The organism is Bradyrhizobium sp. SZCCHNGR1005 (assembly GCF_032489995.1).
Classification (GTDB): Bacteria; Pseudomonadota; Alphaproteobacteria; order Rhizobiales; family Xanthobacteraceae; genus Bradyrhizobium.
Genome location: NZ_JAUEZC010000011.1, coordinates 53,915 through 109,597, shown reverse-complemented (window position 1 = coordinate 109,597; position 55,683 = coordinate 53,915). Strand labels below are relative to the sequence as shown.

At 63.1% G+C, this 55,683-nt stretch carries 56 protein-coding genes and 1 pseudogene (2 of these 57 only partly in view); 37 read left to right on the top strand and 20 right to left on the bottom strand.

What is annotated here, in order from left to right; genetic code table 11:
• The 6 genes from QXZ85_RS31075 to QXZ85_RS31050 all read left to right on the top strand — a co-directional run.
• Nucleotides 1-566, top strand: the 3' portion of a protein-coding gene (locus tag QXZ85_RS31075) for a MetQ/NlpA family ABC transporter substrate-binding protein (RefSeq protein ID WP_315704249.1). The gene continues 196 nt to the left of window position 1, outside the view; the window shows 566 of its 762 coding nt (coding positions 197-762); its start codon lies beyond the left edge, outside the window; it ends in the stop codon at nt 564-566.
• Between the two features lie 176 nt (nt 567-742).
• Nucleotides 743-1,780: a putative FMN-dependent luciferase-like monooxygenase gene (locus QXZ85_RS31070; protein WP_316175476.1), complete on the top strand. Its 1,038-nt coding sequence runs from the start codon at nt 743-745 to the stop codon at nt 1,778-1,780.
• Nucleotides 1,781-1,845: 65 nt separating this feature from the next.
• Nucleotides 1,846-3,003, top strand: a complete 1,158-nt coding sequence (locus QXZ85_RS31065; protein ID WP_316175472.1) for an ABC transporter substrate-binding protein — start codon at nt 1,846-1,848, stop codon at nt 3,001-3,003.
• A gap of 52 nt (nt 3,004-3,055) precedes the next feature.
• The gene (locus QXZ85_RS31060; RefSeq protein ID WP_316175470.1) at nt 3,056-4,879 is read left to right on the top strand and encodes an ABC transporter permease; all 1,824 of its coding nucleotides are present in this window, start codon (nt 3,056-3,058) and stop codon (nt 4,877-4,879) included.
• Complete coding sequence (locus QXZ85_RS31055; RefSeq protein WP_315744413.1) at nt 4,879-5,763, top strand: ABC transporter ATP-binding protein; 885 nt, start codon at nt 4,879-4,881, stop codon at nt 5,761-5,763. Before QXZ85_RS31060 ends, QXZ85_RS31055 begins: the two co-directional genes overlap by 1 nt.
• Nucleotides 5,760-6,503, top strand: a complete 744-nt coding sequence (locus QXZ85_RS31050; protein WP_315703207.1) for an ABC transporter ATP-binding protein — start codon at nt 5,760-5,762, stop codon at nt 6,501-6,503. The genes QXZ85_RS31055 and QXZ85_RS31050 overlap by 4 nt, the downstream gene beginning before the upstream one ends.
• 55 nt (nt 6,504-6,558) lie before the next feature.
• On the opposite strand, the gene QXZ85_RS31045 is transcribed toward QXZ85_RS31050, so the two are convergent.
• Complete coding sequence (locus QXZ85_RS31045) at nt 6,559-7,317, bottom strand: SDR family oxidoreductase (RefSeq protein ID WP_315769420.1); 759 nt, start codon at nt 7,315-7,317, stop codon at nt 6,559-6,561.
• Between the two features lie 78 nt (nt 7,318-7,395).
• The gene (locus QXZ85_RS31040) at nt 7,396-8,667 is read right to left on the bottom strand and encodes an ROK family protein (RefSeq protein WP_316175467.1); all 1,272 of its coding nucleotides are present in this window, start codon (nt 8,665-8,667) and stop codon (nt 7,396-7,398) included.
• A 244-nt stretch (nt 8,668-8,911) separates the two neighbouring features.
• Here QXZ85_RS31040 and QXZ85_RS31035 point away from each other — a divergent pair, with 244 nt between their 5' ends.
• From QXZ85_RS31035 to QXZ85_RS31025, 3 genes are all read left to right on the top strand, one after another.
• Nucleotides 8,912-9,874, top strand: a complete 963-nt coding sequence (locus QXZ85_RS31035) for a sugar-binding protein (RefSeq protein ID WP_315703210.1) — start codon at nt 8,912-8,914, stop codon at nt 9,872-9,874.
• 64 nt (nt 9,875-9,938) lie between these two features.
• Nucleotides 9,939-11,465, top strand: a complete 1,527-nt coding sequence (locus QXZ85_RS31030) for a sugar ABC transporter ATP-binding protein (RefSeq protein ID WP_315703211.1) — start codon at nt 9,939-9,941, stop codon at nt 11,463-11,465.
• The gene (locus QXZ85_RS31025) at nt 11,462-12,523 is read left to right on the top strand and encodes an ABC transporter permease (RefSeq protein ID WP_315703212.1); all 1,062 of its coding nucleotides are present in this window, start codon (nt 11,462-11,464) and stop codon (nt 12,521-12,523) included. Before QXZ85_RS31030 ends, QXZ85_RS31025 begins: the two co-directional genes overlap by 4 nt.
• Before the next feature lie 123 nt (nt 12,524-12,646).
• Here QXZ85_RS31025 and QXZ85_RS31020 read toward each other — a convergent pair whose 3' ends face one another.
• From QXZ85_RS31020 to QXZ85_RS31010, 3 genes are read right to left on the bottom strand one after another with little or no spacing between them, the layout of a single operon-like run.
• Nucleotides 12,647-13,675, bottom strand: coding sequence for a class II aldolase/adducin family protein (locus QXZ85_RS31020; RefSeq protein WP_315703213.1), 1,029 nt, complete (start codon nt 13,673-13,675; stop codon nt 12,647-12,649).
• 9 nt (nt 13,676-13,684) lie between these two features.
• Nucleotides 13,685-14,551, bottom strand: a complete 867-nt coding sequence (locus QXZ85_RS31015) for a TIGR01459 family HAD-type hydrolase (protein WP_315744410.1) — start codon at nt 14,549-14,551, stop codon at nt 13,685-13,687.
• Nucleotides 14,548-15,828, bottom strand: coding sequence for an FGGY-family carbohydrate kinase (locus QXZ85_RS31010; protein ID WP_316175465.1), 1,281 nt, complete (start codon nt 15,826-15,828; stop codon nt 14,548-14,550). The genes QXZ85_RS31015 and QXZ85_RS31010 overlap by 4 nt, the downstream gene beginning before the upstream one ends.
• 161 nt (nt 15,829-15,989) lie before the next feature.
• Between QXZ85_RS31010 and QXZ85_RS31005 the strand changes: the two genes are divergently transcribed.
• The 10 genes from QXZ85_RS31005 (at nt 15,990) to QXZ85_RS30960 (ending at nt 27,533) form a co-directional block, all read left to right on the top strand.
• Nucleotides 15,990-17,003 carry a sugar-binding transcriptional regulator gene (locus QXZ85_RS31005; protein ID WP_315703216.1) on the top strand — a complete coding sequence of 338 codons (1,014 nt, stop codon included), beginning with the start codon at nt 15,990-15,992 and terminating at the stop codon, nt 17,001-17,003.
• 20 nt (nt 17,004-17,023) lie between these two features.
• Complete coding sequence (locus tag QXZ85_RS31000; protein ID WP_315744408.1) at nt 17,024-18,463, top strand: extracellular solute-binding protein; 1,440 nt, start codon at nt 17,024-17,026, stop codon at nt 18,461-18,463.
• Between the two features lie 144 nt (nt 18,464-18,607).
• Nucleotides 18,608-19,534: a carbohydrate ABC transporter permease gene (locus QXZ85_RS30995; RefSeq protein ID WP_409977517.1), complete on the top strand. Its 927-nt coding sequence runs from the start codon at nt 18,608-18,610 to the stop codon at nt 19,532-19,534.
• Between the two features lie 16 nt (nt 19,535-19,550).
• Complete coding sequence (locus QXZ85_RS30990; protein ID WP_315703219.1) at nt 19,551-20,408, top strand: carbohydrate ABC transporter permease; 858 nt, start codon at nt 19,551-19,553, stop codon at nt 20,406-20,408.
• Nucleotides 20,409-20,414: 6 nt separating this feature from the next.
• Nucleotides 20,415-21,521, top strand: a complete 1,107-nt coding sequence (locus QXZ85_RS30985; RefSeq protein WP_315703220.1) for an ABC transporter ATP-binding protein — start codon at nt 20,415-20,417, stop codon at nt 21,519-21,521.
• A 22-nt stretch (nt 21,522-21,543) separates the two neighbouring features.
• A complete protein-coding gene (locus tag QXZ85_RS30980) occupies nt 21,544-22,653 on the top strand; it encodes an ABC transporter ATP-binding protein (protein ID WP_315763082.1) in 1,110 nt (369 codons plus the stop codon).
• Nucleotides 22,654-22,655: 2 nt separating this feature from the next.
• A complete protein-coding gene (locus QXZ85_RS30975) occupies nt 22,656-24,227 on the top strand; it encodes an FGGY-family carbohydrate kinase (RefSeq protein WP_315703221.1) in 1,572 nt (523 codons plus the stop codon).
• Nucleotides 24,220-25,275 (top strand): 2-hydroxyacid dehydrogenase, encoded by a 1,056-nt coding sequence (locus tag QXZ85_RS30970; RefSeq protein ID WP_315703222.1) that lies wholly within the window; start codon nt 24,220-24,222, stop codon nt 25,273-25,275. Before QXZ85_RS30975 ends, QXZ85_RS30970 begins: the two co-directional genes overlap by 8 nt.
• Before the next feature lie 18 nt (nt 25,276-25,293).
• On the top strand, nt 25,294-26,028 hold the full coding sequence (locus tag QXZ85_RS30965) for a class II aldolase/adducin family protein (RefSeq protein WP_315703223.1): 735 nt from the start codon (nt 25,294-25,296) through the stop codon (nt 26,026-26,028).
• A complete protein-coding gene (locus tag QXZ85_RS30960; protein ID WP_316175463.1) occupies nt 26,025-27,533 on the top strand; it encodes a glycerol-3-phosphate dehydrogenase in 1,509 nt (502 codons plus the stop codon). The genes QXZ85_RS30965 and QXZ85_RS30960 overlap by 4 nt, the downstream gene beginning before the upstream one ends.
• Nucleotides 27,534-27,624: 91 nt before the next feature.
• Here the strand turns inward: QXZ85_RS30960 and QXZ85_RS30955 are convergent, their stop codons facing one another.
• The 5 genes from QXZ85_RS30955 to QXZ85_RS30935 all read right to left on the bottom strand — a co-directional run bounded on the left by QXZ85_RS30955 (nt 27,625) and on the right by QXZ85_RS30935 (nt 32,262).
• On the bottom strand, nt 27,625-28,497 hold the full coding sequence (locus tag QXZ85_RS30955; RefSeq protein ID WP_315744405.1) for an ABC transporter ATP-binding protein: 873 nt from the start codon (nt 28,495-28,497) through the stop codon (nt 27,625-27,627).
• The gene (locus tag QXZ85_RS30950) at nt 28,494-29,366 is read right to left on the bottom strand and encodes an ABC transporter permease (protein WP_409977516.1); all 873 of its coding nucleotides are present in this window, start codon (nt 29,364-29,366) and stop codon (nt 28,494-28,496) included. Before QXZ85_RS30950 ends, QXZ85_RS30955 begins: the two co-directional genes overlap by 4 nt.
• A 35-nt stretch (nt 29,367-29,401) precedes the next feature.
• On the bottom strand, nt 29,402-30,823 hold the full coding sequence (locus QXZ85_RS30945; protein WP_316175461.1) for an ABC transporter substrate-binding protein: 1,422 nt from the start codon (nt 30,821-30,823) through the stop codon (nt 29,402-29,404).
• A 165-nt stretch (nt 30,824-30,988) separates the two neighbouring features.
• Nucleotides 30,989-31,774, bottom strand: a complete 786-nt coding sequence (locus QXZ85_RS30940; protein WP_315728991.1) for a Crp/Fnr family transcriptional regulator — start codon at nt 31,772-31,774, stop codon at nt 30,989-30,991.
• 182 nt (nt 31,775-31,956) lie between these two features.
• Nucleotides 31,957-32,262, bottom strand: a complete 306-nt coding sequence (locus QXZ85_RS30935) for a gamma-butyrobetaine hydroxylase-like domain-containing protein (RefSeq protein ID WP_315703229.1) — start codon at nt 32,260-32,262, stop codon at nt 31,957-31,959.
• A 226-nt stretch (nt 32,263-32,488) separates the two neighbouring features.
• Between QXZ85_RS30935 and QXZ85_RS30930 the strand changes: the two are divergent.
• The 4 genes and pseudogenes from QXZ85_RS30930 (at nt 32,489) to QXZ85_RS30915 (ending at nt 36,357) form a co-directional block, all read left to right on the top strand.
• Nucleotides 32,489-33,257 (top strand): annotated as a pseudogene (locus QXZ85_RS30930) (ferredoxin--NADP reductase).
• A 112-nt stretch (nt 33,258-33,369) separates the two neighbouring features.
• Nucleotides 33,370-35,112 carry a fumarate reductase/succinate dehydrogenase flavoprotein subunit gene (locus QXZ85_RS30925; protein ID WP_315728992.1) on the top strand — a complete coding sequence of 581 codons (1,743 nt, stop codon included), beginning with the start codon at nt 33,370-33,372 and terminating at the stop codon, nt 35,110-35,112.
• A gap of 31 nt (nt 35,113-35,143) precedes the next feature.
• Nucleotides 35,144-35,377: a ferredoxin family protein gene (locus QXZ85_RS30920; RefSeq protein ID WP_022724287.1), complete on the top strand. Its 234-nt coding sequence runs from the start codon at nt 35,144-35,146 to the stop codon at nt 35,375-35,377.
• Between the two features lie 2 nt (nt 35,378-35,379).
• The gene (locus QXZ85_RS30915) at nt 35,380-36,357 is read left to right on the top strand and encodes a HEAT repeat domain-containing protein (protein ID WP_315728993.1); all 978 of its coding nucleotides are present in this window, start codon (nt 35,380-35,382) and stop codon (nt 36,355-36,357) included.
• Between the two features lie 36 nt (nt 36,358-36,393).
• Here the strand turns inward: QXZ85_RS30915 and QXZ85_RS30910 are convergent, their stop codons facing one another.
• Entirely contained in the window at nt 36,394-37,281 is an 888-nt protein-coding gene (locus QXZ85_RS30910; protein WP_315728994.1) for an MBL fold metallo-hydrolase, read from the bottom strand.
• A gap of 228 nt (nt 37,282-37,509) precedes the next feature.
• On the opposite strand from QXZ85_RS30910, the gene QXZ85_RS30905 reads away from it, so the two are divergent.
• Together QXZ85_RS30905 and QXZ85_RS30900 are read left to right on the top strand one after the other, a co-directional pair.
• Nucleotides 37,510-37,719, top strand: a complete 210-nt coding sequence (locus QXZ85_RS30905) for a hypothetical protein (RefSeq protein WP_315703234.1) — start codon at nt 37,510-37,512, stop codon at nt 37,717-37,719.
• Between the two features lie 662 nt (nt 37,720-38,381).
• Nucleotides 38,382-38,774: a response regulator gene (locus QXZ85_RS30900; protein ID WP_315703235.1), complete on the top strand. Its 393-nt coding sequence runs from the start codon at nt 38,382-38,384 to the stop codon at nt 38,772-38,774.
• 16 nt (nt 38,775-38,790) lie between these two features.
• Here QXZ85_RS30900 and rpsU read toward each other — a convergent pair whose 3' ends face one another.
• Nucleotides 38,791-39,081: a 30S ribosomal protein S21 gene (gene rpsU / locus QXZ85_RS30895; protein ID WP_315703236.1), complete on the bottom strand. Its 291-nt coding sequence runs from the start codon at nt 39,079-39,081 to the stop codon at nt 38,791-38,793.
• 131 nt (nt 39,082-39,212) lie between these two features.
• Nucleotides 39,213-39,548: a phasin family protein gene (locus tag QXZ85_RS30890; RefSeq protein ID WP_315703237.1), complete on the bottom strand. Its 336-nt coding sequence runs from the start codon at nt 39,546-39,548 to the stop codon at nt 39,213-39,215.
• 264 nt (nt 39,549-39,812) lie between these two features.
• Between QXZ85_RS30890 and QXZ85_RS30885 the strand changes: the two genes are divergently transcribed.
• From QXZ85_RS30885 to QXZ85_RS30875, 3 genes are all read left to right on the top strand, one after another.
• Nucleotides 39,813-40,022, top strand: coding sequence for a cold-shock protein (locus QXZ85_RS30885; protein ID WP_315703238.1), 210 nt, complete (start codon nt 39,813-39,815; stop codon nt 40,020-40,022).
• A gap of 96 nt (nt 40,023-40,118) precedes the next feature.
• Nucleotides 40,119-40,361 (top strand): transcriptional regulator, encoded by a 243-nt coding sequence (locus QXZ85_RS30880; RefSeq protein ID WP_315703239.1) that lies wholly within the window; start codon nt 40,119-40,121, stop codon nt 40,359-40,361.
• Nucleotides 40,362-40,436: 75 nt separating this feature from the next.
• Nucleotides 40,437-40,670: a hypothetical protein gene (locus tag QXZ85_RS30875; RefSeq protein ID WP_315703240.1), complete on the top strand. Its 234-nt coding sequence runs from the start codon at nt 40,437-40,439 to the stop codon at nt 40,668-40,670.
• Here the strand turns inward: QXZ85_RS30875 and QXZ85_RS30870 are convergent.
• Together QXZ85_RS30870 and QXZ85_RS30865 are read right to left on the bottom strand one after the other, a co-directional pair.
• On the bottom strand, nt 40,657-41,121 hold the full coding sequence (locus tag QXZ85_RS30870; protein ID WP_315703241.1) for a cation:dicarboxylate symporter family transporter: 465 nt from the start codon (nt 41,119-41,121) through the stop codon (nt 40,657-40,659). The genes QXZ85_RS30875 and QXZ85_RS30870 overlap by 14 nt on opposite strands.
• 63 nt (nt 41,122-41,184) lie before the next feature.
• Nucleotides 41,185-42,348 (bottom strand): mandelate racemase/muconate lactonizing enzyme family protein, encoded by a 1,164-nt coding sequence (locus QXZ85_RS30865; RefSeq protein ID WP_315769441.1) that lies wholly within the window; start codon nt 42,346-42,348, stop codon nt 41,185-41,187.
• Between the two features lie 119 nt (nt 42,349-42,467).
• On the opposite strand from QXZ85_RS30865, the gene QXZ85_RS30860 reads away from it, so the two are divergent.
• A complete protein-coding gene (locus tag QXZ85_RS30860) occupies nt 42,468-43,358 on the top strand; it encodes a LysR substrate-binding domain-containing protein (RefSeq protein WP_315744399.1) in 891 nt (296 codons plus the stop codon).
• Between the two features lie 999 nt (nt 43,359-44,357).
• Here QXZ85_RS30860 and QXZ85_RS30855 read toward each other — a convergent pair.
• The gene (locus QXZ85_RS30855) at nt 44,358-44,852 is read right to left on the bottom strand and encodes a septal ring lytic transglycosylase RlpA family protein (RefSeq protein ID WP_315703244.1); all 495 of its coding nucleotides are present in this window, start codon (nt 44,850-44,852) and stop codon (nt 44,358-44,360) included.
• Between the two features lie 635 nt (nt 44,853-45,487).
• On the opposite strand from QXZ85_RS30855, the gene QXZ85_RS30850 reads away from it, so the two are divergent.
• The 3 genes from QXZ85_RS30850 (at nt 45,488) to QXZ85_RS30840 (ending at nt 46,959) form a co-directional block, all read left to right on the top strand.
• Nucleotides 45,488-45,802 (top strand): hypothetical protein, encoded by a 315-nt coding sequence (locus tag QXZ85_RS30850; protein ID WP_315703245.1) that lies wholly within the window; start codon nt 45,488-45,490, stop codon nt 45,800-45,802.
• A 4-nt stretch (nt 45,803-45,806) separates the two neighbouring features.
• Entirely contained in the window at nt 45,807-46,037 is a 231-nt protein-coding gene (locus QXZ85_RS30845; RefSeq protein ID WP_315703246.1) for a hypothetical protein, read from the top strand.
• Nucleotides 46,038-46,362: 325 nt separating this feature from the next.
• The gene (locus tag QXZ85_RS30840; protein WP_315763016.1) at nt 46,363-46,959 is read left to right on the top strand and encodes a hypothetical protein; all 597 of its coding nucleotides are present in this window, start codon (nt 46,363-46,365) and stop codon (nt 46,957-46,959) included.
• 78 nt (nt 46,960-47,037) lie between these two features.
• Here the strand turns inward: QXZ85_RS30840 and QXZ85_RS30835 are convergent, their stop codons facing one another.
• The gene (locus QXZ85_RS30835) at nt 47,038-47,298 is read right to left on the bottom strand and encodes a hypothetical protein (RefSeq protein WP_315703247.1); all 261 of its coding nucleotides are present in this window, start codon (nt 47,296-47,298) and stop codon (nt 47,038-47,040) included.
• A gap of 141 nt (nt 47,299-47,439) precedes the next feature.
• The gene (locus QXZ85_RS30830) at nt 47,440-48,111 is read right to left on the bottom strand and encodes an XRE family transcriptional regulator (protein WP_315703248.1); all 672 of its coding nucleotides are present in this window, start codon (nt 48,109-48,111) and stop codon (nt 47,440-47,442) included.
• Between the two features lie 221 nt (nt 48,112-48,332).
• On the opposite strand from QXZ85_RS30830, the gene QXZ85_RS30825 reads away from it, so the two are divergent.
• From QXZ85_RS30825 to QXZ85_RS30810, 4 genes are all read left to right on the top strand, one after another.
• Nucleotides 48,333-49,829 (top strand): amidase, encoded by a 1,497-nt coding sequence (locus QXZ85_RS30825; RefSeq protein ID WP_315769442.1) that lies wholly within the window; start codon nt 48,333-48,335, stop codon nt 49,827-49,829.
• 106 nt (nt 49,830-49,935) lie between these two features.
• A complete protein-coding gene (locus QXZ85_RS30820; RefSeq protein WP_315744396.1) occupies nt 49,936-50,286 on the top strand; it encodes a RidA family protein in 351 nt (116 codons plus the stop codon).
• Nucleotides 50,287-50,301: 15 nt separating this feature from the next.
• Complete coding sequence (locus tag QXZ85_RS30815) at nt 50,302-51,540, top strand: FAD-dependent oxidoreductase (protein ID WP_315744395.1); 1,239 nt, start codon at nt 50,302-50,304, stop codon at nt 51,538-51,540.
• A 216-nt stretch (nt 51,541-51,756) separates the two neighbouring features.
• Nucleotides 51,757-52,131 carry a hypothetical protein gene (locus QXZ85_RS30810; RefSeq protein WP_315703252.1) on the top strand — a complete coding sequence of 125 codons (375 nt, stop codon included), beginning with the start codon at nt 51,757-51,759 and terminating at the stop codon, nt 52,129-52,131.
• 41 nt (nt 52,132-52,172) lie between these two features.
• On the opposite strand, the gene QXZ85_RS30805 is transcribed toward QXZ85_RS30810, so the two are convergent.
• On the bottom strand, nt 52,173-53,426 hold the full coding sequence (locus QXZ85_RS30805; RefSeq protein ID WP_315703253.1) for a polysaccharide deacetylase family protein: 1,254 nt from the start codon (nt 53,424-53,426) through the stop codon (nt 52,173-52,175).
• Between the two features lie 195 nt (nt 53,427-53,621).
• On the bottom strand, nt 53,622-54,485 hold the full coding sequence (locus QXZ85_RS30800; protein ID WP_315703254.1) for a polysaccharide deacetylase family protein: 864 nt from the start codon (nt 54,483-54,485) through the stop codon (nt 53,622-53,624).
• A gap of 111 nt (nt 54,486-54,596) precedes the next feature.
• Between QXZ85_RS30800 and mgtE the strand changes: the two genes are divergently transcribed.
• Nucleotides 54,597-55,683, top strand: partial view of a magnesium transporter gene (mgtE, locus tag QXZ85_RS30795; RefSeq protein WP_315703255.1) — the 5' portion only. It continues 329 nt past the right edge of the window; the window shows 1,087 of its 1,416 coding nt (coding positions 1-1,087); its start codon is at nt 54,597-54,599; its stop codon lies beyond the right edge, outside the window.

The following is a 55,683-nucleotide window of genomic DNA, read 5'->3' as shown; positions in this document are numbered from 1 at the left end:
AGGCCAACTCGTTTCAGAACCAGCCCTATCTCGACAACCAGAAGGCCGATCGCGGCTACAAGATCGAGTCGGTCGGGTTGACCGTCAATTTCCCGATCGGGGTCTATTCCAAGAAGTACAAGACCTGGGCGGACGTGCCGGAGGGCGGCAAGATTTCGATCCCCAACGATCCGACGAATGGCGGGCGGGTGTTGCTGCTGCTGCGCGACAAGGGTGCGATCAAGCTGAAGGATGGCGTCGGCTTCAAGCCGACAGTCCTAGACATTTCCGACAATCCAAAGAAGCTGAAGTTCATCGAAGTGGACGCAGCGCAATCGCCGCGCGCGTTGGACGACGTGGACGCCGCTGCGATCAACACCAACTACGCGACCCAGGCAGGACTTGATCCGGTGAAGGACCCGATCCTGCGGGAGGACCCCAAGGGCCCCTACGTCAATCTGATCGCCGTCCGCGCCGCCGACAAGGACAAGCCCTGGGTCAGGATTCTCGTGGACAGCTACCACGCGCCAGAGGTCAAGGAATTCGTTCTGACGAAGTTCAAGGGCGCAGTACTGCCGAGTTGGTGATCCGATCGAACCGGTTGCCTGACGCTATCCCTGCAAGCACAGTTTGAAGCCGGCAGAGGCTGCGTGCCTCGTGCTTGCGTGCGTCGATTTGACGGGACGATGATCTGCGCGCAAACTTGCCGGACGGTGGCGAAGCCGGACAAGCCCGACCGGTGGGTTTCAAGCTAAAGGTCTTCATGAACCGTTTTGCAGAACTTAAGAGATTGGGATTCTTCACGCGTCTGCTCGATGATGCGGCACCGGCTGAGCGCTACCGACTGGCAACCGAGCAGATACTGCACGCGGAAAAGGCAGGTCTCGATTCAGCGTGGATTGCGCAACACCATTTCCATGAAGGCGAGGGTGGGCTTCCGTCTCCGTTCGCCTTTCTAGGATTCGTCGCCGCGCGAACCTCGCGCATCCGCTTGGGGACGGGCATCGTCACGCTCCCTTTGGAGCATCCGGTGCGCGTGGCGGAGGATGCGGCCGTTCTTGACTTGCTCTCCGGCGGGCGGCTCGAGCTTGGCGTCGGGACCGGCGGAAATCCATCCGCCTTTGCCTCGTTCGGGCTCGACAGTGCGCAGCGCGCGGAGATCTTTGCCCGCAATCTCGACATTGTCCGCAACGCACTCGGCGGGATGACGCTCCCCGGCGGCGACATGATCTATCCGCCAGGACCGCAGCTTTGCGATCGGATCTGGCAGGCGACGTTTTCGGTGAGCGGTGGCGCGAGAGCAGGCAGGACGGGTGACGGCTTGTTGTTGTCGAGGACGCAGCCCCGATCCAAGGACGCGCCACGTGCCTCGCTGGCCGAGATTCAGGACCCGATCATCGATGCCTATCTCGAGGCCCTGCCGCGGGGGCGGCAGCCAAGGATCATGGCCTCGCGCAGCGTGTTTGTCGCGGACGGTCGCAAGGAGGCGCTGCGCTTGGCCGATATCGGCCTGCGGCGTGCCCGGGAGCACTTCATCGCCGGTGGCCACGCCCCGCCCGGAGATACGCTGAGCGAGATGATCACCGCGTTCGATGTCCATGTCGGCACGGCCGACGACGTGATCGATTCACTTCGTGCCGACAGCACCCTGCAGCGGGTGACCGATCTGGTGTTTCAAGCGCATTCCATCGACCCGCCTCATCCGTTCATTCTGCGATCCATCGATCTGATGGCGAGCGTGGTGGCGCCGGCCTTGGGTTGGACGAGAGAGGCTGAAGCCGAAGCGCCAGTGGCGAACTGATGGGCACGAGACCAGCGAACGGGACCAGCGTTCCAGAGCAGAATGAAGAATGAATGGAGCCGCACATGAGCAAGATGAACCGTCGGACCGTGGTCAAGGGATCGCTCGCAGTGGCCGTGATGGCCGCAGCCGGGGCCCGCAATGCCCTGGGGCAGTCGTCCGAGCCGATCATGCTCGGGGTGAGCGGACCGCTGACCGGGCCGAATGCGCAATATGGCGCGCAATGGAAGCAGGGTTTCGACCTCGCACTGGATGAGATCCAGGCGGCCGGTGGCATCAATGGGCGCAAGCTCGCTTACAGGTTCGAGGATAGCCAGAGCGATCCGCGCCAGTCCGTCGCCATCGCCCAGAAGTTTGTGTCGGACCCGAGTATCGTGATGGAGCTCGGCGATTTCTCCAGTCCGGCATCGATGGCGGCCTCGCCGATCTACCAGCGCGGAGGCCTGGTCCAGTTCGGCTTCACGAACTCCCATCCGGATTTCACCAAGGGCGGCGACTTCATGTGGAGCACCTCGGTGAGCCAGGCGGACGAGCAGCCGCTGCTGGCGCGCTACGCGGTGAGCAAGCTTGGGCTCAAGAAGCTCGCCATTCTGCACCTGAACACCGATTGGGGGCGTACCAGCCGCGACTATTTCGCCAGCGCCGCCAAGGAGCTTGGCGCCGAGGTGGCCATCACGGAAGGCTATATTTCCGACGAGCGCGATTTCCGGTCGACGCTGGTGCGCGTTCGCGATGCCAATCCGGATGGTCTCATCCTGATCTCGTATTATTCGGATGGCGCGCTGATCGCACGTCAAGCGCGACAGCTCGGCCTGAAGCAGACGATCTGCGCTGCGAGTTCGGTCTACTCGCCGAAATTTTTGGAGCTCGGTGGAGAGGCGGTCGAGAACGTTCATCTCGGCACCAGGTATTTTCCAGAGGACCCGCGGCCGGAGGTGCGCAAGTTCATCTCGGGCTTCAAGGCAAAATACAACGGCCAGGAACCCGATGCGTTCAACGCCTATTCCTACGATGCGATGAATGTGGCGGCGGCCGTGCTGAGAATTGGCGGGACCGATCGCCGCGCCATTCGCGATGCCTTCGCCAAGGTCCACGACGTCTCCACGGTCATCTTCGGACCGGCGACCTTCGATATCCAGACCCGCCGCGTCAAAGGCGCCATGAATGCAGAACTCGTCGTCAAGAAAGGTCAATTCACGCTGTGGGATGGCAAGCCGAGCTGATGTTCACTGGCCGGCTTCAATAGGCGCCGGCGCTTTTGATTAGGAATCACGCGTGTCTTCCTGGCTCGACTACACGATCAATGGGCTGATCGTCGGCAACGTCTATGCACTCATCGCGGTCGGGCTTGCCCTGATCTTCGGCGTCAGCCGCTTGATCAATTTCGCGCAAGGCTCGATCTACCTTGTCGGCGCCTATATCGGCTGGGTCGCGGTGGTCGGGCTGCACACGCCGCTGCTCCTGACCATCTTTCTGGTCGTGGCAGCCTCCGCGCTGGTCGGATTGATCATCGAGCGCTTCGGGTTGCGCCCGCTGCAAAATTCGGCACGTATCGCACCGCTCCTGGCTACGATCGGCATCAGCTTCGTGCTCGATCAGCTCGTCATGCTCACCTTCTCGCCCAATCCGCGAGCGCTGCCGAGCCAGCTGCCGGATATCCGTTACCAGATCGGCAACGGAACGATCGGTCCGCTCGACATCTTGATCGCCGGCATTGGCATCACCAGCGCTGCTCTGCTCTTCGTTTTCCTACGCTACAGCAAACTCGGCTGGGCCGTGCGAGCCACAGCGCAGGACCGCGAGGCTGCCATGCAGATGGGGGTTGACGTCAACCGGGTCAATCAGACCGTGTTCGGGATAGCTGCCGCGCTTGGCGGGCTCTCCGGCATGCTGGTCGGCATGTATTACAACCAGATCGATACAGCGATGAGCCTTCAGGCGACGCTCAAGGGCGTCGTCGCGGAGGTGGCCGGCGGGGCGGGCAATGTGCCCGGCGCGGTCGTCGGCGGTCTCCTGCTTGGGCTGGTCGAAAGCTACGGTGTCGCGCTGTTCGGCACCAGTTATCGCAATCTCTTCGCGTTTCTACTGCTGATCCTGGTCCTCGTGCTGCGGCCGAACGGCCTGTTCGCGAGCTCCAAGCAAACCCCTCCGGAGCCGCTGACCGGCACTTTCGTTGCACCCAGCCGTCCGCTCCGGATTCCGCGCTGGAGCTTGGCGATCGCGGTCGTGGTGTTCGCATCGCTGCCGCTGCTGCCACTCTCGTCCTACGTGCTTCAGGTTCTCACCAATGCCTGGCTGTTCGCCATGCTGGCGCTCAGCCTGACGCTTGTCGCCGGCACGGTGGGGCAGGTTTCCCTGGGCCATGCCGCGCTGCTTGCAATCGGTGCCTACACGTCGGCGCTGCTTTCGCTCGAGCTTTCCGTGCCGGTCGGAATTGCGATCATCTGCGGCGGACTGATGAGTGCTGGGCTCGGCACGGCTCTTATCTCGCCATCTTTCCGATTGCGCGGTCACTACGTCTCGATTGCAACATTGGCGATCGGCGAGATCGTATCCTTGGTCATCTTGAACTGGGAATCGGTCACGCGCGGACCGATCGGCATTTCGGGCATTCCGCCACTGTCGCTGTTTGGCTACGAGCTGGTCAGCCCTGCAGCAGTCTACTGGTTCAGCTTCGCCGTCATGGTTCTGCTGGCGCTGCTGCAGACGAGGCTGCTTGCGTCGCATCTCGGTCGCAGCTTCCGTGCCATCCGCGACGACGACGTGGCCGCGCGCAGCTACGGCCTGGGATTGAACCGTTACAAATCGCTGGCATTCATTTACGGCGGATTCGCTGCCGGCGTGAGCGGAGGCATCGCTGCCCACCTGTACTCCTATATCAATCACGAGACCTTCAACACGCAGCAATCCATCCTGGCGCTCACTATCGTGATCCTGGGAGGATTGGGCAACGTGGTGGGCGCTATCGTCGGATCGGTAGCGCTGGTTGGTCTGCCCGAAGTGTTCCGCGTCGCAGCCGAGTACCGCATCCTGATCTACGGCATCGTCCTGTTGCTGCTGGTGCGATTCAGGCCGCAGGGCCTGCTGGGGACGATCTGATGGCCGCACCCAGCGCAGCGCAGACGAACGCGACCGGCGGTGGCCCGTCAACCCTGCTTTCCTTGCGCGGGCTGACCCGGCGCTTTGGCGGACTCACGGCGGTGGACGGCATCGACCTCGATCTCGCCGAGGGCGAACTCGTGAGCATCATCGGCCCGAACGGTGCCGGCAAGACGACCTTGTTCAATCTCGTCACCGGGCTGGATGCGCCCGGCGCAGGTCAGGTGTTTTTCGATGGCCGGGACATCACAGGTCTGTCGCCCGAGAGGCTGGCCGCCGGCGGCATGGCGCGCACATTCCAACTGGGGCGCGTCTTCGGCAATCTCAGCGTGATGGACAATGTCCTGATCGGTGCCCATACGCGGCTCCGCGCCGTCAGGCCGCCGGCGATCCTGGCCGCGCCGTTGCTCGAGCTCGGCTTGGCGCTGCTGCGGCCGGGCAGCGTGAAGCTTGAGGAGGAGCGGCTGCGCGAGGAGGTGAGGGGGATTCTTGCCCGGTTCGGCGAGCGTCTCCTGCCACGGATCGACCAGCCAGCTTACAGCCTGTCCTACGCCAATCGCCGGCGGGTCGAGATCGCACGTGCGCTCGCGCTCCGGCCGCGGCTGCTGCTGCTCGACGAGCCGACCGCGGGGATGAACCCGACCGAGACCAGCGAGATGCAGGAGCTGATCGCCGAACTGAAGGCGGAGGGTCTGACGATCCTTCTGATCGAGCACAAGCTCGACATGGTGATGCGCCTGTCCGACCGTGTCGTCGTCATGGACGAGGGCAAGAAGATCGCCGAGGGGACCGGCGAGGAGGTGCGTAACGATCCCAAGGTGATCGAGGCATATCTCGGTCATGGCCTGTCGCAACCCGCGGACGACGAAGAGACGGTGGCATGAACCCACCATCCTGCTCCGATCCGCTGCTGCGACTGTCTGCGATCAATACCTTCTATGGCCAGGCGCAGGTGCATTTCGACCTCTCGATCGAGGTGCCGCGCAGTCATATCGTGTGCCTGCTTGGCGGCAATGCCAGCGGGAAGTCGACCACGATGAAGATCATTCTCGGCCTGGTGCGGCCGCGCTCGGGCGAGTTTGAGTTCGACGGAACCTCGATGCTCGGTTTGACGACGCCGCAGATCGTGCGCCGCGGTATCGCGTCCGTGCCGGAGGCGCGCCGGCTGTTCGCGGACATGAGTGTTCGCGAGAACATCCTGATGGGCGCATTCGTGCGCACGGACGGTGCGGAGGTCGGGCGTGACCTGGATCGCATGCTGACGCTATTTCCAAAGCTCGGAGAGCGGCTGTCGCAACGGGCCGGCTCGCTGTCCGGTGGCGAGCAGCAGATGGTCGCCATGGCCCGTGCGCTGATGAGCCGCCCCCGATTGATCGTCATGGACGAGCCCACCATGGGGCTGTCACCGCTCTATGTCGATCGTGTGCTGGAGCTGATCCGGACGATCAACCAGGAGGGCGTCTCGATCTTCATGGTCGAGCAGAACGCAAGCCTTGCTCTCGAAATCGCCCATGAGGCCTATGTTCTGCAAACCGGCAGGATCGTCCTGTCCGGTCCGGCGCGCGAGCTCAGGCAAGACCCGCGCGTGCGCGACGCTTATCTCGGCGGTGCCACCTCTGAATGAGAGGGAGCGGCGACCTGCGGGCGAGCGCACCTGCCACCCCGGTCGGCCAGGTGGGTCAAACCCAGCCGCCGTCGACGATGTAGTTCTGGTTGGTGCAGGCGCCGCTGTCGTCCGCAGCAAAGAAGAGGACGACGCGGGCGATGTCATCCGGCACGAGCTTGCGCTTGAGGCATTGGCGCTGCATGATTTCGGCCTCACCCTCAGGTGTTAACCAGAGATCCTGCTGCCGCTGGGTCATGATCCATCCGGGCAGGATGGAATTGACGCGCACGTTGTTCGGCCCGAGGTCGCGGGCGAGCGCACGGGTCAGGCCCTGAATCGCTGATTTGGCGGTGGTGTAGCAGGGCATGTTGCCTTGGCCGATCACCCAGCTCACCGAGCCGATGTTGACGATCGAGCCGCCGCCTGCCTGGGTCATGTCCGGCGCGATCGCCTGGGCGGCAAAGAACTGGTGTTTGAGATTCACTGCGATCCGCTCGTCCCAATATTCGGGCGTGACCTCCTCGATGGTGTGACGGTCGTCGCGAGCCGCGTTGTTGACCAGGATGGTGATCGGCCCCAGCGCCTCGCGGACGCCGGCGACCGCGCGCCGCAGGGCGGCGATATCGCGCAGGTCGGCGGGCTCGAAATGCACCTTGGCATCGGCTGGCAGGTCGGCCAGCAGCTGATTTGAGGCTTTCACATCGATGTCGATGAAGCCGACCCGCGAGCCTTGGCCGACGAATTGCCGAACGATGGCCTCGCCGATGCCGGAACCGCCGCCGGTCACCAGTACGGTCCGGTCCTTGAGACTTGGATAGATAGCGCCCTGCATTGGCGTCCTCTCGATGTGGCGCCTGAAGGGCGTCGGTTGCACGGCTGCAGCTCGAACAAGGGCCGCAGCTTCCGGTGTTCACTCGCTGCTTTCCATGCGGGTCCGGTCCACCACACGCAAGGTCCGCCGCACCATGCCATCGACGATCGCCGCCGACTCGCAGGGACGCACATAGATCGCCGTGGACTTGAGCAGCCACGGCAACACCGCCTGCGCGAGCCGCTCCTCATAAGCGTGGCGCATCATGTCAAATCCCTGCAGGCCGGGGCCGGCCAGGATGACATGGTTGGGGCGCAGCACTGAAATCGTTGCGGCAACGGCCTCCGCAAGCGCGTGGCCTGCCTGCTGGAACAACTGCTCGAAGCGGGGATCGCCGCCCAGTGCTCGCTGGCGAAGCAAGTCCATCTGCGCCTCCGACGGCTGCTGCGATGCCGCAGGCGGCAGGTCGAGAAAGGTGCGGGCATCGCGATAGAGCGCATAGTCGGCGAGGTAGGCCTCGACGCAGCCGCGCTGGCCGCAGCGGCATTGCGGACCGTTCGGCGCCAATTTGATGTGGCCGATCTCGCTGCCGGCGCCCCAGCGCGCTTCGCCGTCGACGACGACGCCCATCCCGACGCCGTGGCCGACCATGATCGTGGCCGACAGGCCCTCTGCCAGTGCCGGTTCGGCGGCTGCCAGCGCCAGCGCGACTGCGACCGCATCGTTCGCCATCACGACCTCGACCCCGAACGCCTGACGCAGCGGCTTCGCCAGATCGACATCGGTGACCGACAACGCGGGACTCCACAGATGCCGGCCGGCGTCGGCATTGACGATGCCCTGCAGCGCAATTCCGATTCCGAGCAGCCGGTGGCGCGGCGTCGCGGTCGCGTCAAGCATCGCGTCGATCTGCGTGATTACGAGATCGCACAACGCAGCTGCATCGAGAGCGCGCGTCGCCAGCGTCAGTCGCGATTGCGCCAGACCGGAGCCACTGAAGTCTGCGATCAGCGTCTCGATCAGGTTCATGCGCAGCGAAACCGCAATGATGCGGCCGAACTCCGGATTCATGGTCAGCAGCACCGCCGGCCGGCCACGGCGACGGCCATTCAGCCCGTCAGCATCCTCTTCATCGGTATCGTCGGGCCACGATGTCGCTGCCCCGGCTTCGGTCTCGGCCTCGCACAGCAGTTCTTCCGACATCAGTTTCGACGTGATCGCCGAAATGGCCGGGAAGCTCAGCCCCGTACTCCGTGCGAGCTCCACGCGCGGCAACGGCCCTTGGCGCCGCAAGACCTCGACGAGGCGGCCGCGATTTGATCCGCGGGTCACACTCGCAGCACGTCTCGTCGGTTCGGGTTCGTCATCCATGCCGGTGTTTTAATTCGATAGGTGAAGTTAATCAACGTGTGCGGTGCGGCCGTGAAGAAGTGACGCAGCGAAAGTCTGCCTGATTGTGCCTCATGCGCTATTTTTGCGGGAGCGAAGGAGCAAGAACATCCTTGACCTGAGGTATTCTTCTCCATAATTTATTCGAAGCGTAAATAAAATAAGGCGCAAGAAGCGCCGCGCATGAATCCCCTCATAACGGGGGTGACATAAGGGAGAGGTGCACATGAAGGGCTCAATGAAGCTGATCGTGCCACTGCTGGCGAGCGCAGCTGTGCTCGTGACGGCCATCGGGACGGCGCAGGCTCAGCAGAAAAAGACCATCGCGCTGGTGACCAACGTCGCGGCCGATTTCTGGACCATCGCCGGTCGCGGGCTTGAGAAGGCGCAGAAAGAACACCCGGATTACAATATCGAGTTGATCGTCACCAACGAAGGGACCGCGGCGGGCCAGCGGCGGGAACTGGATGACTTGCTGGTGCGCGGCGTCGCCGGCATCTCCATCTCCGTCGACGATGCCCCACATGCAACGGAAGAACTCAACAAGGTCGCCGCCAAGACCGTGTTGATCACGACCGACAGCGACGCGCCGCAGAGCAATCGTCTTGCCTATATCGGCACCGACAATGTCGCGGCCGGGCGGCAGGCCGGCGAGGAGATCAAGAAGGCGCTGCCGAACGGCGGCAAGATCGCGCTGTTTGTCGGAACGATGGACGCTGACAATGCTCGCGAGCGGGTGCAGGGGATCAAGGACGCGATCGCCGGCACTAAGGTCGAACTGGTCGACGTGTTCACCGACCAGGTGGATTTCGCCAAGGCCAAGGCGAATATGGAGAACGTGCTCGTCAAATATCCCGACATTGCGCTGTTGTCGGGTCTGTGGAGCTACGAGACGCCGCTGATCTATGACGCGGTGAAGGCGGCCGGCAAAGCCGGCAAGGTGAAGATCGTCGGCTTCGACGAGGACCAGCGCACGCTGCGGGGCATCTCGGACGGCACCATCGAATCCACCGTCGTGCAGCAACCCTACGAGTTCGGCTATCTCTCCGCCACCAACATCATCAAGACGCTGAATGGCGACAAGTCCTGGATCCCGAAGGACAGCAAGCTGATCGTGCCGACCAAGGTGATCGACAAGACCAACGTCGCGCAGTTCACCGCATCGATGAAAGAGCTGCTGAAGAAGTAACAACAGCGGTGCTTTACCGCCTGGCGGCCACCGCCGCCGGGCGTTGTGCGGGAGGAAACGCCGAATGGCGGAGACGTTGCTGGAACTTGCCGGGATCAGCAAGACCTATCCCGGTGTCAGGGCCCTCGACGATGTCAACCTGCGCGTCGAGCGCGGCGAGGTGCTGGGACTGATCGGCGAGAACGGTGCCGGCAAATCGACCTTGATGCGCGTGCTGGCGGGCGTGATCGCGCCAAGCGCAGGCGTGATCCGCATCGGCGGCAACGATCATGCGCGCATGACGGTGAGCGAGGCGACGCGGGCCGGCATCGCCTTCGTCCACCAGGAACTGAACCTGTTCGAGAATCTCGATGTCGCGGCCAACGTATTCATCGGGCGCGAGACGCTGATCGGCGGTCCGTTGAAGCTGGTGGACAACACGAAGATGCGTGCCCGGGTGACGCCGCTGCTGGAGCGGTTGGGCGCCGATTTCATGCCGGATACGCCGGTCGACAACCTGTCGATCGCGCAGCGCCAGATGGTGGAGATCGCCAAGGCGCTTTCGATCGACGCCCGCGTCATCATCATGGACGAGCCGACCTCCAGCCTGACGATCTCCGAGACCGAACGGTTGCTGGAGGTGATTGCCGACCTGAAGGGGCATGGCATTTCAGTGATCTATATCTCCCACCGGCTTGGCGAGATCACGACTTGCGCGGACCGCGTCGTGGTGCTGCGCGACGGGCGCACGGTCGGCGAACTGGCGCGGCACGAACTCAGCCATGCCGCGATGATCCGGCTGATGATCGGTCGCGACCTGAAGGCGCTATATACGCCGCCGGGACGGCCGCCGCAGCCGGGCGGCTGCGATATCGTCGGCCTCGTCACATCAGCGTTTCCCGACCGGCAGATCAATCTTTCCGTGCGCCGTGGCGAGATCCTCGGCCTGGCAGGGCTGGTAGGTGCGGGCCGCACCTCGCTGGCCCGCGCGGCCTTCGGCATCGACCCGCTGCTTGGCGGGGAGATCAGGATCGACAACGAGCCGGTCGGTGTCGCTTCCCCGCGCGATGCGATCAGGCAAGGGATCTATCTGGTCCCGGAGGACCGCAAGAAATCCGGGCTCGTGCTGGATCTGCCGATCCGGGAGAACGTGACGCTCGCGAACCTTTTGAACTATGCGCGGATGTGGCTGGTGAGCGGCACAGCCGAACGCAAGGTCGCCAAGGAACAGATGAGACGTCTGTCCATCAAGGCGCCGAGCGCCGATATGGAGGCCGTGACGCTCTCCGGCGGTAACCAGCAGAAAGTGGTGCTGGGCAAGTGGCTTTCGATGCAGCCACGGGTAATGTTCTTCGACGAACCGACCCGTGGCATCGATGTCGGTGCCAAGAGCGAGATCTACCTGCTGATGCGCCATCTCGCCGATCAGGGCGTCGCGATCGTGATGATCTCCTCGGATATGGAGGAGGTGATCGGCGTCTCCGATCGGGTGGCGGTCATGCATGAGGGCTGTGTCAGCGGCGTGCTGCCGCGCGAGCAGCTCAGCGAATACAACGTGCTGCGGCTGGCGATCGGCCAAGCGCTGGAAACCGTGGAAGCCGCTGCGCCATGATGAAGAAGGAACTCGGCCTGCTCCTGCTCCTGGTCGTGATTTCCGCGATCACGGGCGCCATCAATCCGGCCTTTCTGTCGCTGGTGAACTTGCTGAACATGGCCAATCTGATCGGCCTGTTCGGTGTGTTCGCGCTGGGCGAGGGGCTCGTGATCATCACGGGAGGCATCGATCTCTCGCTTGGCTCGATGTTCGCGCTGCTTGGCGTGGTCTTCATCGACCTTCTCACGACTTATGAGATCTATTGGCCGCTCGCGCTGCTGCTTGTCCTGGCGGGCGGGCTGGCTCTCGGCGCGATCCAGGGTTTCCTGATCACGCGGCTGAAAATGCAGCCCTTCATCGTCACGCTGTGCGGGTTGCTGATCTATCGCGGCGCCGCCCGCTACTATACCAGCGATTCGACGCGGGGGTTCGGCTACGGTGATGAAGCCAAGACATTGAGCGACATCGCGTCCGGTAGTATCGCCGGCATTCCGAACACCTTCATCTTCCTGATCATCCTTGCGCTGATCCTGGGCGTGCTGCTGCACCGCTCGGTCTACGGGCGCTGGCTCTATGCGGTGGGCAAGAACGAGGAAGCGGCGCGCTTCTCCGGTATCAACACGGACCTCGTGATCGCGACGGCCTATATCATCAGCGGCGGGCTCGCGGGCGTCTCAACCGTGCTGTTCGTGTTCTATACGAACTCGGTGTCTCCGAGCTCGTTCGGCAATTTCTACGAACTCTACGCCATCGCAGCTGCCGTTCTGGGTGGGTGCAGCCTGCGCGGCGGTGAAGGCTCCATTCTGGGCATCGTGCTGGGAACGGCGCTGCTGCAGGTGCTGCAGAACCTCGTGAATATCCTGGGCATCCCCAATTCCCTCAACTTCGCCGTGATGGGGACGGTGATCTTGCTCGGCGTGCTGGCGGACCAGCAATTGCAGGCGCGCCGGCGCCGCCAGATGGCGCTGGCCGGGCCGGCCCGCACGACACCGAGATCGACGCTTGTGCAGGGGATGCAGAGCGCATCACCCGGCGGCGCGGCTGCGTTGCCGACGAGAACAGGTGATCAGGCATAATGGCTCTCACGTGCTGACGCGGCGGGAGTTGCCTTGGTCAAGCACAAGAAAGATGGAACATGCGGTCTGCGGCCCGCCGGAAGGCCCTATTAATGCCTCGTCCCACAGGTGCGCCGGTTCTTGTCAGCGACGAGCGGTCAGCTGCTGGCGGTAGCGCTCGGCGTCCCAATTCAGAAGAGCTTGTTCATTCTCGGCGGTGAGATAAGCGACTTCGGCGCTTAGCGGCAGGCGCGCGGTGACCAGCGCAAGGCAGCTCAGCATGGCTTCGGCGCCGGGACTGGCATCGGTGCGAATGACGGCACCCTTATCTGGTACGAGAACAGCCACGGGCGGCGGCAGTCCGTTTGCGCTGGCGCGCGCCCCCATCGCGAGAAGGTCCTCGCCTTGGCCCAGCATCGGCAGGCCAGGCCCCAGAAAGACGACGTGATCGGGATAAAGCGAGCCGCTCGTTGCAACGGCACGACTGAAGCGATCGGTGGCGATGGCATGGCAAAGCGGATCTGTCGGCAAGCGATAGTCCGTCCCTCGACATAGTTCGTGAAGCGCTTTCTCGTCCGCTGCCGGCGCAGCACGGGGCACGAGTGCAAGGCGCTCTTCGACCTCGTGAACAAGCGCTTCTGCAGCACCGCAGCTCGGTGCACCGACGACAAGGCCGTGATTGCCGAGGATCAGGACGTCGATTGTGTCCTGTGCGATGACCGCGCCGACGGCGCGGGCCAGCGGCAGTCCGGGGTGATAGTAGTCGAGGTGACGCCAAGCCAGCCCATCCAGTCGCCTGGCAAATTCCTCGGGCGCATCGGTTCGGACCGCCCATGCGATGGTGTTGACGGAATGCACGTGCAGCACCACCGGATGTGGCAGAAGCGCGTGGAGAGACGTCTCGATCGAAGCGCGCAGCGCGGTTTGGCCATGATCGGCGAGGGGGATGCGCTCATCGCCGCGTGCCAGCGCCGCCTGCGCCTGTTTGAGCAAGACCGGCACGAAGATGTCCTTGTGCTCGGCATCGGCAAGCCAGGTGCCCGAGGCTTTGACCCATAGCATATCGCCATGCTTGATCGAGGAGTTGCCGCCTGCACCCTGCACCAGGCGAATATCGCGGCCGACCCGGGCCGACATCAGGCGAAGCTCGTGGAGGTCTGCAGCGTCTTGCATCAACGTCCCTCACCAGGTCAGAGCGCCCATGATCCAATTCGGCATGCGGTCGCGCGAGCCGGCCAGCTTTCGTATCGGCTCATCGATATCGCGTGTGGCGAGGAAATCCCGGTGCACGCCCGAACTCAGGAGCAATGTCAGCATTCCGGCGGCGCGCCCTCCGGCGACATCATGGTCAAGGGAATCGCCAACCATCAGCACGCACCTTGGATCGGGGTGGCCGAGGCGCTCCAGCGCCGCCTCAAAGATCGGGGCATGCGGCTTGCCGACGAACCTCACGGCGCCGCCGAGCTGCTCATAGACGCGCGCCAGCGCGCCGGGCGCGGGGACCAGCCCGGCCTCGCCGAACATCTTGAGGTCGGGATTGGCGCAGAGCATCGGAAGCCCGCGCGCGATGGCCAAGCTGAAGCATTCGCGCCAGCGGTCGGGCTCCGCGCGCTCATCGTCGACGCCAGCTAGCAGGACGAAATCGGCTTCTCTCACATCCGCGACGATCGCTAGATTAAGCCCGTCGACAATGGACCGGTCGCTGCCTCGGGTGATGAGGAAACAGGAATGGCCAAACTCGGTGAACGGCTTGTGCGTCCGATTTCGCAGGCCCTGCCAGGTCACTTCTCCCGAGGTAAGAATGCCGTCATAGGCCGACGGCGGCAGACCGAGCCGGGCAAGCCGTTCGGCATTGCTGCGTGCGCGTTTGCCCGAATTCGAGAGCACCAGGACGTGCTTGCCGGCTTCCCTGAGCTTGGCCATGCAATCCCGCGCAGCCGGAAAGATCCTGCCGCCTTCGTGCAGCGTGCCCCATTGATCGAGCAGGACATGGTCGAACCGGTCTGCGATCGCTGAGAGCCCCGCGATTGCGAGGGTTTCGCGCGTCATGGCGGACCACCTCGCAACGCGAGAAGCGCGGCGCCATAACATGCCTCGGTCTGCTCGGCGACGCTCACGGGCACACCAAGGATCCGGCGCCGGATCTCCGTCCAGGCGGCGTTCTTGGCGCCACCGCCGATGCTGATCACGCGGCGGAGCGGTGGCGCTCCGAGTTGCGCCAGCCGTCGGTAAGCGAGCGCTTCGACCGATGCGATGCCTTCGAGAAGAGCCTGGAAGAAGCGATGATCCTCGGACGGGCGCGGCGCGATCCGCGGCGCGAGAGCAGGATCGGCGATCGGGAAACGTTCGCCCGGTTTGGGAAGGGGATAGTAGTCGAGGCCTGTCGGCACATCGGGGGTGAGCAGCGGAGTCAACCGATCCATCTGTTGCGCGGTGAAATGCGCCAACAAAGCCCCGCCGCCTGAATTGGAAGCCCCACCGGCGAGCCAGCGATCGCCGAGCCGGTGCGAATAGACGCCCTGGTCCGCGGCAAAGATCGGTTGCGTTGCAAGCAGTTTGACGACCAGTGTCGTTCCGAGCGACGTCACGGCGTCCCCCGGAGCATCAGCGCGCGTCGCAATGAAGGCTGCAACGCCGTCGGTGGTGCCGGCCGCGACGTGGGCTGAACGCGCTATACCAAGCGCGGATGCAACCTCCGGATCGATCGCAGCAAAGGACGTGCCGGGCACCAGCACTTGAGGCAAAAAGCCGCGGCTGACGCCGAGCTGGTCGAGCCACGCCGGCCAGGCGCGCGCGACCGGGTCGTAACCCAGCTTCAGCACGTTGTTTTCGTCGCTGATGCCGTGACGGCCGGCAATGCGTCCAGCAATCCAGTCTGCTTGATGCACGGCAATGCGTGCCTCCTTGGCCGGCGCGCGATCCAGCAGGAAAAGCAACTTCGCGAGCGCGCTGCTTGCGCCATGTGCTCCGCTTTCCGCTGGCGCGATCGCTGCGATGCGGGCGGCTTGGTTGATCGCGCGCGCGTCATTGTACATGAGCCCCGGCGTACAAGGCCGGCCGGTCGTGTCGATCAGCAGGAGAGTGCCGGAGGTGCCATCGACCGCGATCCGTTCGACACGCTTGAGGTCAACTGTGCGGCCGAGTCCTGAAATCGCCGAGGTCGTCGCCTGCCACCAGAGTTCCGGGTCCTGATCGATCGCGTTGCCGTCCTGGTGCGGCGGAGGGAGGTTCGCCGATTCGATCCCCTGGATTTCGCCGCGCGCGTCGATCGCGCAGGCGCGGACGCCACCCGTGCCGACGTCGATGCCGAGAAACAGACCCGTCATTGGACTCACCATCTGGCAGCCGCCTCCGAAGCGAGGCGCGGATAACGTCACAACGCGATCCGGGCTCGACTGCACCGCAGCACGTTTGGGGGATTGACGATCGTCCGCGCCTCTGCAATTTTTTGCAAGGTGTGAAGAATTTTGCAAGCGGGCTTTTCGGCGTGGGGACACCAGACAGGCTGCCGACGGTTGATGGCGAAGCTTCGCTTGCGACGCGCGCGGCGTGGCTGTACTTCGCCGCCGGGCTGACGCAGTCCGAGGTCGCCGAGCGGCTGAACATCCAAAGCACCAAGGCGCATCGGCTGATCGCGCGCGCGAGTCGCGAAGGCATGATCCGCGTCTTCGTCGAGGGGCCGGTGGCCGAATGCGTGGCGCTGGAGAACGCGCTTGCCGAACGCTATGGCCTGTCCTTTTGCCGCGTCGCACCCGACCTCGGCGAAGGCGAGTTGCCGCTGAAAGCACTCGCGCTCGAAGGCGCGAGCTTCCTGCGGCAGATCCTTGAGCGCGGCGAACACAAGATCATCGGCGTCGGGCATGGGCGCACGCTCGCGGCCGTCGTCGAGCAATTGCCGCAGACCCCCGCGCGCGATGTGCAGTTCGTGTCGTTGCTCGGTGGCCTGACGCGGAAATTCGCTGCCAATCCGTTCGACGTGATTCATCGTCTGGCCGAGCGAACCGGCGCGGAAGCCTATCTGCTGCCGGTGCCGGTGTTTGCGAATTCGGTCGCCGACCGTGCCGTGCTGATGAAGCAGTACGGCATCGCCGATGTGTTCGCGCTCGCGCGCAGGGCGTCGCTCCTGGTCGTCGGCATCGGCCAGATCCACAGCGACGGCTTTCTGGTCTCGAGCGGCATGATCAAGCCCGACGAGGTCGTGGAGTTGAAGCGGGCCGGGGCCTGCGCCGATCTGCTCGGCCATTTCTTCAATGCCAAGGGTGAGATGCTCGACATCGATCTCTCGGCGCGCGCCACCTCGATGGAGGCCGCGGATCTCAGGAAACACCGCATTGTCGCCATTGCCGGCGGGCTCGCGAAAGTGACGGCACTGCTTGCCGTGCTGCGCAGCGGCCTCCTGCATGGCCTCATCATCGACGAAGCGACCGCGCAAGCGCTCGCAAGCGAAAAGCCGGAGGCAACATCCGGCAAGACCAAGACCAAAAGTCGGAAGGGCAGGTAACGCCAACATGGGAGGCTTCAATGTACGATCGCGAGAAGAGTCTATTCGAATCCTACGCCGCCAAACGCATCAGTCGGCGTGATCTCCTCGACGGCGCCGCCAAGCTCGGCATCGCCGGTGTCGCGGCCAATGCCGCATTCGCATCAGCGATGTCGCGTGCGATGGCGGCGGACTTCAACTGGAAGGCCTATAGCGGCAAGTCCATCAAGCTGCTCTTGAACAAGCACCCTTACGTCGACGCGATGATCGCGGATCTTGACGCGTTCAAGAACCTTACCGGGATGAACGTCGCCTACGATATCTTCCCGGAAGACGTCTATTTCGACAAGGTGACGGCGGCGTTGTCGTCGAAGTCGGATCAGTACGACGCGTTCATGACCGGCGCCTACATGACCTGGACCTATGGTCCGGCGGGCTGGATCGAGGACCTCAACCCCTACATCAAGGATCCCGCGAAGACCAATCCGGCCTTCGCCTGGGACGACGTGCTGCCGAACCTCAGGGCATCGACGGCGTGGGACGGCGTTGCCGGCTCCGAGCTCGGCTCCGGCAAAGCCAAGCAATGGTGCATCCCCTGGGGTTATGAGCTCAACAACATCACCTACAATCGCAACATTTTCGACAAGGTCGGGGTGAAGCCGCCGAAGAACCTCGACGAGATGCTCGACGTCGCCGCGAAGATCACCAAGGACGCGGGCGGACCTTACGGCATCGGTGTCCGCGGTTCGCGCTCCTGGGCGACCATCCATCCGGGTTTCCTGTCGGCCTACTCGAACTTCGGCCAGAAGGATTTCGTGATGGAAGGCGGCAAGCTAAAGGCCGCGATGAACACCAAGGCCTCGAGGGAATTCCACGAGAAATGGGTCAAGATGATCCAGACCTCGGGTCCGAAGAACTGGTCGACATACACCTGGTACCAGGTCGGTACCGATCTCGGCGCCGGTGCTTCCGGCATGATCTTCGACGCCGACATCCTCGGCTATTTCATGAACGGCGGCGACAACAAGGAGAAAGGTCACCTCGGTTACGTTCCCTTCGCCGCCAATCCGGAAGCCAAGGCCCCGACACCGAACGTCTGGATCTGGTCGCTGGCTCTGTCGAGCTTCTCCAAGCAGAAGGATGCGGCGTGGCTGTTCATGCAATGGGCGGCCTCGGTCGAGCACGATCTGTTCGGCGCCCGCAAGATGGACTTCGTCAATCCAGTGCGCGCGTCGGTGTGGAAGGACCAGGAGTTCCGCGACCGGATTGCAAAATCCTATCCCGGTTATCTCGAGCAGTTCGACGTCTCGTCTCCCGGGGCGAAGATCTACTTTACCGCGCAGCCATTGTTCTTCGACCTCACGACCGAATGGGCGGCTTCGCTGCAGAAGATGGTAGCCAAGGAGGTCAGCGTCGATGAAGGGCTCGACAAGCTCGCCGACAGTATCAACCGCCAGCTGAAGCAGGCAGGTCTTGGTTGAATTCGCCTCGGTTGAAGCCTGGTGTTCCGGGCGCTGACGTTCGCATCCCATCTACGATGCTTGCGAATGTCGGCGCCAAAGCACCGCATGGCAGTCATGTTGATGCTGGCGCAAACGAATGAGCGATCTCTTATCGTCATGAGCATGGTTCAACTTCTTCAGGCCAATGCGCTACCACGCGGTGCGACAAAGCTGCGTGGCCGCATCCTGCCTTACCTGCTGAGCCTGCCGGCGCTGCTCGTCTGCATCGCCATCTTGGTGCCGTTCATCACGGCGGCAGTGTATTCGTTGCAGCGCTACCGCCTGAATTTGCCTTACCTTCGCGGCTTCATCGGGATCGACAACTATATCGACTTCCTGTCGGACCCCGCATTCTGGAACACGCTTCGAATCTCGCTCGTCTACACGGCCTCGACGGTGGTCGTTGAGCTGTTGCTCGGCCTCTGCATTGCGCTCTTGCTGCGACGGCCGACACGCTTCCACAATGCGGTCTCGATCATGCTGCTGCTGCCGCTGATGACGGCGCCGGCGATTGCCGCGCTGATGTGGAAGCTCATGACCAATCCGAGTTTCGGCATCCTGTCCTATCTCGTCAGCCTGTTCGGGGTCCATGATTTCAAGTGGGCCTCCGATCCCTCGACTGCGCTGTTCACCGTGGTGCTGGTCGACGTCTGGGTCTATACGCCGTTCATCATGATCCTGCTGCTGGCCGGATTGCGCTCGCTGCCGCGCCAGCCGTTCGAGGCGGCCGCACTCGATGGCGTGCCCGCGAGCTTCGTGTTCTTTCGGATCACGCTGCCGATGCTCGCGCCCTATATCATCACAGCCTCGCTGTTCCGGCTGCTCGATTCCATCCAGCAGTTCGACATCATCTACGCCATGACGCAGGGCGGACCCGGCGACCGGCTGATGGTGTTCCAAGTTCAGGCCTATCTCGAGTTCTTCCAGTACACCAACGTCGGACGATCGGCGGCGCTGCTGATGATCCTGTGGCTGATCACCAACATTCTGTCGAACATCTTCATCAAGAACTGGCTGCGGCTGCGGGCGCGCGCCCACGGTCACGCCTAGGCGAGGGGAGGCGGCGATGGATCACTCCAGTCTGGCGGGACGCATCTTCCGGGGCGTGGCGCTCACGGTCGTGCTCGTCTTCTTCATGTTCCCGATCGTCTGGATCCTGTTGATGTCGTTCCAGACCAACGAGCAGATTTTGCGGATTCCGCCACGTCTCTTGTTTGAGCCGACTCTCGCCAATTATGAGGCGCTGATCTCGGGCCAGCTGCATACGGCAGCTGGGAATCTCGAGATCTCCTTCATGCGTAACCTCTTCAACAGCTTCGTGCTGTCGAGTGCGGCGGTGGTCCTGGCTCTGCTGCTCGGCATTCCGGCAGCCTATTCGTTTGCGCGGTTCAAGTTTCGGCTGGGCGAGACCATTGCGTTCACGCTGTTGTCGTTCCGTTTCGCGCCGCCCTTGCTGGTGCTGCTGCCGCTGTCGCTGTACTATCAGCAGCTCGGGCTCAGCGACACCTATATCGGGATCGTGTGGGTCTATCAGCTGATCGCGCTGCCGCTCATTTTGTGGATTGTGCGCGGGTATTTCGAGGATATCAGCCCGGACATCGAGCATGCTTATCGGCTCGCCGGGCATTCCTGGCGCGAAGCCTTCACGCGGATCGCGGTGCCGCTTGCCGGGCCGGGAATCGCGGCTGCGGGCTTGCTGTCCTTTATCTTCTGCTGGAACAATTTCGTGTTCGCGTTGATCCTGGCCTCCGCCGACAAGCAGCCGGTGACAGTGGGTGCGCTCGCCTTCGTCACGGCGTCAGGCATCCAATATGGCCAGATTGCTGCGGCGATCGTGCTCTCGGTGATGCCGACGCTGGTGCTTGCACTTTATGCGCAACGTTACCTCGTCGAAGGGCTGTCGCTCGGGGCGGTGAAAGGCTGAGAACGTATGGCACGGCTCGAGCTCAATTCGCTGATGAAGACATTCGGCACAGTGCGCTGCGCCGACGATGTGTCGCTCACCGTTGAGCCCGGCGAGATCGTGGCTGTCTTCGGCCCGTCCGGCAGCGGCAAGACGGTGCTGCTGCGCATGATCGCGGGGATGTTCGAGCCGGATGACGGAGACATTTTGATCGGCGGACAGTCGGTCGTCGGCGCGCCGCCCGAGCGGCGCGGCGTCGGCATGGCGTTTCAGAATTTTGCGCTGTTTCCGCATATGACCGCCCGGGACAACATCACGAGCGGGCTGCGTGCGAAGCAGGCCGATACTGACCGCGCCGCACGGGTCAAGTCGATCGCCGGCCTTCTGAAGATCGAGCATGTGCTCGGCCATATGCCGCGCGAACTGTCGAATGGGCAGAAGCAGCGCACGGCGTTGGCGCGCGCCCTGATCGGCAATCCCGAGGTTCTGCTGCTCGACGATCCCCTGCGCAACGTCGATGCCAAGCTGCGCTATGAGATGCGGCTCGAGCTGCCGAGCCTGTTGCGGCGAGGCACCGCGGCGGTCCTCTATGTGACCCAGGATTATCGCGAGGCGATGGCGATCGCCGATCGCATTGCGGTCCTCGTCAACGGGCGGCTCGAGCAGGTCGCTCGTCCGGATGAGATCTACAGCCGCCCTGCGTCGGTCGCGGTTGCCCGGCTGTTTGGCGACCCCAGCATCAATCTCGCCGAAGTGACCCCACGCGCGGAGCAGGGGGCAGGGTTCGCGGAGATTTCCGGCTCGCGCGTGCGGCTTGCCCCGTTTGAGCAGCAGCTGGACCATCACGGAGCATGCTGGCTCGGCATCCGGCCCGACGATCTCGTGATCTCAGGGGAAGGTAGCGAAGGCGGAATCCCGGCGCGGATTATCGCGGTCACGCCGATCCATGAAAGAGCCGTCGTGCTGCTCCGCTTTTCCGACGGTACCGAATGGCTGGCTGCGCAGCCGCCGGAGTCGCGGAGTCTCAGCGCCGACGAGAATGTGCTGGTCCGCTTCGCGCCGGAAGCGGCCCTGCTGTTCGACCGTGCGACCGGGCTTCGCGTCGGCCAGCCGCACCGGCGGCACGCCGCGTGAGGGAGGGAGCTTGGTGATGGGCATGCTCGAACTCGGAAATGTCGACAAATTCTATCGCAGTGCCGGTAAAGCGCCCGTTCACGCGGTGCGCGCGCTCGACATGCAGGTTGCGGAAGGCGAGATCGTCGCGCTGTTGGGATCGTCAGGTTGTGGCAAGACCTCGACGTTGCGCATGATCGCAGGGTTCGAGGACGTGAGCTCGGGGTCGATCGTGTTGGGAGGCCGGCAGATCCATCGGCTGCCGCCGGCCCAGCGCAAGGTGGCGATGGCGTTCGAGGGCTATTCGCTTTATCCGCCGCTGACAGTGCGCGAGAACATCGCGTTTGCGCTGAAAGCGCAGCAATTGCCGCGCAGCGAGGTCAACCGCCGGGTCGACACCGTCGCGCGATTGGTCGAGATCGAAGACATTTTGGACAGCTTTCCCCGCACCATCTCGGGCGGCCAGCAGCAGCGCGTCTCGCTGGCGAGGGCGCTGGTGCGCGACGCCGATCTCTATCTTCTGGACGAGCCGATGGGACAGTTGGAGCCGCAGCTCCGTGCCGTGCTGCGCGGCCGGATCAAGGGGCTGCTTGCCGAGCGCGGCATGACCGCGATCTTCGTCACCCACGACCAGACCGAGGCGAGTGCACTGGCCGACCGCATCGCGGTGATGGAAGACGGAGTCCTGCAGCAATTTGCCAGTGAGCGGGAATTGAAGGATCGGCCGGCCAATCTGTTTGTCGCGAGTTTCATCGGCGAGCCGCCCATGAACCTGCTGCAGGCGGAAGTCATGCGCAGCGACGATGGTTTCGGCCTGTCGGTTGCTCCGGATCTTGTTTTCCAGATCCAGGGCGCCACGCTAAACGATACCGCACAGAAGGTGTTGGCGGGGAGTGCGCGCATAACGGTCGGAATCCGGCCGCATAAGATCGCGGTGGGAAGGGGAGACGTGCGCCTGCGTGTTGTCTCCAATCAATGGCTGGGAGACCAATCCCACGTCGCAGGCGACTGTGCCGGCAAGCTCCTGATTGCGGTCACGTCGAACCGGATTGCGGCGCGGCCGGGTGATGTGGTCCCGTTCGCGATGGAGTCGCGGCATCTTCATATCTTCGCCGCCGACGGCGCCTGCATTCATCATGCGGAGGCCGCCTGACCATGCAGAGCCGCGACGTCATTATCGGCATCGATGCCGGCACCTCCCTGATCAAGGCTGTGGCGTTCACCGCGAGCGGCCGGCAACTTGCCGATGTCTCGCTGCCGAATGCCTATGACGCGGCTGGCGCAGGGCACGTCGAGCAAGACATGACGCGGACCTGGACTGATACTGTCGCGGCGCTTCGCGGTCTGAGCGCGGCCGTTCCCGATCTTGCAGCGCGTGTTGCGGCGATCGCGGTGACGGGCCAGGGCGACGGCACATGGTTGATCGACGACAACGGCCAGCCGGTCGCGCCGGCGCTGTTGTGGCTCGACTCTCGCGCCGGTGCCATCGTGGAGGAGATCCGCGCGAGCGATCGCAATGCTGCGCTCCATCGGCGGACCGGCTCCGGATTGAATGCCTGCCAGCAAGGACCGCAATTGGCCTGGCTGCAGGCGCACGCACCAGAGATCATCTCACGCGCCGCGACCGCATTCCACTGCAAGGACTGGCTTTACTTCCTGCTGACCGGCGAACGCGCAACCGATCCCTCGGAAGCGAGCTTTTCGTGCGGCAACTTCCGCACGCGCGGCTTTGATGCGGAGACTGCGCGGCTGATCGGCATCTCTGACCTCGTGCGGCTGTTTCCCCAGGTCGTCGACGGCGTGACCGCCACGCACCCGCTCAATGCGGCCGCGGCTGCCGAAATCGGCCTGCCGGAGGGCGTCCCGGTCGTGCTCGGCTACGTCGACGTGATCTGCACGGCGCTCGGTGCCGGCCTGTATGATCGAGCCCTTAACGTCGGCTGTACGATCATCGGTTCGACCGGGATGCATATGCGGCTCGCGCGAAGCGCTGGCGACGTGACGCTCACCGACGAGGCAACGGGTTATACGATGCCATTCCCGGTGCCCGGCCATTATGCCCAGATGCAATCGAATATGGCCGCCACGCTCAATATCGACTGGCTGCTTGATCTCGCACGAGACTTGCTGGCCTCCGCAGGCGTGACGCGCTCGCGCGCCGACCTGATCCGGGGGCTGGACGAAAACGTGTTGCAGGCCAAACCATGCGAGCTGCTATTTCATCCGTTCATTTCCGATGCCGGTGAGCGCGGTCCCTTCGTTGCCCATGAGGCCTGCGCGCAATTTCTGGGGCTACGCTCGCGCCACGGCTATTGGGATCTGATGCGGGCGGTGATGGAGGGACTCGCATTTGCGGCGCGCGATTGTTATGCCGCGATGGGCTCGCTGCCTGGCGAGGTGCGGATGACAGGCGGCGCTGCGCGGAGCCGCGCACTTGGCGCCATTCTGGGCGCCACGCTCGAAAGCGATATCAGCGTTTGCAGCCGCGGCGAGGCCGGCGCTGCCGGAGCAGCGATGATGGCTGGCGTCGCGACCGGCCTCTATCCGGACATGGCGGCCTGCGCGGAGGATTGGGTGAGGCCCTATTTGAACACGCCGCAAGCGCCGGACAGCGCGCTGGCTTCGCGTTACAGGCAGATGTTCCCCGCCTATGTCAACGCCAGACTCGCCGCGCGTCCGGTCTGGAAGGAGCTCGCAGCGCTGCGCGCGGGAGCCACTCATGTCTAGCTCGATCAAGTCTAGCTCCATCGCCATCGTGGGTGACCGCTTCATGCTGCCGTCGGTGTTCGCCGAACGGATCACGGCGGCCTGCGGCAACGACGTCGAGATCCGCATGCTGGAGCAACCGTGGCCGGATGAGCCGATGGAGCACGGCTACGCCGGCTCGAAGCTCGACGGGCTGAAGGAGTTCATGGGCGATCCCGACGAGGTCGTCGATTTCATCGGCGACGCATCGCTGCTCGTGACACATTTGGCGCCGATCTCGCGGTCGATGCTGCAGCGGCTTCCTCAGCTAAAGTTCATTGCGGTCTCGCGCGGCGGTCCGGTCAATATCGACATGCAGGCCGCGCGCGAGCACCAGGTGCTCGTCGTCAATACGCCGGGGCGCAATGCCAGCGCCGTGGCCGAATTCACGATCGGTGCTATTCTCGCCGAAACGCGCCTCATTCGCAGCGGACATGAATCCTTGCGCGGCGGCGGATGGCGCGGCGATCTCTATCGCGCCGATCGCACGGGACGCGAGCTCAGCGAGATGGTCGTCGGCATCGTCGGCTATGGCGCGATCGGCACGCGGGTCGTGAAGCTGCTCAAGGCGTTCGGCTGCAAGATCCTGGTGACCGATCCCTATGTTCAGCTCAGCGCTCAGGATCGCAATGACGGGGTCGAACATGTCGCCTTGCCGGAGCTGCTGGCGCGTGCCGACGTGATCAGTCTGCACGCCCGGGTCACGCCCGAGACGACGGGCTTTATCGATCGCGAAGCGCTCGCACGGATCAAGCCAGGCGCGGTCTTGATCAACACCGCCCGGGGACCGCTGGTCGACTACAATGCGCTCTACGAGGCGTTGTCCTCGGGGCGAGTCGGCGGGGCCATGCTCGACACGTTTGCAGTCGAGCCGGTACCGCAGGATTGGCCGCTGTTGCAACTGCCGAACGTCACGCTGACGCCGCACATCGCCGGTGCCTCCGTGCGCACAGTCACCTTCGCCGCTGATCAGGCGGCGGAAGAGGTTCGCCGCTTTCTTGCCGGCGAGCCGCCACTCAATCCGTGTTGAAGACGAAAGGTATCTCAGATGACCCGTGAAGAACGACAATTGCGCGAAGCCATCATCGCCAAATGTCGATGGATGAACGCCTCGGGTCTGAACCAGGGCACGTCCGGCAACATCTCCGCGCGCTACAAGGATCGGATGCTGATCACGCCATCGGCAACGCCGTACGATTCGATGAGACCGGAGATGATCGCGTCGATGCCGATCGAAGGCGAGTACGGCTCGTGGGATGGGCCGCTGCAGCCCTCCACGGAATGGCGCTTTCATCTCGACATCATGCGCGGACGACCGGATGTCGGCAGTGTCGTCCACACCCATTCAACCTACGCCACCGTGCTCGCGATCGCCCGCAAGCCGATTCCGGCCTGCCACTACATGATGGCGGCGTTCGGCGGTGACGAGATCCGCTGCGCGGGCTATGCACGTTATGGCACGGCGGAACTGTCCGAGCTGGCGCTGAAGGCGCTGGAAGGCCGCAATGGCTGCCTGCTCGCCAACCACGGCATGATCGCGGTCGGCGCCAATCTGGACAAGGCCATGTGGCTCGCGGTCGAATTGGAGACGATTGCACGGCAATACTACCTCTCGCTCGCGCTCGGCACGCCGCATATCCTCAGCGCCGAGGAAATTGCGGAAACGGCCAAGGGGTTCTCGACCTACGGCCTGCAGGCACCGAAACCGAAGCCGGCGAAAGCGCGCGTGACGGCCGCCGCGGCCCGGAAGCGGCCTGAGAAGAAGCGCAGCAGAACGCGATGACAGGGACTGCGCCGGACGCGGGCAGGGATCACGGTCTGGTCGATATCGCCATCATCGGCGGCGGCATCAACGGAGCCGGCATAGCCCGCGATGCCGCAGGCCGCGGCCTCAAGGTGTTGCTCTGCGAGAAGGACGACTTTGCTGAGGGCACCTCGTCGCGCTCGGGAAAGCTCGTTCACGGCGGACTGCGCTATCTCGAATATTATGAATTCCGCCTAGTCCGTGAGGCTCTGATCGAGCGCGAGATCCTGCTGGCCTCGGCGCCCCACATCATCTGGCCGATGTGCTTCGTGCTGCCGCATTCGCCGGAGCAGCGGCCCGCCTGGCTGATTCGGACGGGCCTGTTTCTCTACGACCATCTAGGCGGCCGCAAGCAGCTGCCGGCAAGCCGCGGGCTCGATCTGGCGCATGCGCCTGAAGGCACGCCCCTCCGCACTGAGTTTCGCCGCGGCTTCGAATATTCCGACTGTTGGGTCGACGATGCCCGGCTCGTCATTCTCAACCTGATCGATGCGTCGCACAACGGCGCCAAGGTCCTGCCCCGCACGCGCGCTGTGAGCGCGCGGAGGGAGGGCGATGTCTGGGTCCTCCAGCTGCAGGGCGAGGACGGCGGGGCGCAGGTCGTGCGGTCGCGCGCGCTGGTGAATGCCGCAGGGCCGTGGGTTCAGGATGTTCTGCGCGGCGTAGTGGGAGCGAACTCTGCCCACAATGTGCGGCTTGTGAAGGGCAGCCACATCGTAGTGCCGAAATTCTGGCGCGGTTCGCAGGCCTATCTGCTGCAGAACACGGATCGTCGTGTCATCTTCGTCAATCCCTATGAGGACGACCTCGCACTGGTTGGGACCACCGATATCGCCTATGGGGGTCGCGCCGAGGACGTCGCGATCGATCAGGCCGAAATCTCGTACCTGCTGCAAGTCCTGCAGCGCTATTTTCGAGCGCCGCCACAGCCGCACGAGATCGTGCACGCATTCTCCGGCGTCCGTCCGCTCTACGATGACAACGCCGAGAATCCGTCCGCGGTGACGCGGGATTACGTGTTCGAGGTTCACGGCGCACAGGATACGCCGCCACTGCTCTCCATTTTTGGCGGCAAGATCACGACCTATCGACGGTTGGCGGAACAGGCGCTGCAGCGACTGCAGCCGTGGTTTCTGAAGATGTCGCCGGGCTGGACCGCTGGGCAGCCGCTGCCGGGCGGCGATATCGGCGACAGCTTCGATGGCTTCACGGCACAGCTGGCGCGCGAGTATCCCGATCTACCTCGCACGCTGATCCATCACTACGCCCGTCGCTACGGGACGCGGGCGCGGCAGCTTCTTGGGGCCGCGCGCAGGCTTCTCGACCTCGGCCGCCATTTTGGCGGTGATTTCTATGAATGCGAGGCGGTGTTTCTGCATGAGACGGAATGGGCGAGCAGGGCCGCGGATTATCTGGAGCGGCGGACCAAGCACGGCCTGCATCTGACACCCGCGCAGCGGGAGGCATTTGCGCGCTCTATCTGATGCCGGATGGTGTCTGCCGTACTCGCCCCGTCGTCGATGTGCATTCGTTCTTGAGGAGGGAGGCTGAGTGCGGCTGCTCGGCGTCATCCGGCTAAAGCACCTCGGCCAGCGATTGTCCGTGCAGTTCGATGTCCAGTCCCTGCATGCCGAGATCGTTGATCTCCCCTCCCATCGCCTTGAGGCTTTCCTCGCGGATCAGCGACATCAGCCCGCGCCGCAATGCCAGGAATTCCGAGGACATCATCATCGCCTGCTGTCGGGGGCGCTCCAGCGGAATTGCAATTTCGGCTTTGACCGAGCCGGGACGCGCGGTCATGCAGTAGACGCGGTCGGACAAGAAGATCGCCTCATCGATATCGTGGGTGACGAACAGAACCGAGATCTTCAGCCGTTGCCACATATTGGTGAGGATCTGCTGCATGATGACGCGCGTTTGCGCGTCCAGTGCGCCGAAGGGTTCATCCAGCAGCAGCACTTTCGGTCCGGTGGCGAGCGCCCGCACGATGCCCACGCGCTGCTTCATGCCGCCGGAGAGTTTTTCGGGATAGTGCTTCTCGAACGCTTCGAGACCGGCAAGGCCGAGCAGGGTGCGGGCGGCGCGTTCGCGCTGCGAGCGCGGCATGCCGCGCATCTTCAAGCCGAATTCGACGTTCTCTCGCACAGTCTTCCAGGGAAACAGCGAATATTGCTGGAACACCATGCCGCGCTCGGCGCTCGGTCGGCTCACGGCCTCACCGTCAACGGTGACGACGCCGGTCGTCGGTTTCAGGAATCCGGCGACCGCGTTGAGCAGCGTCGACTTGCCGCAGCCGGAGGGCCCCACGATCGAGACGAACTCGCCCGGCTCGACATGGATGTGGGTATTGGTGACGGCCTCGACGGGTCCTTCGATCGTCTCGTATCTCAGCGAGAAATCTCTGACCTCGATATGCCCCCGGGGCGGGTTGGCCAGGCTCTCGTTCATTGCGTCCTCCACGGCATCACCAGATGTCCGGCGCCGCGGATCAAGAGGCTCGACCCCAACCCGAGCACGCCGATTGCGATCATGCCGAGCGCAATGTCGGCGTACTGAACCAGTGAATAGGCTTCCCAGGTGAAATAGCCGATGCCGTATTGACCCGAGATCATCTCGGCTGCGATCAGCGACACCCAGGCGACGCCCATGCCGACGGTGAGGCCGGTGAAGATGTGCGGCAGCGAGGCCGGAAAGTAGACCTCGCGGAAGATCGATCGCTCCCGCGCGCCAAGGCATTGCGCCGCCCGCACCAGCACCGGATCGACCAGGGACATGCCGTGCAGCGTGTTGACCAGGATCGGGAAGAACGAGCCGAGGAAGGTGATGAAGACAATGCTCTGCTCGTTGGTCGGCCACAGCATGATCGCCATCGGCACCCAGGCGATCGCTGGAATCGGCCGCAGCACCTCGGCCACCGGGAAGACGATCTCGTGGATCAGCTTGAACCGGCCCATGATCAATCCGAGCGGCACACCGATCAGGGCTGCCAGCGAGAAGCCGATGAAAATGCGCCGGCAGCTCAGCACGACATGCAGCAGAAATTTCGGATCATGGATCGCCCTGGTGAAGCTTGCATAGACCTCCAGCGGCGCGGGCACGTTGGTGAAGCGGACGAAGAACACGACCCGGTAGGTCGTGAGCAGGTGCCAGACGATCAGGAAGGCGACCAGGGAGACCACGCCCATGGCGGTTGCGCGCAGCCTATCCTGGTTGAGCCGGAACCAGCGCACCGCCAACTCGCCAAATGAGCGCGGCCTCGGTGGCGGGGCTTCGCTCGACGCCTCGCCTCGCTCGGCGATCGCAGGCGCAGCCGGCATGTGGTCCTCCCGATGACGCAACGCAGCGGGTGTGCTCACGTCTTGCCTCCGGTCACAGCCGCCTTCACCGCATCGTCAAAGCCGAGCACCTTGCCGCTGATCTTCGCCGCGTAAGCCTCGGCATCCCTTTTGAGGAGAAATGGCGCAATCTCGTCGCTTCCGACTGCAAAGAACGCTTGGTCAGCGAACAATTTGATGCCACGCGTGGTGTCGAACATGTAGGCCACATTGATCTTCTTGCCCTGCGCCTTGAGGGCGGCATAGGCACCGAGCGTACAAGTTGCGCTCGCATAGGAGACGATACCGACCTCATCGACCCAGATCTCGCCTGCCTTGCGCGGATCCGTGATCGGCTTCTTGCAGAAGCCATCCTCGCCTGAGACCTCGTAGTTTTTCGTGCTGTGGAGCTCGGTGTCATAATCGAGTTTCATCTCGGCGTAGGCTTTGCGGACATAAGTATCGTCGACCCATTTCTTTGGATCGAACTCCTTCATGCGACCGAGGCTCTGCAGCACCTTGACGTCGGCCGCCGCGGCATTGATCAGGGCCGGCTTGATCGTGGGATCAGTGATCATATTGCCGCTTGGTCCTAGGAAGATGTAGACCACCTCTTTGTTGATCCCAGTCCATTCCTGGATCTTTTCCGCTGCAAGCTTGGGATTGTCGCGCAGCCACTGGTTGGCGGCGATCAGCGCCTTCAGATAGGCGACGACGACCTCGGGGTATTTCTCGGCGAAGTCGGTGCGCACCACAATGCCGTGAAAGGTCGGCAGGTTGGTCTCGACGCCGTCGAAGATCTTTCGGGAAAATCCGCGAAACGGCAACAGTTCGGCGAATGGGACGAAGTCGGCATGGGCGTCGATCTTTTGTTCTTGCAGATTGGTCGAGCCGACTTCCGGGCTTTGGCTCACCAGCTGGAAGAAATCGGCAGGATAGCCGCGGTCCTGCAGCGCCTTCAGCACCATGCCGTGCGCCGCGGAGCCGAAGGGCACGCTGACCAGCTTGCCCTTGAGATCGGCGAGGTCGTAGTATGAGGAGTCCTTGTGCACGACAATGCCATTGCCCGAGCCGGAGGGACTGTAGGCCGCGATCGCGATCAGCCGGCTCTTGCTTTCGGGATTGTTCTCGAAGGTGAAGCCGTTCACGATCAGGGGATAGTCGCCCATCATGCCGATCTGCAGCTTGTTCGCCATCATGGCATTCGTGACCGGCGGACCCGAGGTGAAGTTCTGCCAATCAAGCTCGAACTTGGTGTTGGCGTATTTGCCATCCTTCGGCAGATATTGTTCGAGAAGATGAAGTTGCCTGATGACGACGCCGGCCGTCACGGTGTTGGTCGTGGTATCCTGAGTTCCGATACCGATCGTGACCGTTTCCGCCATCGCTGGCTGCGCAATGAGGAGCGCCAGCGATGTCACCGACATCGCGATCGAGTGGGGTGGAAGATGGCGGACCATTTTCATCCTCTTGCGGTTGGATGTGCTGTGGTTGCCATGATTGGGCGCGGGACCGGACAGGGCAAATCCGCATTGACCGTTGCAGTCGATTAGTTGCCCGCAAACGCTTGTTGCATACTCCTTGGGCATTTTTGCAGGTGAAAGCCGCTTGCATGTGCGGTGACGTCATTCGGTGGCATGGCCGCGCATTTCCTCCAGGACGTCGGCGCGGCAGATCACGATCTGGGAGCGTCTGGTCAACACGATCCCTTTCTCCTGCATCCGCTTCAGGCTGATCGTGACCCACTGCCGCGTGGCCCCGACCATGTGGGCGATATCGGCATGGGTGAAAGCGGCGGCGATCACGGTGCCATCGGCATCCTTGATACCGTAGAGTTCGACGAGGTGAAGCAGGAGATGCGCAAGGCGTTGGGTGATCGAGCGCGTGCCCAGCATCTGCGCTAGCGCCGAATAGCACTTGCCCTTGAAGGTCAAGCCTTCGATCAGGCCGATCGCCAGGTTCGGGATTTCGGCGGCAAGCGTCCGCAGCTGTTTGCCGGGCAAGTGCACCACGCTGCTATTGCTGGAGGCGACCCCCGACCATTGATGGATGGTGCCTTCGAAGACTTCGGGGCCCCCGACGAAATTGCCGGCATGCCAATAGGCGAGGGTGATCTCGCGGCCCAAGGGCGACGTGTAGAACACGCGGATGCGTCCGCTCTCGATCAGCCAGATACCGTCATGCTTGGCGCCCTGGCTGAACAGCGTCTGGCCGCGATTGAGCACCTTGCGCCGCCCTTGCTTCAGAACCAGCTCCCGCTCGCGCAACGTCAGCTTATCCATCAGCGGCGGTGGACCGCCGATGGCCTGCTGGTTCTCCGTGAGTAAGAGCGAGGTACTGGCGGCGGATCGTGACGGCGAGGGTGCCGTTGGAACATTGCCCCGAGCCGCATTGGCCGCCTGCAGCATCATCATCCGCCTCCGGACTTTTCGAATTGATCCAGAAGGCAGCAATGTTCGTGCCAGCCGCGGACTGCAGGGCTGGACCAAGTGCTAGCAGCCGCCATGCCGCCGCCACGCCCTTCATCGGGCGGGAAGCCTGGGGACGATCGTGGCGGGCTCGTGAGGCCTAGGCAGTCGCGCCCTTAGCGGCGTCAGCGGGCGGCCAGACTCAGCAAATATGGCTTCGGATAAATCCCGCGATCGTGCCCGTCCGAGAACGAGATGTTCAGTCCATATCCGAGGTCGCCGATGCCCGTCATCGCAATGCCGGGAAAGCGTTCCGGGAAGTGGCCGTCGAATCGGGCGCGGGTGCAGCGGGCGCATTTGCAGGCGAGCCGTAGCTGCTCGGCGGCAATCTTAAGCTCATCGTTCTGAGCGGTTCTGACGATGAGCGCCGTGCGATCCGAGTTCGGCTCGTAATCCGTCACAGTTGGCGCAACGAATGCGGTCGTAGCCATGACGCACCTCCGCTCATGGCCTAGACCGGGACAGGCGCCGTTCGATAGCAACTAATTGCCAATCCTGAGCGGAAATTCCTGGCATCGTCCGCCTCCAAGTGCCTGTCGTGCAGGCGCTGCACCAGATTGGGAAACTAATCGACGGAGAACGGCGAGCCGACGTTGCGAGATCGACTGGTCTGCGAAACGTTCCGCCGCGACATGCTTCGGACAAGGAGAGAAGAGAATGAACGCTTTTCAGAAGGAAACGGTCCTGTCCGTCAAGCATTGGACCGAGTCCCTGTTCAGCTTCACTGCGACGCGCAATCCCGGCTTTCGCTTTCAGAATGGGCAGTTTGCCATGATCGGCCTGGAGGTGGATGGCAAGCCCTTGATGCGCGCCTACAGCATGGCAAGCGCCAACCATGAAGAGGCGCTCGAGTTCTTCAGCATCAAGGTGCCTGACGGTCCGCTGACCTCCAGGCTGCAGGAGATCAGAGAAGGCGACATCATTCTGGTCGGCCGAAAGGCGACCGGCACCTTGGTTACGGGTAATCTGCTCCCCGGCAAGCGGCTTCTGCTGCTCTCGACCGGCACCGGGCTAGCGCCCTTTGCAAGCCTCATCAAAGATCCGGAAGTCTATGAAAATTACGAGACGATCGTGCTCGCCCATGGGTGCCGGCAGGTCTCAGAGCTCGCTTATGGCGAACAGCTGGTCGAAAGCTTGAAGAGCCACGAATTCTTCGCTGATTCGGACCAAGCTGGTCTATTACCCCACGGTTACCCGCGAGCCATTCCGCAATCGCGGCCGCATCACCGATCTCATGGCGTCGGGTGAGCTGTTCTCCGACATCGAGCAGGGCGGCCTTGATCGCGACACCGACCGCATCATGCTCTGTGGCGGTCCGGCGATGCTCGAAGAGCTGCACGCGATGTTCACGGAGCGCGGATTTATCGAAGGCAGCCACAGCGAGCCCGGGCATTTCGTCATCGAGAAGGCGTTTGTCGAACGGTGAGCCAAGACGACCAAAATCCGCGTGCGGCGACAACTAATTGCTATCGCTGAGTATCGGTCTGAACAAAGCTGACGCAGAGGCGCCGGATATGCCGGCGAACCAGGAGCAAGTGATGGCACTCGATCGGATCGTCGATGGAATTTCAGAGGTTCCCTGCGACGTGCTGGTGATCGGCGGCGGAACCGCCGGCCCGATGGCGGCGCTGAAGGCCAAGCTGAAAAATCCGAAGGCCAACGTCGTGCTGCTCGAGAAGGCCAACGTCAAGCGCTCTGGCGCGATTTCGATGGGCATGGACGGGCTCAACAACGCGGTCATTCCGGGCTATGCGACACCGGAGCAGTACACGAAAGAGATCACGATCGCCAATGACGGAATCGTCGATCAGAGAGCGGTATATAAATACGCCCAGAACTGTTACAAGATCATCGAGGAACTCGATGGTTTCGGTATCCGTTTTCTCAAGAACGAGAACGGCGATTATGCCGTCAAGAAGGTCCACCACATCGGTACTTACGTGCTGCCGATGCCGAATGGCGAGACCGTCAAGAAGGCGCTATATCGCCAGCTCCGCCGCGCCCGCATCCTGATCTCGAATCGCTACATGGCGACGCGGCTGCTCAAATCGGCCGACGGCCGCGTGGCCGGTGCGATCAGTGTCAACACACGTACGGCCGAGTTCCTGGTCATCAAGGCCAAGGCAGTCATCCTCTGCATGGGAGCTGCCGGCCGGCTCGGCCTGCCGACCTCGGGCTACATGTTCGGCACCTATGAGAATGCCGCCAATTCCGGCGACGGCTATGCCATGGCCTATCACGCAGGCGCGGCGCTCGCGAATCTCGAATGTTTCCAGATCAATCCACTCATCAAGGATTATAACGGACCGGCCTGCGCCTATGTTGCCGGTCCGTTTGGGGCGTACACCGCCAATAACGAGGGCTCGCGCTTCATCGAATGCGACTACTGGTCTGGGCAGATGATGCTGGAGTTTTATAACGAACTGCTGTCCGGCAAGGGCCCGGTCTTCCTGCAGCTGAAGCATCTGCATGACAAAACCATCGAGGAGATCGAGCAGACCTTGCACAAGGTGGAGCGGCCGACCCGCGGTTTGTTTCAAGAGGGGCGGGGCGTCGACTATCGCAACGAGTCGATCGAGATGCATATCTCCGAGATCGGCTTTTGCTCCGGCCACAGCGCCTCGGGCGTATTCGTCGACGAAAATGCCCGTACCACGGTGTCGGGCCTTTATGCCGCCGGCGATATGGCGAGCGTGCCGCACAACTACATGCTCGGCGCCTTCACCAACGGTTCGTTCGCCGGTATCGATGCGATGGAATTCGCAGACAGCCACGACTTCGCGGATTTCGATGCCGAGGAGGTCGCAATGGAGCGCGATCGTGTCCTGGCACCGACCAAGCGCGACGACGGGATTCCGCCGAACCAGATCGAATACAAGACCCGCCGACTGGTCAACGATTATCTGCAACCGCCAAAGGTCACGCGCAAATATGAGCTCGGCATGCGGCGGCTCGCCGAGGTGCGTGAAGATATGCAGGAGCGCATGATCGCGCGCAACGCGCATGAGCTGCTGCGTACGCTCGAAGTACAGTCGATCATGGATTGTGCCGACATGGCGGCGCATGCCTCGCTGTTCCGTGAGGAAAGTCGCTGGGGCCTCTATCACTGGCGCACGGACTTTCCCGAAAAGGACAATGAAAACTGGTTCTGCCACACGCTGCTTAGCAAGCAGGACGGCAAGATGACCAGCGAGAAGCGCGCCGTCGAACCTTATGTGGTGCCGATCGCGGACGACGAAAAAGATCTGTACGACAAGCAGCGCATCCGCGTCAGCGCGTGAACGACGACCGGCCACAGATAGGAGTTTGAAAATGCCGCTTGCAACATATCAAACCTCGGTGCCGGTGGTCGTCGACGACGCCAAGTGCATCGCCGATAAAGGCTGCACCGTTTGCGTCGACGTCTGCCCGCTCGACGTGCTCAGGATCAGCGATATGACCGGCAAGGCCTACATGGCCTATGACGAATGCTGGTACTGCATGCCGTGCGAGGCCGACTGCCCGACCGGTGCTGTCACCGTCAACATTCCCTATCTGTTGAGGTGAACATGTCGAGCCCCTTCGAGTCTTATGACAATCTTGAGGATGCCGACGAGCGGTTGCAGGCGGCCGATCCGGCCGAACGGCGGGTCGCCATTATCGCGCTCGGTCATTCCGGCGATCCCGCCGCGGTCGCTTACCTTGCCAATATGGTATCCGATCCCGACTCCGGCGTGCGCCAGCAGGTCGCGATGGCGCTTGGGGAGTTCGACGGCCCGGGGGCGGCAAGCGCGTTGGTGAAACTGCTGGTCGATCCCGAAAGGATCGTTGCCTCGGCCGCGGCCGATAGCCTGGCTGAGTTCAAGGACCCGGCCTCTGCGGACGTCATCCTGCCCCTCGTCAAACATCCTCACGCGTTTGTTCGCATGGGGGCCTTGCGGGCGTTGAAGGAGTTGCGCCGCAAAGACACGCTGAAGCCAGCGCTGGAAGCGCTCCAGGATCAGGATGCGGCAGTGCGTGTGCAGGCGATCGGCGTGATCGGGTTTTTGAAGCTCGAGGAGTCCATTCCCGCGCTGACCGCGCTGATCCACGATCCTGACGCTCATGTGCGGCGCGGAGCGGTCAGTGCGTTGGCGTTCTCGCAGATGAAACCCGCGGCGGAAACCATCACACGGGCGCTCAAGGACGAGGACTGGATGGTGCGGGAGATGGCTGCCGAGACACTGGGACTCAACGCCAACGGCGCATTGGCTGCCGATCAACTGATCGCCTGCCTTGCCGACACGTTCTGGCAAGTGCGGTTGAAGGCCATCCGCAGTCTCGGCCGGATGAAAATCGAGCAGGCGGTGCGCCCAATAGGTCAATGCATCACGCATGAGCAGGCGAACCTGCGCAAGGAGGCGGCCGCCGCGCTCGGCGAGATCGCTCATGCCGAGGGCGGGGCGTATCTCGCGCTGGTTGCCAACGATGCCGATCCTGACGTCCGCAAGAACGCGCGCTGGGCGCTGCAGCAGATCGCGGCAAGGACGGCGAGAGCAGGATCCTGATGAGTCGTGTTTTGGTTTCTGCGGGCGCGCACGGCGTCAGAGAGCGTTGATCGGTACTTTCAAGAAGGTCTTGCCGCTTGGGTCGGGCGGAGGCAAGTGGCCCGCACGGATGTTGACCTGAAGCGAGGGGATGATCAGCCGCGGCATGGCCAGGGTCCTGTCGCGCGCTTCGCGCATGGCAACGAAATCATCCTCGGTCGCGCCGTCCCGGACATGGATGTTGCGCGTCCGCTCTTCGGCCACGGTGGTCTCCCAACGGACCTCGCGCCCATTAGGCGCATAGTCGTGGCACATGAACAGCCGGGTTTGCTGCGGCAACGTGTGCAGGATCTTTCGGATCGAGCGAAACAGGATGCGGGCGTCGCCTCCGGGAAAGTCAGCCCGTGCAGTCCCGCCATCGGGCATGAACAGAGTGTCGCCCACGAAAGCAGCGTCACCGATCACGTGGGTGGCGCAGGCCGGCGTGTGTCCCGGTGTGTGCATAACGAAGCCGGTCAGGCTGCCGATCGCATAGGTCTCGCCGTCCTTGAACAGCCCGTCGAACTGGCTGCCGTCCCGGCGAAACTCCGTGCCTTCGTTGAAGACCCTCCCGAACGTGTCCTGGACCGTCAGGATGTGGTCGCCAATTCCGATTTTTCCGCCAAGGCTTTTTTGGATGTAGGGCGAGGCCGACAAGTGATCGGCATGCGCATGGGTCTCGATCAGCCATTCGAGCCGCAGGCCGTTGCGTTTGACGTGATCAATGAGGATGTCGGCAGATTTGAAGCTGATCCGTCCGGCCGCGTAGTCGATGTCCATGACGGGATCGATGATCGCGCATGACGCCGATTGCGGATCCTTTACGACATAGCTGATCGTGCTGGTGTCCGGATCGAAGAAGCCCGTCACCGTCGGCTTCACATCGGTGGCGATGGGATAGGACATGGTCTCCTCCAGTTCTGGGTCCGGCAGTCGGGCCGGCTGTGGCTTTGCCATAGGGTCGCAAAGTGGTCCAGCGCGGCAGCTCGTCTCGGGGCGGCGAGCGATGAGCTGTCAGCCGAGCACGAACTGATCGATCCATCACAGCGATTGTTCCAAATCAATGCTCGGCACGGGCTGCAGGGCGAGCATTGAAGGCCTCAAGAGTCGCTTTCGAAATCCGGAGAATGACACATGCTCAAGGTAGCTAGTCTCATTTGGATCATGCTGGGTACGGTGCTTGCGGGCAGCGCAGTCACCGCGGTGCTGGCGATGCAGGGGCTCGGCGCAAATCCGATCAAGATCATACCTCTCGCGGCGTTAGCCGGCTTCGTGATAGCCATGCCGCTCGCCTACCTCGTTGCCACGAAGATCGGCGGCGGCAGCGAAAAGCGAACTGTGTAGTTCGGCTGCCGGCTGCGCAGAGCGCGGCGCCCCGGCGCGCCGGTCATGCGGGGGCACAACATCCGGCGCGGACTTCGGAGAGCGGTACGAGTGTTCCGTCTCCGAAGCTCGTATTGTCTCAGGGCAGGCTCGCTTGCGGCCTTTGGAAGCGAATAATTCCGGCAATCCATTGATTGTATGTGATTTTTAGCTCTGGTGTCTGATGAGGAGGCGCAGACCATTGCTCGGGGAACTTCAAGTTCGCCGCACTCGCCGTGGGAACTTCTGACGCGGTCCGCGCCACGCGTTTCCTGCGGCCTCCTCATTTTGAACATTTTTTCGGAACGAAACGCGGTCCTTCCGCGTTCCGGGTGCTTGGGGTTGCCGCTCGCTGGAAGGTCACCGTGCTCGGTCGAAGATATCTTGCCCATCAAGTTGCAATGCTCTTGCAGTTCGCGAAGTCCACCAGCGATCCGGGGCTGTCGGCTGTCCTTGTTGAGAAGGCCGCCGAAATGAAGGCTCGGATCGATGAGAATCCGCACGCAGACATGTCGGCGACAGCGCCCGACGTGCTGCGGGGCGGGGACGGGCGATAGCTCCCGAGGTTCGGACCGGAGGGGGCTGGCAGTGACGGACATCGGTGTCACCAGGCGAGGCCGCTTCGTCGGGTCGGGGGAGCAATCGTGGACGAGTTGCCTGTCATTTTGCTGGTGGAAGACGAAGAGGCCTTGCACGACTTCCTCAAGGACGCCCTGACCGATGCCGGGTTCGACCTGACGGTGTCCGTCGCCGCGGATGAAGCGCTGGTGCTGCTCACGAGCGGCGTTGTGAATTATCGTGCGCTCGTCACGGACGTGAACCTCAAAGGCCCAATGAGCGGATGGGATCTCGCAAGGCAGGTGCGTGAAATCGCTCCGGCGTTTCCTGTCGTCTACATCTGCGGTGATGCTGCCGATCAATGGGGCTCGCAGGGAGTCCCCAACAGCATCCTGGTGCAGAAGCCCTTTGCGCCGGCCCAGCTCGTCACGGCCATATCCCAGCTCCTGAACGTCGGCTCCGCCGGTCTCTCGCTCTGAAAGGACGGCTTCTCTGTCAGGTCTGGCGCGGCGCTGCAGCCGCAACGGCAGGCACTCCCGCGCCGCTCTTGCCGGCGGTCGGGCGTTTCTTTGCCGGAGCCGCGATCAGTCCGTCGCGAATGGCCTGCTTGCGCGCAAGCTTGTGGCGTCGCCGGATGGATTCGGACTTCTGTCTTGCGGTCTTGTCAGACGGCTTCTCGTAGAAGCGCTTGCGGCGCATTTCCCGGAATACGCCTTCGCGCTGCATCTTCCGTTTCAGAATACGAAGCGCCTGATCGACGTTGTTGTCTCGAACAAATACCTGCACGCAAATTGCTCCCTAAAGTTGGATTGACGCTGAACAAATCAGTCGAACACAAATCAGTCGAACCTGGTGTCCGGACTCCGAAGTTCGATCGGCTTTGCGGTGATCGCCACCGAAAGGCCGGCTTTAGTGCATCAGGTCTTGTCGTCGAATCCGCTCGTCCGTGCGAGCTCCCGAATATGATGCTCGGCACCGGCAATCTGGCGCTTGACAAGATCGGATTGAGCGTTGGCGATATCCTGCAGGCTGTCGGTCGAGGCCACCTTTCGTGCGTGCTCGAAGCCGATCCGCAGGCTTTCTTCGGAGAACGCAAGCACCTGGCGTGTGAGCTCAGCCGTCGATGTTGCGCTCGCTGCCGCGGATCTTCGCGCCGCATCGAACAACAGCGCGAAGGCTTGTTCGGCCTGTTCGATCGTTTTCTCCGCGAGCGCGCGCAGCTCGGCGGGAACCTCCAATTTCGGTTCAGTCATCGTCGTCCCGCCTGTCAGCCTATAGACATAAGACCCGGACCGGCGCTTGAACAGGGGAGGCTGCCTTCTTTTGATCTTGAGCTCGCTTGCACACCTCAGGTTTTGTTCCCGGCGCACTTGTTCTTTATCGCGAAAGCGCCTACATTGGCAGCATTCGATTAGCCGCTGTGCCTTTTTGAATGCGCCTGCGGGCCCTTCCCGAAGACATCCGACCAGTTGAATCTGAATCGCGTGACGTCGCGCGATTGCTCTTTGGAGAAGAAAATGCCGACAGGTACTGTTAAGTGGTTCAATGGCCAGAAGGGCTTTGGTTTTATCCAGCCTAACGATGGTGGAAGCGATGTCTTCGTGCACATCTCTGCCGTCGAGCGGGCTGGTCTTTCCGGCCTCGCCGAGGGCCAGAAGGTCTCGTTCGAGCTCAAGACCGACAAGATGCGCGGCAAGGTCAGCGCCGAGAATTTGTCGCTGGCTTAAGCCGCTACGCCATTTCACGGATGTACTGAAATGGCCGTGTTGCCCGCTCGATCCCGGGATTGAGCGGGTTTGGCTTGTTGCGAATCCGGATGAGCGATGAGTGGCAAGAAGCCGAGCGAACCCTCTGCCCAAGCGATTGCACGCGCCGACCGGCAGCGTTTGGCGCGTGAGGAGGGGGCGCGAGCGATGGCTGACGTGGAGAAGCGCGCCGTCGAGATTCGTCAGAACATGCAGCGTCTTCGCGCGTTGCGGGAGGCAAAAGAGGCTGAAGAGGCCCAAAAGCCTGACGCGCTTCCCAAAGCCGTAAAGAAGCGACGCAAGACCCGAATTGTGACATAAGACAGCGCGGGACTTGACGACAGTCTGCCCGCAACTGGAAGCCGACACTCTGTCGCAAGCTGAGGAGACGGCTGCATGACGAAAACGGTGCGGATCGTGCCGGAGGTCGAACGTGGCGCGCAATCGATCAGCTTCGTGCTGGCAGTAGGTTCCGTCCGGCAAATGTGCCGCCTCAAGACCACGTTCCAGACGCAGCAGCAGGCGTTGAGCTATCTTCACAAGCATCGGACGGAGTTCGAGCGTGCTGCGCGTGAAAGGCTCTCGCGTGGTGAGGTCGAGGACGGCATCGTTCATCTCACGATGCTCTAGGCCGCGCTTGCGGCTGCCGCTCGATGTCTCCCGCCTTGGCGCGATCGAAATCGTTCTCCCAGAGCGCGACCACGATGGTGCCGAGACTATTGCCGATCACGTTGATCAGAGCGCGGGGCGGGTTCACGAACCGATCGACGCCGAGCAGGAGCACGATGCCCGCGAGCGGGATCGTGTTCATGGTCGCAAGCGTCGCCGCCAAGGTGACGAAGCCCTCGCGCAGGTTGCCCATGCGCGCGATGCCGACGACGACGGTGAGAAAGATGACCGGCGCAAGCAGCATCCGGATCAGCTTGACGAAACCCTCCGCAAGCAGTGCGGTGTCTGCGGCGGCCTTCGGCGCCGCGATGCCGAACAGGATCCCGATGACGGCGCCGACCAGGACCTGCAGCCAGAGCGGACCGAGGATCGGTTGGCGTGCCGTCCCTGCTTCAACTGAGATCGCCGACATGGCGTTTCCTTCCTTTGGTGTTCTTATGGTCATGCTCGAGCCCGGCGCCGGGGCAGGGGGATGTCAGGCGCTGAGCTCGGACATCACCTGGTAAAGATCGGCCTTGCCTTCGAAGCCGATGCCGGGCAGCGGCGGCAGGGCGACGTGACCGTTCTCCACCCGGACATTGTCGGGGAAGCCGCCGAACGGCTGGAACAGGTCGGGATAGGATTCATTGCCGCCGAGACCCAAGCCCGCCGCGATGGCGAGCGACATCTGGTGGCCGCCATGCGGGATGCAGCGCGACGCCGACCAGCCATACGACTTGAGCATCTCCAGCGTGCGCAGATATTCGACGAGGCCATAGCTCAGCGCGCAGTCGAACTGCAGCCAGTCGATCTCCTTGCGCATGCCGCCGTAGCGGATCAGGTTGCGTGCATCCTGGTGGCTGAACAGGTTCTCGCCGGTGGCCATCGGCTTCGCATAATGCTGCGCGAGCTCTGCCTGCAGTTCGTAGTCGAGCGGATCGCCGGCCTCCTCGTACCAGAACAGATCGTAGGCCGAGAGCGCCTTGGCGTAGTCGATCGCGGTTGTCAGGTCGAACCGGCCGTTGGCATCCACCGCGAGCCGGCAGCCTGCAGGCAGTAGGCCGAGCACGGCTTCGATGCGACCAAGATCGTCCTTCAGCGGCACGCCGCCGATCTTCATCTTCACCACCGTATAGCCGCGGTCGAGATAGCTCTGCATCTCGTCCTTCAGTTTGCTGTTGTCCTTGCCGGGATAGTAGTAGCCCCCGGCGGCATAGACGAAGACCTTCGGATTGGCCGCGCGGCCGTGGGCATCCGCCAGGTATTGGAACAGCGGCTTGTTCGCGATCTTCGCGGTCGCGTCCCACACCGCCATGTCGATGGTGCCGATCGCGACCGAGCGCTCGCCATGGCCGCCCGGCTTCTCGTTGCGGAACATGGTGGCCCAGATCCTGTGCGGGTCCAGATTGTCGCCGGCCTGGTTCAGCAGGCTCGCGGGCTCAGCTTCCATCAGGCGGGGGATGAAGCGTTCGCGCATCAGCGCGCCCTGGCCGTAGCGGCCGTTGGAATTGAACCCATAGCCGACCACCGGCTTGCCATCGCGGATCGCATCCGTGATGATGGCCACGAGGCTCAGGGTCATCTTGCTGAAATCGATGTAGGCGTTGGCGATGGGCGATGCGATGGGATAGGTCCGTTCACGGATGTCGACGATACGCAAGGTGAGCCTCCGGGTTGCAAACCTGGATGTGGCGGCAATCCGCTGACGATGCCAATGCCGATTTCCTATCAGGCGAGGTGCAAACGGCATCAGCCGTGACATGCGCTCAGGAACCAACCATGGAGCTGATCTGGCTCGAGGATTATCTCGAGCTTGCCCGCACCGGCAATTTCTCGCGCGCCGCCGAAGCGCGGCATCTCACCCAGCCGGCCTTCAGCCGCCGCATCCGCGCGCTGGAAGAGTGGGCCGGGGTGACGCTGTTCGACCGCGCGACGCAGCCGGTGCAGCTGACCGCGGCGGGGCGTGAATTCCAGCCGCTCGCGGCGATGCTGATCCGGCGTATCGCCGATGCCCGCGCGCATGTGCGCGAGGCGGCGGCGGCGGAAGCGGCGACGATCCGGATCGCGGCAACGCATGCGCTGTCGCTGATCTTCTTTCCGCCCTGGCTGAAGCGGCTGGAGGCCGCAGGCCTGATCTGCTGCGTGCAGCTGACCTCGGACACGCTGAATGCGGTCGAGACGCTGCTGCTCGACGGACGCGCGCATTTCATGCTCGGTCATGTGCATGACGAGGTCCCTCTGCGGCTGCCGGCCGGCGAGTTCGCCTCGACCGTGGTTGCGAGCGACCGGCTGATCCCTTGCGCGGCGTCGGGCCCGATGGCCGGCCGAGCAGCGCCACTCTCGGAGGCGCCGCTGCTCGCGTATGGTGCGGGCTCCGGATTGGGACGGATCCTGCGCGGCGTGCTCGGTGCGCGATTGCCGCGGCTGTTGACGGCACCGGCACTGACCGCGGATCTCGCCGGCGCGCTGCGCGCCTTGTGCCTGGATGGACGCGGTATCGCCTGGTTGCCTGCGACGCTGGTGGAGGATGATCTGAAGTCCGGCCGGCTCGTCCCGTTGGCCGATGCATCCTGGGAGATACCAGTGGCGGTGCGGCTGTTCCGGCCGCAGATGCGGCTGACGCCGACGGCGGAAGAGATGTGGCGGCTCGCGCAAGGGCAGGGGAGCTGAGATGCGCTGAGTCACGGCGCTGACGTCGTCGTGTTGAAAGCTCTGGGAAGTAAGGTCCTGGGAAGTAGAACCTTGAGAAGGAGTGCCTTGGGAATTCGAGTCCGTGCACGCGCGCCAGAGCTTGTCCATCCGAAATCCTCTTGGCACGTTCGCCGGGCGTGACGCCGCGGCCTCGCGGCGCGATCGCGTCCGAGCTTTGCCGATCGGCTTGGCCCTCGAAAGGCGAGGGCGCAGGGAAGGCCGGATGCAAGGCCTGCACCCATGGCCCGCCTGCAGAAAAGAAAGCAGGCGGCAGTCACCACAGGTACGGCCGTACACCGGCCTTCCCTGCACAATGGTTTTAACGGCTGCTTCGCGTTCTCCCTGGTGCGCCGGGCTTGTTGGCCACCTCCGTGCGAGGCAAAGCCTCGTCGCCTACGCGACAACGCGTTAAACGCGTTGCGCGGTGATACCAGCGTCGGGGTATCGGGACCGCGCGACTTGACCGTGCGCATCGATGTTGTTCGTCGGCATGAAAGACCATGCTGCAACACCGACACGCCCATCGCATCCCGCGCTCAACGTTCGTGACGATCGCGATACGCCCCTCGAGCGAGGCGGGACGGCGCTATACAAGCATGATTTCTGATAAAACGAAAGTGAAAAATTGGCGCCGGGAGGGCACGCACGCGCGATCCGCTTGAGCCGGCGTGCGAAATGAATTTTTCGGCGCACGCGCGGCTGGCGGTTCGTGCGTCGACAAGCGCACGGATGGACAGCGTGATCGCGCACTTGCGCGGCCGTCATCATGAAGCCGATTTGCCCGACGGGCGGTCGGCTCGGCGCCAAAGGCGGCATTGCCTTGAACATCCGCCGTGAGAAGGGCATCGAGGCGCTTCCGGCGTGGCGGGACGGCGGTGCTCGCTGCTTCGCAGCAAGCGCAGCACGGATGAGCGTAGCGACATCCGGGATTGCATCCCCGCATGTCGCTACGCTCATGCTGGCTACTTGCTGCGATGCTCAGCCAACCGGTCCCGGGGTCCAGTCATCCCCGACAAGCGGCCTCACTGTTACGTCACGAATGACTCCGCGCTGCAGGCTTGGATCGAAGTGGCGCATTGTTCGCTCGTTGAGATCGATGATGCGGCCGGGCGTGAGTGGCCCGACGTCATTGATCTTGACGATGACCTTCTTGCCGACAGCTTCAACGAGCGCATATTTCGGCTTGGTGCCATAATGGACCCCACCAAATTTCTGACGCAGGCTCGTCTTGATAGCAGCCGCCCACGCAGACGGATTGTAGCGCTCGCCGGAGGCCGTGTTCCGGCTGCCCTCCCGCCATCCGGGCCGGAATGGATTGTACATGGATGCTGCGCCAACGATCGCATCCCCGGACGCGGCGTTGACGACGGCCTTTGAATGAACTGCACCGATTTCATCGCTTCGGGCAGTGGTGACGGAAACGGCAAGCGCCACTACGGCGCCGCAAATGGCGGCGCTGGAGCGAAACACCATCAGAACTCCTTGACTGTTTTTCTTGATCGTCCGGTTCCGAGTGCCGCAAAACAGGAGCGAGCGAACGCGGGAGCGTTGTCGGACTCGCACTGTTCTTTTTGCGCATTCGCCAGTACAGGCGATGGAACCGTTGTGGGAACCTTGGGTGGTTCGCGCACGGGTTCTTAGTTCTCACCGACTAAGACAGCGAATGCGTCAACAGCATGACTGATCGGGGTTCCCTGCCACCGGGTAAGTACGGGTTTACATGCGTCTAGCCGATGTTTGCGCGACGTGAAGAGGAACTCGGCGCATTTCCGATTGCGAGATCGTCAAGTCACGGGCGAATACGTGGCGGCGTGTAGATCAGATCGGCGTTGCGTGATCCACCGTCAGTACGCAGTCGATCGTCATATGCAAAAGCTCTTCCATCTATCATGCTTGCGTGCGGTAATCATGAACCGCCCGTCGGTGTTGATGAAATTCGATCTCCGATGAATACTCGATCTGCCAGCCGTCGGATGATGCTGTGTTCACCCGCTCGACGTCGCCAATGCGCAAACCCGTTTGCGCCGCACTGACGGAACAGCGTTACATCCGAGAGGCCTGCGGAACGAAACGGGTAGTTAGTCTTTCTCTGACTTTGGGAGGTGCCCATGAATTCTCACGCAGTGGAAGGAGCGTGTGCGTTCGCGTGGCGGAACTACTTGCTGCTGCATAGCGATATTGACGAGAACGACAGCGTGCGTTCTGCCCTCTATCGCTACATCGCCGACGTTCGCGATGCCGGCGCAGAGGATTTTGAGGTCCTGCAAATCGCGGCAGTCGCTTACTTGAAGAAGCTGGATGAATTTCATGAGGACGGATTTGCGAGAGTGGCGGCGGATCGAATCCTGGCCGAGTGCCTGGAATCACGCAGCGCACAGCTCGACACGTCGAGTGAGGTCACACCACGGAAGGAGAGGAGCTAACAGCATGGCAGACAATGCGCCCCAGGCAAACCGCTTCGCGCTCGATCCACAAAGGCGCATCGCCGCAGTCGCGGCAGTCGGCATGAATGTCTTAAAGCCAGTGATGCACTTTCAAATCGCGATGCTGAGAATGTGGGCCGACAGTATCGAGAGATTTGCGGGCAGTTACGATAAAGGGGTGGAAGAAGCCGCGGCCACCGTACAGGAAAACGCAGAGAAGGACCGGGCCGCGTAGATTGGCGCAAATGGGCAATTAACTCCGCTCCGGTTCACGAGCAAGCGTAGCCCGGATGAGCGGAGCGACATCCGGGATTGCATCCCCCGCATGTCGCTCCGCTCATCCGGGCTAGTTGCTTGCTAATTGCTTCTAGCTGGTCGGAAGCTTCGGCCAAATTGAGTGGGTGCTTGCTCGATGCCAGCAGTGTCACGACAGAGGCCAAGTTTGGCGCTGAGAAGATCGCGACGTACTTTTAGCCGGAAATGATTGTTGTTCGATTATACAATCTATGCTAGAAAATTGACGGTGCTCGCGAGGTCATGCCAATGGACAAGAGCTCATCATGAGCAATATCTCAGACGATGTTTTGATCGCCTCGCTTACGCTCGCTGGCACCGTGATAGCCTTTTTTGTCCGCGAGTGGATGAAGCGCCGGATGCTTCGACAAATGTTGTTCGCCGAAATATGCTCGTTCATAGCCGTGATTGAGACGATGCAGCTCGACAGTAGCTTTGAGTCGTTGATCAAATCCCCACCCCAAAAATGGTCGTACGTCAGCCATGAAGACTATTTCACGCTGTTCGAAGCGAATGCGAGCGGCCTCGGTCTCGACGGTGAAACGGTCAGTCATGTCGTGGCATGCTATGAGTTCATGAAGGGAGCTCGCGATGCACGCCGATCGGCAGCGAGCTGGGGGGCTGACAACCTGGAGCTATGTCGCTCAGAATTGCGCCGCTCCGCCGACTTGCTCGCTCACAGTCTGGATGAGGCGGCTCAGGCAACGGAAAGGCTTATAAAGAGGGATTTTCGAACCGGTCCGATGAAGAGGGCAATGGAGAGGATTCTGCATTCGAGACAAATAAGCGAAATAGCCGAGCGCTGGCGAACAGTTGCTGATCGACCGATTCCTGCGGACATAACTCGGAGCATGACGAGCTAGTAGGCTTGCCAGGGTGAGCGTCGTGATATCCGGGATTGCATCCGCGCTTGTCGCTCCACTAATGCGGGGTCCTTGCTTTCACCCATAGGCATCGCTGTCGATGCCGTATTCATCGTAGATGGTCAGCGGGTCGCGGCCGGGACAGAGCCGGCACTTGGCCTGGGCGAGACGCAGCTTGACGGCGTCGGGCGTGCGGCCGTTGGCCAAGAGCTTCCGCAGTTCGTCCATATGGACCCGCGGCTGGTGCTTCTCCGGGAGCTGCTCCAGCGCAACGAGTGCGGTGGCGAGCGCTTCGGTGACGACCCAATCGTCGTGGCCCGTGATTCCCGGTCGCGGCATCGGCGCACCTCTCGTCCATCTGAGCTGGAAGGCGTGACGGCGAGCCATTGTAGCGCGATCGTGTTGCGTCGGCCATCGCGCGCTGCGAGGTCGCTTTAACAAGAACGCGTCAAGAAGAGGTCCCGAAGAGGTAAAGCCGCCTCACGCCTCGGCGTCGCGGCTTGCAATCCGGTGCAGCTGTTCGAACAGGTCGGGCGTTTCGCTGGTGCAGAGGCAGACGCCTTGCGCCGAGTCGGCTTCGCCGGCGTTGAGGTAGGCGTGGCCCATGGTGCTGTCGATGTAGATGCCGTCGCCCTCGTGCAGGATCTCCGGCGCGTAGAACTCGGTGTGCACGGCGATCATGCCGCGGGTCACCATGAAATATTCCTCGCCGCTGTGGCGCAGCAGCGGGCCGAACTCATCCAATGTGCGGGCGCGCACCTCGGCGAGCATCGGCACCATGCGCTTTCCGATCAGGTCGGTGCATTGATAGGTGTAGGTGTAGAACTTCGTGTTGACGACCTGGCCCTGGCCGACGCGGCTGATGCTGCGCCGGGCAGTCACGGCACGGCCGGGCTCGGGCCGCGGCGCCACCGGGCTGAACAGTTCGGCGATGTCCATCTTCAGGCCGGAGGTGAGCTGCAACAGCTTGTCGTAGGTCAGCGACATCAGGCCGTTTTCGACCTTGGACAGGGTCGAGAGCGCCATCCCAGTCTTTTCCGCCACCTGCTTCAAGGTCAGCCCCCGGGCCTGGCGCGCCGCCTTGAGGCACTGCCCAAGCTGGGAATGCGGGCCCTCGGCCGCATTTGGCTCGTTCACAGCGGTATCTGCCATATCCATCTTTCGGAAAAATCGTTTAGCGGATCGTATCTTGGTCGGCTCTTGGATTGCGTCGCTTGCCCGGTCCGACTCTCGCGCGAATCTGTCGGAATTTCAATCAGCTGCCGGACTAGCCTCTTATTCATGCAGAATTGCCGGCAGGATGCGGCATTTTCGTGCCATGCATTTCGTTTCGCTTATGCTAAATAGTTTTCAGTTTTGGAAAGAGAAGTGCCGTGGAATCGATTTGCGATCAAACTGCCGTCGATCTGATGCAGCAGCTCAAGGGCCGGGCCGTGTCGCCGGTCGAGCTGCTCGAAGCCTGCCTGGCGCGCATTGCCGCCATCAACCCCGCCATCAATGCGGTGGTGACGCTGGATGAAGAGGGGGCGGCCCGCGCCGCAAAGGCGGCGGAAGCGGAGCTGCTCAAGGGCGAGGATCGCGGGCCGCTGCACGGCCTTCCGGTGCTGATCAAGGACACCCAGGACACCGCGGGCCTGCGTACCACCTACGGTAGCCCGCTGTTTGCCGACCATGTTCCGGCGGCCGATCAGGCCTCGATCGGGCGGCTGCGTGCGGCAGGCGCGATCATTTTCGGCAAGACCAACACGCCGGAATGGGCCGCCGGCGCTAATACCCGCAATCCTGTGTTCGGTGCCACCGGCAATCCGTTCGATCCGATGCGCTCATCGGCCGGCTCCTCCGGGGGCTCGGCGGCCGCGCTCGCCTGCGGCATGGCGCCGCTGGCGTCCGGTTCGGACACCGGCGGCAGTCTGCGTAATCCGGCTGCCTTCTGCGGCATCGTCGGCATGCGGCCATCCTATGGCCTGGTCGCAAGCGAGAAGCGCGCCCATGGCTGGTCGTGCCTGTCGACCGATGGACCGATGGCACGCAACGTCGCCGACACCGCGCTGATGCTGTCGGTGATGGCAAGCGACGACAGCCGCGATCCGCTCGCCTACACGCTGCCGAACGAGCCCATTCGCGGCGTGCCCAGGCGCTGGACGCCGCCGGCGCCGATCGATCTCGGCAAGCTGCGACTCGCCTTTACCGAGGATTTCGGCTTTGCGCCGACGGAGAAAGCCGTTCGACGCGTGCTCACCAAGCGCGTCAAGCGGATGGCGCCGCTGTTTGCAGGTTGCGAAGAGGCTTCGCCCGACTGCACCGGCGCCGACGAGGCTTTCGCGGTGTTGCGCGCCTCGATGTTCCTGACCAACCACGGCAAGAATTTTCGCGAGCGGCCGGAGATGCTCGGCCCCAATGTCCGCGCCAATGTCGAAGAGGCGTTGCGCTACAGCCTCGACGATTACGCCAAGGCCGCGGCCGTCCAGACCCGGATCTATCGCGCCTACCAGAGCTTCTTCGAACGTTTCGACGTGCTGGTCAGCCCCGCGATCACGCTGTCGCCGCGGCCGTGGTCGGAGCTCTATCCGACCGAGATCGACGGCGCGCCGACGCGGTCTTACTTCCACTGGCTCGCGCTCGCTTATGCGGTGACGCTGACCGGCCATCCCGCGCTGTGCCTGCCGCTCGGCGTGGACGAAGCCGGCCTGCCGTTCGGTCTGCAGATCGTCGGCCCCCGCGGCGGCGATGCGCGCGTGCTCAGCGTGGCCGCAGCGCTCGAAGCAGCCTTCGCTGAAGATCCCGAACTGGGCCGGCCGAAGCCGGACCTCGCGAAGCTCGCCGCCGCACCGCCGCTGTCGTCAGCGCCGGGCTTCAAGTCCTGGGATTGATCCCGGGACCGATCTGGGACTGACGGCGCGCGGTGCCGTCGCCACATGGATGACGCGTGCGCTCGCGGCATCCGCAAGACTGACGAAAGACACATAGGAGACAAAGATGTCCGTTCCGCCCTCATATCCGTTCTCGCTGGTGCGCCGCGCCGCGGGCCTCGTGTTCCTGTCAGGCGAAGTGCCGCGCGCGGACGACGGCACGATTCCCGAGGGGATCACCGCGCAGACCGACCTCACGCTGCAACTGATCGGCGAGACGCTCGCGGACGAGGGGCTGTCGCTGCAGGACGTGGTGTCCTGCACGGTCTACCTGGCCGACCGCTCGGATTTTGCAGCGTTCAACGCGGCCTATCGCAAGCATTTCCAGGATCCGCTGCCGGTGCGCACCACGGTGGAGGCCAAGCTGATGCTGGATGCCAAGATCGAGATCACGGTCATCGCGGCCGAACGGAAATAAGCGGGAGTTTCGACCATGAAAAGCGCGATCGTTCTCGGCGGCGGCATGGTGGGTGTCGGAACGGCTTTGCATCTGCAAAGCCGCGGCTGGTCGGTCGCGCTCGTCGACCGCAAGGAGCCCGGCCGCGAGACCAGCTATGGCAATGCCGGCATCATCCAGAGCGAGGCCGTGCGTCCCTACGCGATGCCGCACGACATCAGCGGCCTGTTCGACATTGCGACCGGTAGCACCAATGACGTGCATTACGAGCTGCTGGCGCTGCCGTATCATATGCGTCCGTTGCTGCAGTATTGGTGGAACTCGTTTCCGAAGCGGCACGAGCAGATCGCGCAGACCTACGCGCGGCTGATCGGGCGCGCCGCGCCCGAGCATGAGCCGCTGATTGCGGCAGCGGGTGCCGGCAATCTGGTGCGTCGGGACGGCTTCCGGGTGATCCATCGCCAGCAGGCGCAGTTCGACAAGGAGGTCAAAGAGGCCGAAGCGGTGCACGACGCCTTCGGCGTCAAGTTCAGGGTGCTCAGCGCGCGCGAGCTCGCGCAGGCCGAGCCGGGGCTCACCGACAGCGGGCTTGGCGGGCTGCAGTGGCTGGAGCCGTGGACCGTGTCAGATCCGGGCGGGCTGGTCGCATCCTATGCCGATCTGTTCATCCGCCGCGGCGGCAAATTCATTCACGGCGATGCGACGAGCCTGGCACAGACCGGTAGCGGCTGGTCGGTGCGGACCAGCGAGGGGCAGATCGATGCCGAAGCTGCGGTGGTGGCGCTCGGGCCATGGTCGCCCGAATTCCTGAAGCGCTTCGGCTACGACATTCCGATGGTGCGCAAGCGCGGCTATCACCGGCACTACGCCGGCGGCGCGCCGCTCGATCTGCCGCTGCGCGATGCGGCCTTCGGCTATCTGATGAACCCGATGGTCAAGGGTGTGCGCATCACCACCGGTGCCGAGCTGTCGGGCCCGGACGCCAAGCCGACGCCGGTGCAGCTGGCCAAGGCGGAGCGCGCTGCGCGGCAACTGATGGATCTCGGCAAGCCGGTCGAACCGGAGCCGTGGCTCGGCACAAGGCCGTGCATGCCGGACATGTTGCCGGTGGTCGGGCCGGCCGCCCGGCACAAGGGCCTGTGGCTGCATTTCGGCCACGGTCACCAGGGCTTCACCTTGGGCCCGGCGACCGGGCGCATCCTCGCCGAGATGATGAGCGGTGAGTCGCCGGGCGTCGATGTGGCAGCCTGCGCGCCCGAGCGTTTCGCGGCGTAAGCCTGCCAACGAAGCTACGCGTCGCGCGATCCTGACGTGCTCAATGCACCAAAGCCGCAGTCCTGAAGGCTGCGGCTTTGTCGTTTTGCAAGCCGCGAGCGCAGGCCGCGCGCGTTTGTCTGCGATCCGAACGAGTTTACCGCAGATTTGTTCACCTGATCGTGTATAGAACGAGGCAGCTTCGCCACTTCAAGCACCAGCGCCAGGACGAGAACGATGCGATTGCTCGCCATCATTTATCGCGCCATCTCCAACTTCGCGTTCCTGGCGATGGTCTATCTGAGCCTGAACTTCATCGAGAAGTACCACGACCGTGCCGTGCTCGCGATGTTGATCCTGCTCTATGCGGGCATGCGCAGCGTGATCGTGCTGCGCTCGTTTCATTTCTACACGCGGGTCGAACGGTTGGAAGTCGAGATGCGCCGGCTGATCGGCATGATCGGGGAGGGGCCGAGCGGCTCGGGCGCGCGCAAGCAGGTGGTCGCCGACGTGAGCGTCTTGCGCCGCGATGGCGAGATCAAATCCTATATCGACCTGTTCTTCCTCGCCGCTGTCGTCATCCTGTGCGTTGCCAAGATCGTGACGGATTGATCGGCCGTTATTGCCGGCGGCAATCGCGCAAGTCGTAGTGGTCAGCGCTTCCGCAAGCTCGCCAAACGAACCGCGCGCGAAGCCGGCTTGCCTGCGGACTTTGTTGAAGCCTTCGCTGCAGACTTGGCTGAAGTTTTTGCCGGGGTCTTTGCTGCGGATTTGGCTGCTGGATTCGGCGGCACAAGCGCCATGCTGGCGAGATGGCGTCGAGGCGGCGCGACCGGCATCGGCGCGGGTATCGCGAACAGGTTCGCGGCGGGCACCGGCAGCACGGTCGCGAGCTTGCCCGGTGAGGACGGGTTGTCCGCTTGCGGCCAGGACGCCTCGCGCCGGAGCGACGAATCGTCGGATGGTCCGGCAGACAGCAAGTCGAGATCCGCAGCCGTCGCGCGCGAGTGGGTGACCGAGCCGGCGAAGTTGAAGCTCGGGAGCGCCGGCCATTGCGCCACCGGAACCTCGCCGGCGTGCGGGTGCACCAGCCATTCCTGCGGCTCGGTCGGCGTTGCCGGCCGGTCGGGCGTCGCCGGCACGACCTGGACGATGCGATAGCCGCGCGCCTTCAATTCGTTCAGGATCTTCGGCAACGCGGCGACCGTGCGGGCGTGAATGTCGTGCAGCAGCAAGATGCCCTTGCCGCGCGCTTCCAGCCGCTTCATCGCGAGCTCATAGACGCGATTGGCGGAGATATTGCGCCAGTCGTCGGCGACAAAATCGGCGCTCCAGACCTGCAGCCCGAGCGAAGCGGCATACGTCTCCACGCCCTCGCCACGCGAGAGGCCGGGCACGCGGAAGAACGGCGTGAGGGCCGAGGGATCGGTCAGCGCGGCCGACACCGAGGCGATGCCCTGATCGACCTCGGGCTTCGACTGCTCGACCGTCATCTTGTTGAACGAGAGCGGATGGTTCTGGCTGTGCGTGCCGATGGTGTGGCCCGCGGCGGCGAGCTTGCGCACGCCCTCCGGGCTGGCCTTGGCCTGGCGGCCGATCGTGAAGAAAGTCGCCTTCACGCATTGATCGGCGAGAACCTGCAGCACCTGGTTGCTGTATTTCGGCAGCGGACCGTCGTCGAACGTCAGCACCACCTCGTGATCGTGCAGCGGCAACGTCTCGCGATACTGCATGGCGCCGATGCGCGGATGCGCAAGCGGATCGACGACCAGCACGCGCGATGTGCCGAGCGCATCCGGATGACCCGGGCACTCCGCGGCCGCTGCCGCGCTGGTGCCGAGCAGCGCACACACCAGGACGGCGCTCCAACGCCGCTTGCCGAGGCAAACCGAACGATTGTCACTCATCACGCAGCTTGCATCCTCATTCCAGCGCCGCAACCTCAAGCGGCGCAAATTCTAGCAGGGATCAGCCATAGCTGCGACCTGCGATCGGCGCCACGGGCGCATTTGCATTTCCGTTGTGGCGCATTTGCAGGCGGCGCAGCTTTACAGGTGGCGCAGCGCGCGCGAAAGACTAGCCATCGCCGCATGAACGACGCATTAATCGCGAGCGGCGTGGATATCCGGCTGCGCAGCCTCGTCCGATTGCTTCGTCGCTGGCGGCACGATGTGGACCACCTTGTAGCCGTGCTGCTTGAGATAGCGGAGGAAGGCGGGCAGCATCGCATCCGTGCGCGGCTGCGGGTCGTGCAACAGGATGATGCCCTTGCGATCCTGTTCGAGCCGGCTGGTCAGAATCTTGAGTTCCTGCTCGGGCGATATCGGGTTCCAGTCCCCGGCCCACAGATCCGCGCCGAACACGGCGATGCCGCGAGACTGCAGCAGCTGCAGCGTCGCCGGGGTCGATTCGAAATAGGGAAAACGGAAAAAGGGCGTCGATGGCGTGGTTGTCGACACCCCGTGCAGCGCCTTCTCATCGGCGGCAATGCCGCGGTCGATCTCCTGGATGGCCTGTGCCGGTGTCAGGTGCGCAAGATTGGCGTGGGTGTAGGTGTGATGCCCGATCGTGTGCCCTTCGGCGGCGATCTTTTGCACCACCGAGGCTCGTCCCGAAGCCGGCTCGCCGACCAGGAAGAAGGTCGCGCGCACGCACTCCTTGGCCAACTCGGCCAGTACCTTGTTGGTCCTCGGCGGCGAGGGGCCGTCGTCAAAGGTGAGCACGACCTCGTGATCATGGAGCGGCAATGTCTGCGGGAAGCTCTTCAAGCCGACGCGCGGGTAAATCTTGGGATCGACGGTGAGCACACGTGACGTGCCGAGCGTGCCCGCGCGCGGACATTGGGCCGACGCGCCGGTCGCGGACGCCGTTGCCGCTGCGGCCACGCTGTGGGGCAGCCCAAGCCAAAGTCCGAGCCCAAGCAGAATGGCCGCTGCGTTCACCCAAATTCCGATCTGGCTCTTCATCTGGCGCCTCGGCAGCATGTTTCTGATTGCGTCGCGTGTGGCCCATTAGGTAATGCGTCAAAGCACGTTTCAGACCAGTTTGCGTGATCTGTCAAACCCGCGAGGCCCGCCATGGATGAACAATTGGACGTGGCCCATGATGCAGCGGTTCTCGACCGCGCTCCCATGCGGATGGACAACGGCGAGATCCGGCCCGAGTTCATCGAATCCATCACCGCAGCCATTGCGTCGGAGGACGAGGCGTTCCTGCGTGCGGAGATTGCGGAACTGCATGAAGCGGATCTCGGCGACCTCATCGCGGCGCTGGCGCCGGAGGATCGGGTTCGGCTGGTCGAGCTGACCGGCACCGATTTCGATTTTTCCGCACTGAACGAGGTCGACGATGCCGTCCGCGAGGAAATCCTCGAGGAACTGCAGCCGGAGACCGTCGCAGAAGGCGTCCGCGAGCTGGAATCCGACGATGCCGTCGAACTGCTCGAGGGGCTCGACGAGAAGGATCAGGAGGAAATCCTCGACCGGCTGCCTCCGTCCGAGCGCGACGTGCTCGAGCGCAGCCTGGACTATCCGGAGGGCTCGGCCGGCCGGCGCATGCAGAGTAAATTCATCGCCGTGCCGCTGGATTCGACCGTGGGCCAGGCGATCGACTACATGCGCGAGACGCCGAACCTGCCGGACCGGTTCTACGAGATCTATGCGGTCGACGGCGTGCAACATCTGCAGGGGGCGGTCGCGCTGGATGCGCTGTTGCGGGCGCGGCGCCCGGTGCCGCTCGCTGAGCTGATCGATGAAGACCGCCGCCGGGTCTCGGTCACCGATGATCTCGCCGAAGTGGCGCGCCTGTTCGGCAAATACAATCTGGTCGCGGCGCCGGTGGTCGATGCCGACAACCGGCTGGTCGGCGTCATCACCATCGACGACGTCGTCGACGTGATCGAGGAGGAGGCGGACGAGGACTTCAAGGCGCTGGGCGGCGTCTCCAGCGATGAGGAGCTCTCTGACAGCGTCTGGACCATCGCCAAGGGCCGCTTCAACTGGCTCCTGATCAATCTTGCCACCGCATTCCTGGCATCCTCGGTGCTCGGACTGTTCGAGGGCCAGCTCGAGAAGATGGTCGCGCTTGCGGTGCTTGCGCCGATCGTCGCGAGCCAGGGCGGCAATGCCGCGACGCAAACTATGACGGTTGCAGTGCGCGCCTTGG

Coding starts and splice junctions, on each gene's coding strand:
- QXZ85_RS31070 (WP_316175476.1), top strand. CDS start 743: ATGAACCGTTTTGCAGAACTTAAGAGATTGGGATTCTTCACGCGTCTG.
- QXZ85_RS31065 (WP_316175472.1), top strand. CDS start 1,846: ATGAGCAAGATGAACCGTCGGACCGTGGTCAAGGGATCGCTCGCAGTG.
- QXZ85_RS31055 (WP_315744413.1), top strand. CDS start 4,879: ATGGCCGCACCCAGCGCAGCGCAGACGAACGCGACCGGCGGTGGCCCG.
- QXZ85_RS31050 (WP_315703207.1), top strand. CDS start 5,760: ATGAACCCACCATCCTGCTCCGATCCGCTGCTGCGACTGTCTGCGATC.
- QXZ85_RS31045 (WP_315769420.1), bottom strand. CDS start 7,317: ATGCAGGGCGCTATCTATCCAAGTCTCAAGGACCGGACCGTACTGGTG.
- QXZ85_RS31040 (WP_316175467.1), bottom strand. CDS start 8,667: ATGGATGACGAACCCGAACCGACGAGACGTGCTGCGAGTGTGACCCGC.
- QXZ85_RS31035 (WP_315703210.1), top strand. CDS start 8,912: ATGAAGGGCTCAATGAAGCTGATCGTGCCACTGCTGGCGAGCGCAGCT.
- QXZ85_RS31030 (WP_315703211.1), top strand. CDS start 9,939: ATGGCGGAGACGTTGCTGGAACTTGCCGGGATCAGCAAGACCTATCCC.
- QXZ85_RS31025 (WP_315703212.1), top strand. CDS start 11,462: ATGATGAAGAAGGAACTCGGCCTGCTCCTGCTCCTGGTCGTGATTTCC.
- QXZ85_RS31020 (WP_315703213.1), bottom strand. CDS start 13,675: ATGCAAGACGCTGCAGACCTCCACGAGCTTCGCCTGATGTCGGCCCGG.
- QXZ85_RS31015 (WP_315744410.1), bottom strand. CDS start 14,551: ATGACGCGCGAAACCCTCGCAATCGCGGGGCTCTCAGCGATCGCAGAC.
- QXZ85_RS31010 (WP_316175465.1), bottom strand. CDS start 15,828: ATGACGGGTCTGTTTCTCGGCATCGACGTCGGCACGGGTGGCGTCCGC.
- QXZ85_RS31000 (WP_315744408.1), top strand. CDS start 17,024: ATGTACGATCGCGAGAAGAGTCTATTCGAATCCTACGCCGCCAAACGC.
- QXZ85_RS30995 (WP_409977517.1), top strand. CDS start 18,608: ATGGTTCAACTTCTTCAGGCCAATGCGCTACCACGCGGTGCGACAAAG.
- QXZ85_RS30990 (WP_315703219.1), top strand. CDS start 19,551: ATGGATCACTCCAGTCTGGCGGGACGCATCTTCCGGGGCGTGGCGCTC.
- QXZ85_RS30985 (WP_315703220.1), top strand. CDS start 20,415: ATGGCACGGCTCGAGCTCAATTCGCTGATGAAGACATTCGGCACAGTG.
- QXZ85_RS30980 (WP_315763082.1), top strand. CDS start 21,544: ATGCTCGAACTCGGAAATGTCGACAAATTCTATCGCAGTGCCGGTAAA.
- QXZ85_RS30975 (WP_315703221.1), top strand. CDS start 22,656: ATGCAGAGCCGCGACGTCATTATCGGCATCGATGCCGGCACCTCCCTG.
- QXZ85_RS30970 (WP_315703222.1), top strand. CDS start 24,220: ATGTCTAGCTCGATCAAGTCTAGCTCCATCGCCATCGTGGGTGACCGC.
- QXZ85_RS30965 (WP_315703223.1), top strand. CDS start 25,294: ATGACCCGTGAAGAACGACAATTGCGCGAAGCCATCATCGCCAAATGT.
- QXZ85_RS30960 (WP_316175463.1), top strand. CDS start 26,025: ATGACAGGGACTGCGCCGGACGCGGGCAGGGATCACGGTCTGGTCGAT.
- QXZ85_RS30955 (WP_315744405.1), bottom strand. CDS start 28,497: ATGAACGAGAGCCTGGCCAACCCGCCCCGGGGGCATATCGAGGTCAGA.
- QXZ85_RS30950 (WP_409977516.1), bottom strand. CDS start 29,366: ATGCCGGCTGCGCCTGCGATCGCCGAGCGAGGCGAGGCGTCGAGCGAA.
- QXZ85_RS30945 (WP_316175461.1), bottom strand. CDS start 30,823: ATGGTCCGCCATCTTCCACCCCACTCGATCGCGATGTCGGTGACATCG.
- QXZ85_RS30940 (WP_315728991.1), bottom strand. CDS start 31,774: ATGATGCTGCAGGCGGCCAATGCGGCTCGGGGCAATGTTCCAACGGCA.
- QXZ85_RS30935 (WP_315703229.1), bottom strand. CDS start 32,262: ATGGCTACGACCGCATTCGTTGCGCCAACTGTGACGGATTACGAGCCG.
- QXZ85_RS30925 (WP_315728992.1), top strand. CDS start 33,370: ATGGCACTCGATCGGATCGTCGATGGAATTTCAGAGGTTCCCTGCGAC.
- QXZ85_RS30920 (WP_022724287.1), top strand. CDS start 35,144: ATGCCGCTTGCAACATATCAAACCTCGGTGCCGGTGGTCGTCGACGAC.
- QXZ85_RS30915 (WP_315728993.1), top strand. CDS start 35,380: ATGTCGAGCCCCTTCGAGTCTTATGACAATCTTGAGGATGCCGACGAG.
- QXZ85_RS30910 (WP_315728994.1), bottom strand. CDS start 37,281: ATGTCCTATCCCATCGCCACCGATGTGAAGCCGACGGTGACGGGCTTC.
- QXZ85_RS30905 (WP_315703234.1), top strand. CDS start 37,510: ATGCTCAAGGTAGCTAGTCTCATTTGGATCATGCTGGGTACGGTGCTT.
- QXZ85_RS30890 (WP_315703237.1), bottom strand. CDS start 39,548: ATGACTGAACCGAAATTGGAGGTTCCCGCCGAGCTGCGCGCGCTCGCG.
- QXZ85_RS30885 (WP_315703238.1), top strand. CDS start 39,813: ATGCCGACAGGTACTGTTAAGTGGTTCAATGGCCAGAAGGGCTTTGGT.
- QXZ85_RS30880 (WP_315703239.1), top strand. CDS start 40,119: ATGAGTGGCAAGAAGCCGAGCGAACCCTCTGCCCAAGCGATTGCACGC.
- QXZ85_RS30875 (WP_315703240.1), top strand. CDS start 40,437: ATGACGAAAACGGTGCGGATCGTGCCGGAGGTCGAACGTGGCGCGCAA.
- QXZ85_RS30870 (WP_315703241.1), bottom strand. CDS start 41,121: ATGTCGGCGATCTCAGTTGAAGCAGGGACGGCACGCCAACCGATCCTC.
- QXZ85_RS30860 (WP_315744399.1), top strand. CDS start 42,468: ATGGAGCTGATCTGGCTCGAGGATTATCTCGAGCTTGCCCGCACCGGC.
- QXZ85_RS30855 (WP_315703244.1), bottom strand. CDS start 44,852: ATGGTGTTTCGCTCCAGCGCCGCCATTTGCGGCGCCGTAGTGGCGCTT.
- QXZ85_RS30850 (WP_315703245.1), top strand. CDS start 45,488: ATGAATTCTCACGCAGTGGAAGGAGCGTGTGCGTTCGCGTGGCGGAAC.
- QXZ85_RS30845 (WP_315703246.1), top strand. CDS start 45,807: ATGGCAGACAATGCGCCCCAGGCAAACCGCTTCGCGCTCGATCCACAA.
- QXZ85_RS30840 (WP_315763016.1), top strand. CDS start 46,363: ATGAGCAATATCTCAGACGATGTTTTGATCGCCTCGCTTACGCTCGCT.
- QXZ85_RS30835 (WP_315703247.1), bottom strand. CDS start 47,298: ATGCCGCGACCGGGAATCACGGGCCACGACGATTGGGTCGTCACCGAA.
- QXZ85_RS30830 (WP_315703248.1), bottom strand. CDS start 48,111: ATGGCAGATACCGCTGTGAACGAGCCAAATGCGGCCGAGGGCCCGCAT.
- QXZ85_RS30820 (WP_315744396.1), top strand. CDS start 49,936: ATGTCCGTTCCGCCCTCATATCCGTTCTCGCTGGTGCGCCGCGCCGCG.
- QXZ85_RS30815 (WP_315744395.1), top strand. CDS start 50,302: ATGAAAAGCGCGATCGTTCTCGGCGGCGGCATGGTGGGTGTCGGAACG.
- QXZ85_RS30810 (WP_315703252.1), top strand. CDS start 51,757: ATGCGATTGCTCGCCATCATTTATCGCGCCATCTCCAACTTCGCGTTC.
- QXZ85_RS30805 (WP_315703253.1), bottom strand. CDS start 53,426: ATGAGTGACAATCGTTCGGTTTGCCTCGGCAAGCGGCGTTGGAGCGCC.
- QXZ85_RS30800 (WP_315703254.1), bottom strand. CDS start 54,485: ATGAAGAGCCAGATCGGAATTTGGGTGAACGCAGCGGCCATTCTGCTT.